The organism is Terasakiella sp. SH-1, assembly GCF_004564135.1.
In the GTDB taxonomy this organism is placed as follows: domain Bacteria; phylum Pseudomonadota; class Alphaproteobacteria; order Rhodospirillales; family Terasakiellaceae; genus Terasakiella.
Window position 1 is genome coordinate 1,761,761 of sequence record NZ_CP038255.1, and the last position, 57,671, is coordinate 1,819,431.

Consider the following 57,671-nt stretch of genomic DNA (forward strand, 5'->3'; position numbering starts at 1 on the left):
TTCTTTTGTTGCACTTTTCAACGAAACGACCAAATCAGGAATAACACCCGCAGGAAGTTTGGTTGGGAATTTCAATGTCTCACCCATTTTTTTAATTTCCGGCTTACCACCGATGGAAATCAACAGGTTGCAGGCAAGTGTCATATGCAGCATTTCTTCATGAGCAACAGATTGAATAAGAGCGCGTGCATACGGTGCTGCCGAAGGCTTGAGGGAAAAAACCCCAGTATAATAAGTAGGTAAGGTTGCAAGTTCTAATGTAATAGCATCTTGTAGTAGCTCCTGAATATCCTCAACTGAGGTAGCCGCCTTTGCACTACTTACGAGTGTGGAAATATGTTTTAACATCTTGTTTTTCCTTGATAATTTTGTTCATTCATCAAATTGAGCTTAAGTTACACGCTTCTCTGCTTGGAGCTGGCAACAGAATTGATGTAATCCTCAGGCGTACTTTGAGACGTATCAGGACGGCTGCCTTGATGCATAGGGCAACGACTGGCAAATTTCTTTAGACTATCAAATGCCTGACCTTTATTTTCCGTAATGATCGTATTCAGATAGGTTAGCAACATTGTACGTTTGGCCGACGAGAGGTCGCGGGTTACGGGCATATAGTCCGGATCTTCCACAGGTTTATTAAAGACAAAATGAAGAGCAGCAGCATGCTCTTTGAAAATCTCTTCCTGAGAGAAATCAAACAACCCTTTGCTCATCACCGGATACAGATTGGCATACTGCTGCATAATTGGCTGCACATCAGACCACTGAATTTTATTCGGAATTTCGAACTTACTAAACTCCAAGATCGCCAACACATCAAACTGCTGACAGATGGTCGTTTGATCGGTATCAACCATATTGTAATTATAGATATAAACCTGACCATCCAGATATTCACGCGGCGTTCCAAGGTTCGGATCCCCCGTCAAGGTAACTTCAGCCATCCCGTTAGCATCCGTTTTCCAAGATTTCTGATTAAATGTAATCGCATTTGCAGGGCTGTTGTAGATCGGATAGTTCGCTTTGGGACTGGTTGCCGGTGTGGGGTCGGTTGGACAATTATCTTCATCCACCACAGGAGTTGGCATAAAGACCGTAAATTCTGCATCCGGTTGCGGTTTACCGTATTTAGATACATAGAACGTAGTCGTAGCCGTATTTTCACTCGCCTCATTTGGATCCAAACGGAATGTAAATGTTTCCGGACGAATTTGGATGCCTTTGGTTTCTTCACGCATCAAAACCGTACCGACATTATCCCCTTGAACCGCCGATTTAAAGACTAGTGCAAGCGGGTTACCACTGATGAGAGCCTGTGCTGCTTCAGGTATGGCTAGAGTGACAATTCCACCATGATTAACCTGATGAAATTCAGTTTGCGGCACCGCACCGATCAATTCAAAATCAGCTTTAGTAATAGTGGAATTTTCATGGAGTTCTGTATTTTTAAGAACAACCAGATCAACATCGCCGATATCAAGAATATTCTCATTATCCCCAACTGGCAACGCGTTGCTGAGATCCATATTAATATAGGTACACTCATCATTAACGTAGGCTGAGAAGCAGGTCCAATAAGCTCGTTTTTTTTCACCTGACAAAGATAACGGTGTCGAGCTTGCTCCATTAAGCGGCATAAAACGACGTCCTAAGACAAAAGACTTTGGTTCGTTTTCCAGATACGGGCCAATTGCACCGACCAACTTTCCGTATGTATACATCGGTTCACTAGAACCACCATGGTAACAATAAGTTGTCATCCGGATAGAAAGCTTATTATCCTGAGTCATCTTTTTCAAAAGCTTCAGGATTGGGCTCTCAATACCATCCAAATTCCACACAAGATTAGTCAAAACAGATTGGAACATGGCAGAAGCACGATTGTCACCGCCTTGATCAGCCGGACCACGCGTAAACCAAAGGTCGCGAAATGGTGCAGGTTCAAACTCACCTTGCAGGATAACGTCCCCGGTTTTAGGATTGCGCAACGTGACAACTTGACCATAAATTTTAGAGGCCAGTTGCCATTCGGGGTCCAAATCAACGATCTTGCCTGAAGGCCGATCTGTTGAGTTTTCTACTGTAAACGTCAATACTTCATCATCACCAAACCCCGTGTTGGTGAAACCACCTTGTGCCCCGGTTGCACAAGCCGTGACCTTACAGTCATTCAGACGGAAAATCCCTGTTCCGCCGGGATTCCACCACCCGTTCAGAGATTTACTATCTTGCAGCTCCTGAAAGCGCTCTTCGAAATGTTCATTTGAATAGTGGCGTGGATCATTATTAACTGTTGATGTATCCGCCTGAAATTGGCCCGAAAAAGCCAGTGTGGGCATTGTCAGAAAACTCATGAAACGTTTTCCCTCTGAAAGATAAAAGTTAACTTCATAACGACGAGTTTCTTGCTTTTAATTGTTTTTATATTTTAAATACTAACTACAGTAGCATCAACCCCTTTGGTTGTGTAAGTTTTTTTTTGAAAATGTTATGTTGTTCTTAAAAATAGGTTAGCTATACTCACAACACAATAGAGTGGGGATTGAGAACAAAAGATGCAGCCGACATTGGTATTAAACGTTGTAGGGCTGACACCAGCCATGATTGGTGCAGCGAGCCCTAACCTGAAAAGATTAGCCGAAAATGGAAAAAAACTTTCCTTGCAAACCATTAATCCAGCAGTTACCTGCAGTGTACAATCTACTTTCTTAACTGGGCTCTCCCCTCAAGACCATGGAATAGTCGCGAATGGTTGGTATTTTAGAGAGCTAAATGAAGTCCGTTTCTGGCTCCAACCCAATCGTCTGGTGCAAGGGGAAAAACTGTGGCATCTCGCCAAGAAAAAGAACCCTGATTTCACAGTTGCCAATCTATTTTGGTGGTACAATATGGCGACTGACGCCGATATCGCCGTAACCCCACGTCCAATGTACCCTGCAGATGGCCGCAAAATTCCAGATATCCACGCTCAACCTTTAAGCTTAAGAAAAGAACTCAATGATCGTTTTGGAACATTCCCTCTCTTTAACTTCTGGGGCCCTACAAGTTCCATAAAATCCAGCCAATGGATTGGGGATTGCGCACGTTATATCAATGATCAGTATAATCCCACGCTCAATCTCGTTTACCTTCCCCATCTGGACTATGTTTTGCAGCAGACAGGACCTGATTCAAAAGAGACATTGGCTGAACTTCGCAAAATTGACAAAGTCTGTGGCGAGCTTATTGAGCAAGCCCAAAACGATGGACGTCATGTCATTGTCCTTTCTGAATATGGTGTCAGCGCCGTGGATCAGCCCATTCATATCAATCGGGCACTACGTGATGCAGGCATGATTGAGGTCCGTGAAGAATTGGGACGCGAACTATTAGATACCTACGCCTCACATGCTTTTGCTGTCAGCGACCACCAAATTGCACATATCTATATTCGCGACCCTAAAAATATAGAAAAAGTTAAAACAATCATCAGTGCCTTAGATGGGGTCGAGCATGTTTTCGCACCCCAGCAAGAAAAGGAATTTGGTCTAGCCCATGAACGGTCCGGCGAACTGGTCGCACTAGCCTCCAAGAACGCCTGGTTTACCTATTATTACTGGCAACATGATGAAAAGGCCCCGGATTTTGCCAGAACCGTCGATATTCACCGCAAACCAGGTTATGACCCCGCTGAATTATTTTTGGATCAGAAAATAACCTTTCCAAAATTGAAGCTTGTCTGGCTTTTACTGAGAAAGAATTTAGGTTTTCGTGGACTAATGGATGTCATTGGACTGGACGCAAGTTTGGTCAAAGGCTCCCATGGTCGCGCTGACATGCCTAAAGACAAAGGTGCAATCTTTATGACCTCTGCTCCCGATCTGGTTGAAGGCCAGGAAATACATGCCTCGCAGATCAGAGATGTGATCCTAAAACATATATTTCCATCCTAATCAGACTGTCGCAAAAGCATCCTTGAAACGTTGTGCGAATTCATCTGAGAAACCACTTGGTAAAAGTGAGCGTGCATATGCCTTAATTTCCTCGTCCAAATTGGCACTGACCGGATCAAAACCGTTGACCGTATATCGCCCGCGCACCAAACCATCGTTTAACAAACCGACAAGAACACCACATGCCAAACTGTACAGGTCGTCACTATCATGCCCAAGTTTTTGGGCAGCATCAATAAAGGCGGCCCAGAAAAACCACATGCTCTGTCCATTCATTGTATGGCGCGGGTCCTGAGGGCGTAACGGATCATCCGGCAAAGTATCGTTGCCAAAGGCAGCAAAGGATACCAGCAATTTTTCCAAATCAATCGGGGCCGAAAAATACTTGTTCAGTGTTTCCAGTTGTTTGGTATAGAGAAATTGAACGGCAGACTGAATCGCGGGTTCCTGAATTCTAGCATCCCAAACACCGGCAGGAATACTGCCACTCGCCTGTCCCAACCAGATTGGTGCGACCTCCATAAAAGCATTAATGTGCTCCGTTACTTCTGGTGTTGCTTCAAACATGGCCCAGTCATCAAATTCGCGCCAAAAGGCATTCTGCTCACCTGTAGCACTAGCTAATGCACCAAATGCTTCTCCGGCTTCAAGCGGGCAGCCCGCATTGATCCATTGTTCAATAAAGGCAATATCATCCTCAGAAATTGCCGGTCGGCCCCCAGATGGCATTCGATTAAAATAAGCACCTGAAGTACCAATATTAACGCCAAAGGGTGCGATACCTTTAATCGCCTTCACCAGATTGGATTTAGACGCATTGCCCGGCTCCACCAACTTTTGGCCCATAACCGATTTTTTGACGAATTCATCTCTGGAAAGATTACGCCAAAACGGTCCATGCCCCCCGAAACGTTCCCCATCTACCGAGTCCTCTAGGATAGATATGATACGTTGAAACTGGTTCATAATTACCTCCAATCGACAGATCAGTTTTAGAGAGCCTCAACCTTTGGTGTTTGCCCTCTCAAGACAGAGTTATCTTCATATAATTGGCTTTGATCGATGCTTTGATCCTTGAATAAACTCTCTAACCTATAAGCATCGACGGCATTTTGATAACAGGTTAAATGTATGTCTTTCTCAGGGATATCGCGTAGTTTCATCAGGTTTGCTGTTTTGGGAACAGCCATAGGATCCGAAACGCCCCAATCAGCGCTAGAATCAACAATGATACGTTCTGAACCGTATTTACGCACCACTTCCACCATACGCTCATTGCCCATTTTAGTTTTTGGGTAGATGGTGAAAGCAGTCCAGTAGCCCCGGTCCAATACACTTTGTACAGTTTCTTCGTTGTTATGATCCATCACCACCTCACTTGGGGCAACACCGTGTTCTTCGATAATATCCATGGTGCGCAAGGTGCCATGTTTCTTGTTCCGATGCGGCGTGTGAATCATGATGGGCAAAGAAAAATCTTTGGCAAGTTCGATTTGAAGACGAAGATAATGTTCTTCCAGCTCGCTCATATCATCAAAGCCAATTTCACCAATAGCAACCACGCCTTCTTTTGCGAGAAATAGCGGTAAGATTTCAATCACCTCATCTGCCAATGCCTTATTATTGGCTTCCTTGCTATTCAACCCGATCGTACAAAAATGCTGTATACCAAATTGGGATGCACGAAAACGTTCCCATCCAACGAGAGAGGCAAAATAATCGGTAAATGATCCAATATTGGTGCGGGGTTGCCCCATCCAGAATGCAGGTTCGATAACCGCTTTTACACCAGCCGCAGCCATGGCTTCATAGTCGTCTGTTGTTCTCGATGACATATGGATATGGGGATCAATAAATTTCATGCGTTTTTCCACGGCTATTTCGTTAGATCACAATAACACCCTTAAGTGGAAAAGAATACTATTTTCACTTCTTATTATGTATTAAGGCTTTTCGCGGCCATTTCTAATTTCATCAATCAGCTGGAAGCTTTCTTTATTTTCATCTCCTGCAAGAGCCGACAAGATCGCATCCTTTTCTTCATCAGATCCTGTTTGCGCATAGCAGTGCATCATTCTCCAAACATCCTGATCCAAGTCATGAGACATACACCGCCAAATATCCAAGGGTAATTTTCGATTAGCCGCTACACGTTCTTTTGCGTAATCGTAAGCCATTTTCTTGAGTTTCCGCTTCGCACGCTGATCAAAACCATAGACTGGATAAAGTGGCTCACTAAGAAACAAGGCTTTCAGGATCATATTATTCCAGGCATCTTCAGAAAAATATAGAAAGGGAAAAGGACTGTAGTGACAGATCGCTAAAAATACAGGGACCATGTTACTACGAGTAGCTTTCAAGGCACATTCTAAATAGCGTTCAGGTTCCGGCAAAAGATGCAGACCTTTATAAAGCGTCGCGGCCTCTTCCACGTCACCGAGATCACAAAGCCGTTCAACGATTTTATTGAGATGGGGGGGGGCAACATCCAACGACAATAACAAATAAATCCGTGCTACTTGATGAAGTGACCAAGTATCCGACCAAATAGTATCAGTCTCTTCTTGAAGCGGACATGCAAAAGTAATGGGGCTTTTTCGGATCTTGCGGGCAATCAGAGCAAAAGCCAGAAAAATGTTTTTCTCTGATGGTTCTTGTACTAATTTTGTTTGTTGCTGTTCTAACCACTCTGTTTCCTGACGATTTAAATGTTTATCCAAACAGTTTTTCAAATGGTCCTTATATGCGTTTGTCACAGTGTTAGGTTCCAGGGATAGTGCGTTGAAGAAAGAGTGTCAGGAAAAAGGCCAGAGCAGCAACCAATCCCCAAAGAACCTGCCCTGTCTGCAAAATCATGACGGCATCCAAGAGGGAAATCGCTGCAATCAAAATGGTTACATTTTTACCGATTTCTTGCTTTTTCTGGCGTCGCGTTGTGTAAAGGATTGCCCCTACAACCACACACAAACCAAGCCATACACCCAAAATCACGGGAGCATCAAGCGGGCTACTATAAGCGAGATAAAGAAGTGGCAGCAGCAAGAAACTGGCAAAAAACAGATTGTTAATCTCCAGTGAAATCTCTTTTTTCGCCAAATAGGTTAGCCCGACAATCCAACTCAACAAGCACAAGCCACCTAATAAAACCTGTTCGTTCAAAGGTGCTGCAAGGCAAATGACGCTACAGAGATAGACCATAAAACGGCAACCTCCCATAACGACAGGTGAAAAGAAGTTTTTCTTGTGGTGAACATTATAAAAGAGGATCAAACCAGCCAGAATCAGGCTAGCAACAAGGTTTGTAAACCAGTTTTCCGCTTCGCTCAGGTAGCTTACGAATTGTAGACAACCAATACCACCTACCAAACAGAAAGACCCGATGCTGAACACTTCTTTTAAGCTGGCCTCTCCACTGGGAATGGGGCGATTGGGCCGTTCTTGTGCGTCAATCTCATGATCAAACGCATCGTTCAGATACATGCCACCAATATAGAAAAGGAACATAGCAATCAGAACAAGCCCCAACTTTGGATCGTCAAACTGACTGCCGGACAGGGCGACTGCTGCAAAGACATTGGTGAAAACCGTTGGAAGGTTTGAAACCCGCCCCAGTTTTAATGCAGTATGGAGGTTCATGTATCGAAATATTCCTTAACCCAGTTAATTTCACTGGAAATATCATCCACAATGGATTTTTGGCGAAGATGTGAGGGTAAAACAGACCACGTATAGGTTTCGACTTCCAAATGGTCGCAAAACAACTCGTTTTTTAGAAGATTAAGCATGTCACAGATGAAATTCTGAGTGGTCTGAAAAGGCTGTGCCTCATCCTTGATGGTGATAGGCACATGAAAATGGATGCGCCATTCACAATTTTCTGAGAGATGTTTTCCTTCTGCTGAGATGGCATCTGTCAAATCATTGTAACGTGTGAGACCTGCATTTTTTTTAATAACAACTTGATGCAGGTAAGTATTGCTATCGAGTTCGTGCAATTTTAAGAGGTCGTCATGATCTGGGTTTTGTAGCGTCAGCCCAGAACTGATTTGAATTTTAAAAATACCGATACCTGCGTCTGTTAAAGTACGCAAGGTGTCCTGTGCATTTTCGAACCCGATTGCACAATGGCATAAATCTAAACAAACGCCGATATGTCCAGCTAAAAGCACTGCTGCTCGGTCTACTGGTACGTCAAACTTCTGGGCAATAATGTATTTATTTTCCTGTGTGAAAACATATTTTTTAAAAAAAACAACAACTTCTTCAATAGTTTCCAGCACACACCCTGGTTCAGGTTCCAGAGCTAAGGTGACGGTCGTCCCTGTGGAAAGGGTGAGGTCAATTAAGAAACACGCAATTTCTAGAAGATTACGAGCCGCTATGGCTTGATCCTTTTCAGAGGTAAAATTCTCCTTAAATCCAAGCGGTAACGTGGAAATGCTTCCTTTTATTCCGTCTTCAAGTAGACCATTTAAAACGAGAGCTAGATTTTTGGTATATGTCAAACGTTCCAAATGTCGCCAATCGGGCAAATAAACCTTCTTTTTAACGACCTCATTGTGAAATACCCCAAAAGGAAAGCCATTCAGGGTAAAAACATATAAAGAATTATTTTTCAGCTCCTGTTTGAAGTGTTCAAGCTCCTGGGGGGATTGTAATTGGCTTGCAGCTTCATCAGGTAGCCACAAACCGATACCAAACGGCAAGTCTGGAGAAACTCGCTCTTTAACCTGCGAGGAAATAACTCGCAGATTTTCAATAATCTGCTTGAGGTTTTGTCCTTGATGGATGTTTGTACAGTATCCAAGGTGCATGTTGATCTAGATAGACAATATTATTTAAAGAGGGTTTACTTACGTCATTTACAATTCAAGGTAATTTAAAATTGCAACTTTGTCTAAAAAAATTACCATTTCTCTTCTGAATCTATGATAGCTGAGTTACGAAATCTCGCCTTTACAGTCAGCGAAAAAACTGTCGTATGATTAATGAAAGACACCAATATCAAAGTGCTACGCACACATGCTTTCAAGAAAACGACCGACAATAACCTGGTCCCATCCCTTTTTCTCAGGGGCGGCAAGTGCCCTCCCCCTCATCAATTAACGGCTGAAAAGGTCGTCAAAACCCTGTTTCTCTGATCAAAACAGCCCCTGCTGTTTCCACGAAAGACCTTATCAAGCTTTTTGTTTCTGCTGGTAGGTGAACACGACCAAAAGAAGTTTGTTCTGGAGAAATTGTTTTATCAACCGGGGTCAGGCGAACACGATATAAACCTTCTTTTGGTATCAACGTCCCATTTGGAGATTTAGTGACAGCAACGCTCCCACCGAAAACATCAACCAAGCCAGCCTGTTCGATTGCGGGGGTATTGATATCTGCAATCTCGACAACATGTGCACTGATACTGGGCTGGTGAAAGTCCTTTGGGATAAAAAGTGCCGTACCAGCTTCCAACAAGTGCATACGATCTCTTTCATTCACATAAGCTAAAATTTCAGGTGTATTCTGGCTCACGATCTTTGTCAGAAGTTGCTTCTTACCTAACCAGCGCCCGATACTAAGGCTGTTGTCCAGCTCCCTTACGACACCGTCAAAAGGTGCTTGAACTTTAAGAAGTTTTTGTTGTTTCTCCAGTCCCTTCAGCTTGGAGACTTCTTCACCTAATTCTTTTTTCAAAACAATCCAACGATTGGTTGCCTCTCGCTGGGCACCATAGCGATCAAGCAGGACTTTTTTAATTTCTATACGACGCTTTGTTTGTAGGACTTCATATTCAAGATCAGGTGAATGTAAGGAAAAGAGAACATCATTTTTCCGAACAGACATGCCTTCCTCAATATAAACCTCCTGCAATTGTGCCGCAAAAGGCAGGTAGATATTATTCGAAGCGCTTGCATGATAAATCGCATCACTTGTGACATGTTTTTGCCAAGGAAAAACAAGGGCACCAACAATGACAGCAAGAAGCATAAAGCTTCGAAAAACAGGGCGGGAAAAAGAAATTTGGTTACGCATTTTCCACCATACCTTCAACTCCCTCACGATGGGGAGGACAATGAACCAGACGATTTCAACCGTGAACAGAAAAATGCCTAATAGCTTGAAAAACAGATAATAAACAATCAGGCCAATACCAAGAAACAGGAAGAAACGATAAACCCACGTGCAATAAGCATAAAGGATCAACATGCGTTCTGTTTTATAAGGAAAGCTTTCAGGTTTCTTTTCCCCCAAGCCTAAAAACCATTCACGCAGATACCATTTCCCAAGAGAAAAAGAGCGATCCTGAAGATTTTCAACACCGAGTATATCCGCCAGTAAATAATATCCATCAAAACGCATAAATGGATTGAGATTTATAGCAAGGGTCGTGATCCACGTGACGGTTACCAAAACAAATGTGGCATCACGTAAACCGCCATCGGGTAAAATGCTCCATAAAAAAGTAGCGAGTAAGGCGAGAACCAATTCTGCAATCATCCCCGCACCCGCCACACCCAGACGCTGGTTTTTTCTTGTTAATCGCCATGTGTCAGATAAATCGCTATAGAGCATGGGCCACATAACCATAAAGGCAACCCCCATTGTGGGCACCCGGCAATTATGTCGTGCTGCGCTAAAGGCATGAGCCAGTTCGTGACATATTTTGGAGAGAATTAAAGCCCCTCCCCCCCAAGCAATGCCCTGCCATGTCATTAATTGTGGCAAGGCCACTGTAAATTCTGCCCATTGACGCATTAACAGGAAGCCACCCAGCGCCCCGAACAAAACAACAATGAAAAAGAAAATCCTATGATAAAAAAACTGCACCCAAGACAAATGTTGGCGCAGGAAACGGTCAGGGTGAAAAAGAGGAATTTTGAAAAAAAGATACTTATGTAAAAGTTGCTTATACCATTTTATCTTAGATGAATTAGCCCGCTTTTCCAGTGCCTCAACACCTTGCTGACCCGCTTGAACAACGAGTTCATTCTTCACAAGAAAATCAGCCAGCCATTTTACATCGTCAGCATCAAAACCCACGTTTTGGCTTTCGTCTGCCTGCTGACAGATATCTTCTATGGACCCTTTATTCCAACAATTCAGGATTTGAAATGCCTTCTGTCCGATGCGAATATATTTATTGCGTACCGGATCAAAAATTGTCCAGGTTGAAGCCCCATCTTGATCCAACGGCCCCTGATGAAGCTGTAGGTCGTCGCGTAAAAGAGGCAAACTGTCTTGCGCCATCTACCAACCGATCCATTGGCGCAAGGCAGATAAAGGTTTACGCATGATATAAAGCGCCAAGATGGTCTTATCACCATAGAGTTTGGCAACACCACGCAAACCAATTCGCGGTAAATTTTGCCCCTGATCGAAGCGAGCAATCACATTAAAGTTTAAACTTGTCCCATCTTCTGAAATGCTTGTTTCATAACTGCTGTGTTCCAATGTGGCTTCATAGGGACTGAGAGGAGATACATCCAAAAACAAACGAACATCGCCCCCTTTTTCAAGCGCAATCGCATCACTGACGGGCAGGTCAATGCGTAATTCAACATGATGAGGATCTGCCAATAACATAATACGCTCACCACTTGAGGTCGGGCGCCCTACCCAATCGTTCGTGTCACGAAAAACCGCAATGCCATCTTTTTCAGAATAAACCTTTGCACGACCTAAATAGTCTTTGGCAAAAGCCAGTTCTGCCTGCTTAAGATCGACTTTTGCTTGAAGTAAGGCCAGCTGCGCCTGACTTTTGAAATTGTTAAAAGCGTCTTGGCGTGCCGTTAAGAGTTCGGCCTGTGCAACAGACAAAGCTTGGGTTGCAATCGCAACCTGGTTCTTTAAAGCCGTATCATCAAAACTGAGAAGTAAATCACCTTTTTTGACATGCTGATTTGGCAAGACATCAATGGTTTTAACCACCCCATCCAAGGGGGCACTAACAACCAAAGGCTGGCGAGCAACAACCTCCCCCGGTGCAAGGGTTGATTGGGAAACAGGAAATATCCCCAACAAAACAACAACACCGGCAATAGCCAGCCCATACCATTTTTTCCATGAAAGCCCCCTTGGGGAAGCCTTTAATAAAGCCTCCCATGAATGAGCATAACAATCGGCCAAACGTTCCAGTAAAACAATTTCGGCTTCCACCCATGGTGTTGGGCGACATAACCATATGGCACCGACACACTGACCTTGCGGCGTTATCAATGGCACCCAAAGCACATTATCGGGCATCCATTGTGACCAAGCCTCAGCCAAATCTTCAGGCAAACCCTCAGGGCTTACTTTATGAATTTTGCCTGCTGCTTGAGAGGCCATAATATGTTTGGCAGCCTGCTGCAACCAGATACAATACGAACTGTGACGATCAGGTACAGAGACATCAGAAACCGTTTCCACCATGACTTGGTTCTGGCGATTACAACGAAACAGAATCAGCTGTTTATATTCAAGCAGTTCGCGGGTACGTGTCGCCACATGATAGGAAAGTGTTTCCCGTGTGGTTGCATGCCTTGCTTCCCTTTCAAGTTCGAGAAGCTTGAGCAAGCGTTGATTATGCGCCTCTTTCATCACATTACTCTAAGGGCTGAACAAAGAGCGCATTCCCACTCATCCCCGGCATCAAGCCATCTTGGCGATCAACAGGTTTAGCAATCACTTTAAGGGATTGGCTGACAGGATCAACTTTTGCACTGATCCGTTCCACACGGGCCTGAAACATATGACCTGTTTCATCCACTTTTACCTGAAGTGGTGTCCCGACCTTTAACCATTTAAGCCATAAAGAAGGAATAACGATTTTCAGTTCCAGTTCTTCATGATTAATAATCTCAAGGACAGGCTCGCCTTGGGTGATCACTTCATGAAGTCGGGCATGTCTCTCCACAACCTTACCGCTGAATGGTGCGGGGATTTTGCATTTGCTTTCAGAAACCTTGGCTTGATTATAAAGACCTGTTGCGCGTTCAACATCTGCAACAGCCAAAGCGATCTCCAAATCACTGGCAGAACCGAGCTTTGAAAGGCGTTTTATATTTTCCAGACTTTTTCGGGCCCCTTTTAAAGTTGCCCCTTCGGTCAAAACCGATGCCTTGAAAAGCCGACAATCAAACGCCGCAATAATATCGCCTTTACGAAAACCTTCCCCATCAAGATAGGGAAGGCTCGTAATTTTTGCATTTAATTCACTTGAGATCACAGCATGTTGTTTTGCTTCTACCAGAAAACGCATACTGTTCATCGTCTGCCCAGCCTCGATAGGTTGAGCACACACAGGTCTTATAAACGCACCTAAAACAACGGCGGCTAAAAACAGACCTCTGAAATTCAAAGCTCCACAGTCGCTCATTTTATTCTGTTCTCATTCATTGGAACGATCGCACCAACTTTTCAGATTTATTTCTGAGACTGGTTTGCAGCTTTCACCTTAACCAGTTCCTGCCCCTGACCATCTTGCTGATACAAGGAAACGGCACGGCCATTCATTTTGCCGCTATACCAACCATCCATTGTGTCTTTGATCGCCTTGGATAAAGTTTCAATAGAATGATCTTCAACTGTATCAGGAAGGGGGTCGGCCCCAACAGAAATAAACACTTTCCCCGCGGCATTGACCATCTCCGCATAGGTAACATCACGGCGTAACTCTGCAAGAACGGTATTAAGTTCAGCCTCAATCAGTTTCATTTCCCCTTGTGATTTTGTGGGAACTGCGTTTTTGACCTCATTGAGAATACCCTGATTAACTTGATGCAACTCGTGTGTTGTTTCAAACTCTTCCTTTGTGCGATGGAAATGGTTCCACGAAATATGCACCTGACTCAAAACAGCCATGCTTAAGGCGAGGCGACGTGTATCAACGACCTCAAGTTGCCCCTTTGACATTTCCAGCTGTGCCGGGCCTTCTGTGAAGCTTTTCAACAGGTTATAACTAATCGAAACGCCCCAGTCGGCCCAATGGTCTGCGTAGTTATATGAATTGGAATCATAGTTATAGGAATAGTTAAACTGCAATCCAGGAACCATGCCTAACATCGCTCTTGTCACATCACTGGACGTGATTTTCTTTTGATAGGCTTCTTCACGCAATTCAGGACGGTTGACCAGCGCGACCTGTTCCAATTGCTGCAATGGTGTTGAAATGTCAGGAATGGCAAAGATATTTTCATTATCAACCAATGTATATTTCTTACCCGGTTTCAAGTTCATCAAGGCTGCCAAAGAAATCTGCGCAGAGGATAATTCACGACGCATGACTTTAAGCTGACGCAAAACTTCCAGCAAATTACGGCGATATGTCAGCATCTCCATGGGGGAGCGCAATCTTTCATTTTCAATCTTGCGCGCATTTTTCAAAGCTTCATGCACCCGGTTATAAAGCGGATCAATTTTTGCCAACAAACGTTGTGCCGACAACGCATTCCAATATGAGTTACACACATCCTGAATGATATTATGAACGACTTTACGGCGACGTTCCTGAGTAATCATATAGCGATCAGCATATTGACTTGCCCGAATGTAACTCAGGCCAAAATCCAGGACATTCCAGCTAAAGCCGAGGTCTGCGGTATAGATGTCATCATCTTCTGAATAAGAATATGACGTCGAACGGCTGCTTGAGCCCAATGTCGCGCTGTTGCTCGCATCTGGCTTGGAACGTTCTGAATAGCCTGCATTGGCTGTCAATTTCGGCAAAAGCCCCATCGTTGCACTATTCAATTGCTGTTTGGAAACCGCGACTTCCATCATTTTCAGGCGGTTATCCATATTGTATTTGATCGCACGTGCCATCGCCTCATACATGGTAATTGGCTTGGTGATCACTTCCTGCTTTTCATATAAGTGCTGTAAATCCTCACTTACACGTTGCTTATGTTCCTCAAAAACGATTTCTTCAGGAATGATTGAACAGCCTGCGAGAAAAAGCCCTAAAGCAGACACGCTTGTCAGTGTGCGAAATTTTGTCATCATCATTTTATTTAAACCGGTCAACGTTATATTCCCCAAATTCCTCATGCTGGTCTGTAAAGACCTCATCATCCAAGAGACGATAGTGCGTCTTGTAAATTCATTGTTTTCTTATCGACAGTTTCCTGCGCAAGCTGCTGATTAAACCCAAGCTGGGCATTGAACTCTTTCGCTTTCATATCGCTGTCATTCAGGCTGGCCAGGTCCGCCATGAATTTTTCGAACTCCTGCGGGTCTGTCGTGTCAGGAGTGTTCAGCTGTGCTGAGGTCAGCTCTTCAACTCCAAACAGACCATTGTTGAAGCTACCACCGAGACCACCGCCAAGACTGTTGCCCAGTCCTGACATGCTATCGACAACACTATCACCGACAAGGGATGCAATATTTCCAGCCCCAATATCAGACGTTGCCCCCCCGGCACTCTCGCTCACAACTTGACCCACATGGGAGCCTGCACCGTAAAACTTATTGAGCGTTCCATCATTTCCAGTGACCGCATTGCGAACAATGCTCATTGCATTTACCCCGGCTGACGGGTCAATCAATGTGGAAGCATCATTGAGCCCCCCACCGTCAGACATCACTTCGCCAACAGTCACACTTGAGACACCTGCGCCATTAATATCGGAACCAATAGACAAACCGCCCGTATCACCAAGCATAGGCTTGTCACCGCCCAGTCCCTCATCAAAGAAACCCGGTGATGACGATGCCTCATTGACAGGAGTCGATTCAGATGTGGACGACTGTGGAGGTGGCGTAACCGTTGATGAGCTCGCCCCTGTTGCTTCCGAGATTGTGACCGTGACCGTTACCGCATTGCCTGTTGTATCAGCTGCTGTTGTGCTGTCACCTGCCATAAAGCCCGCAGCACCTGCGATATTATAGGGCGTCCCACCGGAAGAGGAAGCACCAGCCTTATCCATAATCAAGTTCAACGCTGTTTTATCGGTCGCTGAAAGCGTAAGGGTTGCGGTTGTGCCCGAGGTAATTTCCACATCAGAGGTATCTGTCAATGTGTAAGTCCCCCCTTCACCTGTGAACGTCAAGCTAGACGCATCCACATCATTGGCAGCCCCACTGTTTTTAACAAAATTTGTACCTGTTAAAACAACTGCCCCGGTTGAGGTATTGTAAGTCGCCGATGTAATGGTTGGGGCCTGTACGTTGGAAACATTTACCGCATTACCTGTCGTATCGGCAGCTGTTGTACCGTCCCCCGTCATGAAGCCCGCAGCAGCTGCAATATTAAAGGTTGTTGCCCCCGTTGATGAAGCACCATCCGTGTTCATAATCAAATTAAGCGCTGCCTTGTCAGTGGCTGAAAGCGTAAGGGTTGCCGATGTACCCGATGTAATCTCCACATCAGTGGTATTTGTCAGCGTATAGGTTTCCCCACCTTCACCTGTGAAGGTCAATTTAGATGCATCCACATCATTGGCAGCCCCGGCGCTTTTGACAAAGTTTGTACCCGTTAGGACAACCGCCCCCGTATTGGCATTATAGGTCGCCGACGCAATGGTTGGCGCAGGCACGCTAGAAACGGTTATGGCATTGCCCGTCGTATCAGATGTGTCACCATCTGTAACGTTTGTATTCCAATCATCAGCAACCGCAATGTTATAGGATGTCGCCCCTGTAGAAGAGGAACCATCTTTGTTCATAATAAGGTTTACAGCAGCCTTATCGGTGGCTGAAAGCGTCAGTGTAAATTGGGTCGCAGACGTGCGTTCCACATCTGCCGTATCGATTAGCGTATAGGTTTCCCCATTTTCACCAGTAAATGTAAACACTGATGCATCAATATCATTATTTGCACCTGCCGCAGCCTGAATATTTGTCCCGGTTACAACAAGTGCCCCCGTGGAAGCATTATAAGCTGCTGAGGTGATTTTAGGGGCAATTGAAACCGTGACCCCATTACTTGTTGTATCAGAAATATTTGTTGAAGTCGCAGAGCCCGCCATCCAGTTATCAGCCGCCGCAATATTATAGAGCGTTCCACCGGAAGAGGATGTGCCAAGTTGATCCAAGTAACTATTGACATTGGTCTTGTCGCTTCCGCTTAACGTCACAGAGAAAGACGTTGCAGACGTAATTTCAACATCGCTTGTACTCGTGATGGTGTGGCTTCCCCCTTCCCCTGTCAGGGTAAAGGCCCCAATATTCACATCATTGTTTGCCCCACTATATTTGACAAAGTTCGTCCCTGTCACTTGCAGGACCCCTGTATCAGAATCATATGTGGCCGATGTAATCGTCGGTGCAACCACATTGGAAACGCTCACACCTGTTGCTGTATCGACAATATTTTCTGACGACGGCGCACCTGTTGCCCAATCCTCCGCAGCAGACAGGTTATAGGTCGTACTATCTTCTGCACTCGCCCCATCTTTATTAAACAGGCCATGTACATTGAGTTGATCTGTCGCACTTAATGTCAAGGTCGCTGATGTTGCTGACGTCACTTCCACATCTGATGTATCCGTCAATGTATAAGTTGCCCCGCCTTCCCCTGTCAGGGTGAGAAGAGACGCATCAATGTCGTTACTGGCCCCAGAGGCCGAAACAAAATTTGTCCCAGTGAGAACCAGCTGCCCCGTTGACCAATCATAACTGGCCGATGTAATGGCCGGCACAGCATAGTTAGAAACTGTTATGGCGTTACCTGTCGTATCAGCAATATTCGTACCCGTAGGGGCCTGAGCCAACCAATCTTCCGCAGCGGCCAAATTATAGCTCGTACTGCCGTCTGCGCTCGCCCCATCCTTATTAAGCAGACTTTCCACGCCCACAACATCCATACCCGTTAAGGTCACACTGAACTCAGTGGCCGAGGTCACATCAACATCTGTTGCACTGCTCAGGGTATAAGTCGCCCCGCCTTCCCCTGTGAAAGTTAACATTGAAATATCAATATCGTTTGCGCCACCGGACTTCGAAACAAAATTTGTCCCCGTTACGGTCAAGATGTTCGTGTTATAATCATAAGCTGCCGATGTAATCGTCGGTGCAGCATAGTTGGAAACCGTTACCCCTGTAGATCCATCCGTAATTGTATTTCCTGCTGGCGAGCCCGTCATCCAGTCATCCGCAGCCGCAAGGTTAAAGGTGGTCCCTGCTGTTGCAGAGGTTAGTCCATCCTTATTCAACAAACCGTTTACAGCCAGACGATCCGTTGCACTTAAAGTCAAGGTCGCACTGGTGGCCGAAGTCACATCAACATCAGAAGTATCTGTTAAGGTATATGTACTTCCCCCCTCGCCCGTTAAGGTCAATAACGAGGCATCAATATCATTGGACCCACCTGATTTGGAGACAAAGTTCGTCCCTGTCAGAACAAGAGCCCCGGTATTCCAGTCATAAGCCGCCGACGTAATAGCCGGGTTTGCAAAACTTGATACGGTGATTGCACTCGTTGCATCAGAAATATCTGTCCCGGCAGGTGATGCTGTCATCCAGTTGTCAGCCGCTGCCAGATTAAAGGTCGTTCCCCCTGTAGAAGACGTTGTTCCATCTTTGTTTAACAAGGTATCCACATTCACCAAATCCGTACCACTGAGTGTAATGGTGAACTGGGTCGCAGAATCAATTTCCACACTTGAAGTACTTGTCAGCGTATGAGAATTCCCGGGACCACCTTCCCCTGTAATCGTCAGTAAGGAAACATCCACATCATTTGCCCCACCTGATTTGGAGACAAAGTTTGTCCCTGTAACAACCAACTGGTTCGTGGTGTAATTATACGCAACAGATGTAATTGTCGGTGCAGCATAATTGGAAACAGTGATCCCAGCGCTTGCATCACCCGCTGATGTACTATCACCAGCCATGAAACCTGCAGCCGCAGCCAAATTATAGGTCGTGCCGCTATCTGCGCTCAACCCATCTTTATTCAACAGGCTTTCCACACCGACAATATCAGCCCCGCTGAGTGTGACACTAAATGTCGTCGCGTTCGTAATTTCCACATCGGTTGCCGATGTCAGTGTATAAGACGCCCCACCCTCACCTGTGAGAGTTAAATCAGATACATCCACATCATTAGCCCCACCGGAATTACGCACAAACCCCGTACCTGTGACCGTCAAAATATTGGTTGAATAATCATATGCCGCAGACGTAACCGTCGGGGCAGGCACGCTGGAAACCGTAACCCCACCTGCACTATCAGCTGCTGCTGTACTATCGCCTGCCATAAAACCAGCAGCCCCAGCAATATTATAAGGCGTAGCCCCGGTTGATGATGTCCCGTCCTTATTCATAATCAAATTCAGCGCCGCTTTATCCGTTGCTGAAAGTGTAAGCGTTGCCGATGTACCGGAAGTAATCTCCACATCCGAGGTATCCGTTAAAGTGTAGGTCGCCCCGTCTTCCCCTGTAAAGGTAATGTCAGAAGCATCAACATCATTTGTTACCCCGCCACTTTTGACAAAGTTTGTCCCCGTGATTACCACAGTCCCAGTAGCGGCATTATAAGTCGCAGACGTAATGGTCGGTGCAGCCACACTGGAAACCGTGATGCCATTTGTACCCGTATCTGAGATAGAGGACTGATCCGTCATAAAACCAGCGGCACTATCCAGATCATAGGTGGTGGAACCTGTTGAGCTTGTTCCATCCTTGTTCAAAATTTGATTAACCGCCGCCTTATCCGTTGCTGATAAGGTCAAGCTAAACTGGGTCGCACTGGTAATTTCCACATCCGCCGTATCCGTCAGCGTATAGGTATCACCGCCTTCACCCGTAATTGTCAAATCTGAGGCATCAACATCTGCCCCACTGCCATTCGCCGTGAAATTTGCCCCTGTTACAACCATAACGCCCGTGGAAGCGTCATAGGTCGAAGAGGTAATTTCAGCATCGCTGGAAGCCGCCTGCACATTGGCAATCGTGAAGTCATCGAGATGTCCAAAAAGCGTATTATCTGCTGCCGTCACATATAACTTTGTAATGCCGGTGAAGTTCAACGTTGGAGTTACTTCGGCGTCTTTATTAATTACCCCTGTCGTAAAACTATCTCCCTTATCAGAAGAGATGGTAAAAGTGTCACCCGCTCCAATCAAGTTATAAATCTTAAGGCTGGTGACATCAAAACTTTCCCCCCCAGAAAAGGATAGGGTCACTTTACTTTCCTGCTCTATTACAGTATCGTCGGAGTTCTTATAGCCAAAGGTAACATAACTGCTCGCAGCATACCACTCCGTACCGGCATCCGCACCATCCACAATAAGTGTATATGCCCCAACGTTAAATTTTGCATCTTTGGACCCATCCGTACTATATTCACCTGGGTCCGCATTATTGCCACTAAAGTCCACTGTCCCGCTATAGGCCAGAACATGGGAAAAATCTTTCAAGGCTTGCTCGCTAAACGCAACCTTTCCATCCACGTCACCGGATACGATTTCCAAGTCCCAATCCCCACCGGAATCGGCATTCCCTGTAAGATCATCAGACGCCGCAATATCCGCCCCTGTGATTTGAGAAAGGTCCGTAATAAATTGCACACCGCCTGCAGAAGCAACCTCACAGCCATAGAGAAGGATGTCACCGTCTTCGCTTAAACTTCCACCGATAGATGTTAGACTCTCGCTATGTTGTTCCAATGTATCAGAACTGATAATATCACCGCCCAGCGAAAGCATACCCGCACTACCGTGTGAAATAATGTGAAGCACATCAATATCACCATATCCCTCTAACGCTTCGCTAAGCTGGTTAAGCCCGTCTTGTCCATTAATCAGGATCACATCAATGGACCCGTCAAGCGCTGTAACGAGTTTTTCATAATCCGCAATTGACGTGTCAACAACTGCGACCTCTTTCCCAGAGTTCTCGCTTTCTGTGGCTAAATCAGCCAGTTCAGATGTCGTTGAAACAACAGCAGCATCAAACATGATGCGCGGTTCCAAAGCATGTGCGAGAGGGCGCCTTTCAACAGCATTGTCTTTTTGGGGCGAAAGTGATTTTGACCAGCGTTTTACAAAATTCATTTTATCGTGTTCCCTATTGGGCAACGTCTTGGACGCTGACTTCATCCTTGGCGGTAATGACAAATGCACCACTGCCCGTAACGTCTTTCCAGAAGCTCATATCTTTAAACTTTTCGAATAAATCTGGTGGCAGGACAGTGCGACGGGCTTTGAATTCGACTTTCGGGCGAACGGAATGAAGCCCTTTTACGCCCAATGCACGGTCAAATTCGTCTGCCTCAAATTCAACATTTTCAAAATCATGCCCTTCGTACCAAGGTTCATCAATAAATTGATAGACCAATCTCAAGACCTTTTCCGGTGCTTTGGCTAGAAACTCATAATCAACAACCAGCATGTTTTGGGCCTGTTCACCATAAAAAGCTTCTTTTAAGGCCGACCAGGCAAATCCGACCAAACGATTGTGATGAGCCAGCGCTTCCACACGACTGTAGACCGTTGCACGCCCTTCATCCCCGCCAAACAGCAAGGTGTTTTCATAAGGATTCTTGCGATATAACCGCTCCAAACTATCCATCACCCACGGCACATCGCGAACACAGGCAATCACTTTTGCCTGAGGATATAATTTATGGATCAGCGGCATCTTCGAACACCAAATCCTGTTGGTATCAAAAACAACATCATCAGGCTGAAAACCATCGTAATAAGCATTGCAAATGGCCCGCAAAATCTTGGGCCTTTGTTCTTCATCAATGACTAAAGACGCTTCGGAACCAGCACTCATGACTTGCAAATTTGCCTTAAGAAGAGAAGCCAACCCACTAGACATTGACGCATGAAACCTTGGGTTTTGCCTCAACAAAGCACTTAGCAAAGTTGAACCAGATCGCGGTAGCCCTGATATAAAATTCATACCCAAACACACACTCTATCATTGTGCAAAAATATCGCCCGAAAGTCCCTTCTACATATTGGGTTGTATAACATCAAGTAAAATCGTATAAGGGGATAATCATTATACATAGTTGTGTAGGTATAAATAAAACATACAAAAAATGTCTAAAATGTTCTATAGCATACCATAATCACAATTATTCAATTGAAGACCAGCCATGAAAACAATTAAAGGAACGCGGCTTCATTGATAAACTGACATATAGAACGAGCAGCAAATAAAAACCATTAAGTGCTTTATAAAAAATAATAATATTATTGCTTGAGAATCCGCAACTTAAAGAATAACCTCCTGAGACACCACTTTACAGGAGACGTTATGAAAAAAACTCTATCTCTAGTTAAGGTTTGTGCGCTGTCAACACTGACATACAGTGCAACCCTACTCTCACCGTCACCAGCTCTTGCATGTGACTCTGAACCGTATATTGGTACAATATGCTGGACGGCTGCAAACTTTTGCCCCGACAAATACACGGAAGCCAACGGACAAGTGCTACAGATTGCCACCAATCAAGTTCTTTATTCCATACTTGGCCGAACCTATGGCAGCAATGGCACAACGACTTTTTCCTTGCCAAACTTGCAAGGGCGTGAAGCCATTGGCGTTGGCATAGGACCAGGTCTTCAACCCATCCCTAATGGTTATATTTCGAACCAAAGTGAATACACAATGACCATGGCCAATATGCCCGCACATGTTCATAGCGTTGACCTAAGCCAAGCCAATATGACACAGGTTTCAGTTGCCGCCAGCATTGCTCCAGCGACAGAAGTCACCCCAAATGGTAACGCATTTGCGGTATCAGCAAACGCCACATATGCCTCAACACCAGACACAACAATGGCACCTGATATTGTCGATATGGTGGCATCGGTTCCAAATTCAGAAACCGGTCCGACGCCGGCAAGCGGAACAACGCCAATTTCCACAATTTCCCCTCAAGTAGGGGCAATCGCATGTATCGCAGTTGATGGGATCTACCCACCAAGAAATTAATTCGTCCGAACATCTACTTGATTGGAGTACATTTATGTTTCGCATTTCTCATTTTGCAAAAATAGCTGCGGGCGTTTTAATTGCAACGTCACTGGCACCAAATGAAGCCTCTGCGGGCTGTCAACCCGACCCTTATATTGGTCAAATTTGCTGGACGGCTGCTAATTTCTGTCCCAGAAATTACGCAGGTGCAGAGGGTCAGATCATTCCCATCACCAATTCCCCCGAACTTTTTTCCTTAATTGGCACTGCTTATGGCGGGGATGGGCGTACGAATTTTAGATTGCCTGATTTACGTGGTCGAAGCCTTGTTGGCTTAGGCTCTGCCAACCCCGGTGAGTACCCTGTCACTCGTGGGCAAATGCGTGGGACTGACGTCCTGACGATTAACGCACAAAATCTGCCTATGCATTCCCACGACATTCCCGGTTCCAATGTTTCCATGACCGGGACACTGAAGGCCAATAAGACGTCAGGTGGTGAAACGAGCCCTGCTGGGAATTTTCCGGGTGTGGGGTCAAGCACAAGTCCGAACTATTCCACCAATGGTGCCAATGCAAACATGAGTGGAAACGTTACAGGCACAATGACCATGCCGAATAATGCCGTTTCTTCCACAAGCGGGCACAGTTACGACTTTCTTCATCGTCCCCCCAGCCTTGGCCTAACTGCATGTATTGCAATGAAGGGCACTTACCCACCGCGCCCATAAATGCGCTCGTGTAATTTTAGAAATGTGAGTTTAAAAATGAAGACACTTAAAAAAATGTCATTGGGCCTTGTGGTGGGATTAACAGCACTAAGCACAACCTCCTTCAATCAGGCCAAAGCCTCAACCTGCAACCCCGATGACTATATGGCATCTGTGTGTTGGTCTGCTGGTACTTATTGCCCTCGTGGCTATGTAAATGCAGATGGTCGCCTGCTTGAAATTCCAGATCATACAGCATTGTTTAGCCTGCTTGGAACAAACTATGGCGGTAACGGCCGAACGAATTTCGCCGTGCCAGACCTACGCGGACGCACTGCAATCGGGACAGGACAAGGCCCTGGTATCTATCACAATGTTATAGAAGGCATGCAGATTGGTTATGAACAAATCTATATGAATGCCACAGATGTCGCCCCACATAACCATAGCATCAGTCATGTAACAGCAAACGTTACTGGGGTCGTAGAGGCAACAACCGCTATTGGTGATCAAGCCTCCCCTGAAAACGCTGTACCTGCCGCACGCTCAACTGGTGGTAAACTGGCAAAACGTCAGCCAATTTATGAGGGCACTCCAGACACTCTGATGAACCCCAATATTATAGAAGCCACGGGTTCATTAAGCCCTGTTACAACAGGTGTCGCAGGAAGCTCAACACCAAACGGCATCCCCAATCGCCCCCCCCAATCCGGCTTAACAGCCTGCATCAACGTAGAGGGCTCATACCCACCGCGTAATAACTAAAGATGATTATAGGCACCTCAGCATCACACTGAGGTGCCATATCAAAAGAGCGGCTTGAATGGCTCCATAACGAATTCAAACAGTCTCTTAAGCGCGACACAGGTTTACGCGACCATGTGGTCAAACAGTTTGAGCGCGCTTATCCCGGTACACTGGAATATGACGAAACAGGCAAGATGATCCAACCCAAGCCCATTAACCGTGTTCATCCGCCAAGAAACGTGGGAATGGTCTGATCATTGAATCCGATGATAAGAAAAACCGAATGAAAGCTTCCGATCTAGGCCGTGATTTTTCTAAAGCGGCACTTGAAGAAAGGCTTGGGCCATTTAAATCACCGAAAAAGCAACAAAGCCACAAAAAACACAAAAAACAGCGTATAAACCGAAACCGATCACTAAACACCCTAAAACAAGTAAATTGTGGAATAGATATATCGGCAAGAAGAAAAATAAAAAGACCCTTGCGCATAGAGCCTTTGAAAACTTCCGAGACTTTCTTCAATACAAAGCCCTGAACGATCCCATGGCGATGGCCATCATCATTTATCAAAAGAAATTGATTAATGCCCTGCTCAATCATCACCCTGAACGACTGGCAAAGATGGCTCACGTTCCGAAGTATTGGCCCCCTGAAGAACAATTCAGTGAACAGCAAAAAGTCGCCCGGATATGGAGATGAAATCATAGAGGAGCTAGTTTCCGTAATTTTTTCTGAAAACGCAGCCTTGTTGGAACATCCAGCAGGTTTGGTACAAATGGCGTTGAACAACGCCAGCGATCCATTTCTTCTGTCGGTGCTGTAATGATCCGGGCAACTTCCTGATCATCATGGGCAAGAATATCTTTCCAGGCATCGACATAAACGGGTCGTGGGCTAATCTCTCTCTCCCACTGCTCAACCATTTCTCGCGCACGATCAACCATGTCCGATCCTTGACGGATTTCACGGGCAAACAAGCGATGTAAACCTCGCTTAAAAAAAGTCATCCCTACGCGATGTGCTGGCGTAGCCCCCGAAAAGTGGTCCACATAAAATGTTAGTTTTTTTGGCTTATTCAAATCCATGAATAAGGAGAAAAGACATGGGAAAACAGAAACGCCCAACGCCTGAACAGATCATCATGAAGCTTCGTGAAGCTGAGGTTTTTATTGCTCAAAGGCATACCATTGCCGATGCTGCCCGCAAAATCGGTGTGACGGAACAGACCTATTATCGCTGGCGAAGCCAGTATGGCGGGATGAAAACCTCTCAGGCCAAAAAGATGAAAGCTTTGGAACAGGAAAACGCCCGTCTTAAAAAGGCGGTGGCCGAACTGACGTTAGACAAGCTGATCCTCAAGGAGGCAGCCGAGGGAAACTTCTGAGCCCAGCACGCCGTCGCAACTGTGTTGACCACGTCATGAACGTCCTTGCGATATCAGAACGTCGAGCTTGCAAGGTTCTTGGTCAGCACCGTTCGACCCAGCGAAAGAAGCCGACAAAGCAAGCAACGGATGCGGCTCTGACAGAAGCAATCACTGCACTGGCTGAATATTATGGGCGGTACGGTTATCGCATGATTGCGGGTCTGCTGCGTCTTGAAGGCTGGTTTGTTAATCATAAGCGGGTTGAACGCATCTGGCGACGTGAAGGGCTTAAAATACCAAAGCAACAACCCAAACGAGGACGACTTTGGATGAACGACGGTTCCTGTATCCGTTTACGTCCTTGCTGGAAGAACCATGTTTGGGCCTATGACTTTGTCATGGATCGCACGGCTGATGGCAAGGCGTTCAGAATGCTTACTGTCATTGATGAATTCAGCCGTGAATGTCTGGCAATTGAGGTTGAACGTAAACTGAAATCCGAAGATGTCTTGCATGTTTTAACTGAATTGTTTGCCACACGCGGTGTCCCCGATCATATTCGCTCTGACAACGGGTCGGAATTTACGGCTCAAGTGGTTCGCGACTGGCTTGGCAAGGTCGGTTGCAAGACGCTCTATATCGAGCCGGGGTCACCTTGGGAAAATGGCTATAACGAAAGCTTCAATGGCAAGCTTCGCAATGAGCTTTTAAATGGAGAAATATTCTACACTTTGCAGGAAGCAAAGGTACTGATTGAACGTTGGCGGCAATTTTACAACGAAGTTCGTCCGCACAGTTCATTGGGCTATAAGCCTCCGGCACCAAAAACAATCTTGCCTCGTCCTGATGTTCTGACTTACGCTACGCTCCAGTCGCCACATCAGGACGACATTGACCGCCAAAAACTAACATAGCGGTTGGACCACCAAAGTGGGGCACGTCAGTGCTGGCGTAGCCCCGAAAAAGTGGTCCACATGAAATGTTAGTTTTTTTGGCTTATTCTCATCCATGAATAAGGAGAAGAACACATGGGAAAACAAAAACGCCCAACACCTGAACAAATCATCATGAAGCTTCGCGAAGCCGAGGTTTTCATCGCTCAAGGCAGCACTATTGCCGATGCAGCCCGCAAAATAGGTGTGACGGAGCAAACCTATTATCGTTGGCGAAGTCAGTATGGTGGGATGAAAACATCTCAGGCCAAAAAGATGAAAGCTCTGGAGCAGGAAAACGCCCGCTTGAAAAAGGCGGTTGCGGAACTGACGCTGGACAAGCTTATTCTGAAAGAGGCAGCAGAGGGAAACTTCTGAGCCCTGCACGTCGTCGCAACTGTGTTGAACATGTTATGAAACTCCTTGCGATCTCGGAACGTCGGGCGTGCAAGGTTCTTGGTCAACACCGTTCAACCCAGCGAAAGAAACCGACAAAACAGGCAACGGATGCCGCTTTAACTGAAGCGATTACCGCTCTGGCTGAATATTACGGACGTTATGGTTATCGCATGATTGCAGGTCTGCTTCGCCTTGAAGGCTGGTTCGTCAATCACAAGCGGGTTGAAAGGATTTGGCGACGTGAAGGGCTCAAAATCCCTAAACAACAACCAAAGCGGGGACGGCTTTGGATGAACGACGGGTCGTGCATCCGCTTAAGGTTACCAATCGCAACCACAGACCTCAAAATCCATGATTTACGCCACACCTATGCTTCCATTCTGATTTCAAAAGGGCATGATTTACCCTTGATTGGGTCTCTATTGGGTCATACTCAGGTTCAGACAACACAACGTTATGCGCATTTGATGGACGAACCACAACGGGACGCGACTAACCAGGTCGGAAACCTTATTGATGTTTAAGCTGTGGAACAAAACCCTTGTTACCCGAAAGGTAACGTGTTACTTTTTAAGTAGCGCTGAAAGTTAACTGAATGCCAATAGCAAAAATCAAACACAAAGGGCTAAAAGAGTTGTTCGAAACGGGTAAAACCGCCCGTATCAACAAACGTTATCACCAGACCTGCATTTTCATCATGGACTTCCTTGATAACGTAACAGACCTTTCTCAATGCTCAGGCATTCAAAATTTTCATGAACTAAAAGGCAGTCGTAAAGGTGAATATTCAATGCATGCATCTGGTAACTGGTGCATCACATTTGAATGGGAACAACCCGATGTCATTATTCTGAATTTTGAAGATTATCACTAATGGAAAAACACCATGGCAAGCATTAAACGAATGAGACCCCCTAGCCATCCAGGAATGACCTTAAAGGCCATGGTAATCGACCCTCGTGGCATCCAGGTTTCAGAACTGGCAGATGCAATTGATATGAGCCGTAAAACCGTTTCTCAAATTCTCAATGGGAATGCCCGTATGACTCCAGTCACCGCCAGCAAACTAGCTCGCGCTTTAAATATTTCTTCTATCCCCTGGGTCAACATGCAAACGGCATTAGACCTATTTGAAGCTGAACAGGATTTGAAACAGTGGGAACCTGGGAAAGTCTGGTCAGAAGAGGCAAATGGTCACGTTTAAGAACTAAGGTTTGCCCGAGCCTATCCGATTAACTGTGTAAATGACCATCGTGTAAACTCCTGTTTGGAGGTGCCAGAAGATGGTTATCAAGAAAGAACTGCTCGATGAGCTTTTAGCATCCGTTGAGAACCCACAAGACTTGATGGGCGAAGATGGACTTCTTAAACAATTGAAGAAAGCCCTGATTGAGAGGGCGATGAATGCGGAGTTGGACGATCACCTTGGCTATGCCAAAGGCGATCCAACAGGGCGTAATGGCGGCAATTCCCGCAACGGTCATGGTCGCAAGACCATTGTCGGCGAAGACGGCGAGATGGAAATTACCACGCCCAGAGACCGCGATGCCACGTTCGAGCCACAAATCATCAAGAAAGGTCAACGTCGTTTTGACGGCTTCGATGACAAGATTATTTCTATGTATGCCCGTGGCATGAGCGTTAACGAAATCCGTGGGCACCTTGAGGAAATCTATGGCGTAGAGGTCTCCAAGGATTTGATTTCCACAGTGACGGATGCGGTCATGGAAGAGGTTCGAGACTGGCAAAGCCGCCCTCTTGATGCGGTTTATCCTGTTATCATCTTTGATGCCCTACGGGTCAAAATCCGTGATGAAGGTACGGTTCGCAACAAGGCGGTTTATTTGGCTCTGGGCTTTACGATGGAAGGCCAGAAAGAGGTTCTCGGCCTGTGGATTGAACAAACCGAAGGGGCTAAGTTCTGGCTTAGGGTGATGAATGACATCAAGAACCTAGGTGTGAACGACGTCTTTATTGCTGTCGTGGATGGTCTAAAAGGCTTTCCAGAGGCCATCAACGCCGCCTTCCCTGACACACAGGTCCAGACTTGCGTCGTCCATATGATCCGCAATTCCCTGAACTTTGTCGGCTGGAAAGAGAAAAAAGCGGTCGCCACCGATTTGAAAGGGGTCTATCGGGCCAATACGGCTGAAGACGCCGCTCTCAGGCTGGATGAATTTGAGGAGAAATGGGGCGGAAAGTTCCCCTCTATCGCCAAATCATGGCGAAATAACTGGGAGCATGTCATTCCGTTTTTTGCCTATCCTGAAGAAATCCGCAAAATCATCTATACGACCAACGCGATTGAGAGCCTTGTGTATTTAAAATTTGTTAGACTTATGCCCATAGTAGCCCTTGGCCAAGGGCTACTATGGGTGGAGTTTGCCGTTAGAGCCTTGAGGCTTAGACCTCGTTAGTCAGCAAGGTAACTCCACCTTCTTCATATCTCGAACAGTTGATTGGGACCTTGATCCCGGAGCACAAGAAGGAGAAAGAAGTATGGCACATTTCAATTATTTTGTCGGCATTGATGTTGGGAAATATGAATGCCTCGTTGCTTTTAGTCATTCCTCCAAAATTTTATCCATCCCCAACACAGCAATCGGATTGCAAGAGCTTATTGATGGCCTTGAGGAAATCAAATCCAATACGCTCATTGCCATGGAAGCCACGGGAGGCTATGAAGTGGCCTTCTGGAAAGTTCTTCACAAAGCGGGTTTTCATGTTCGTCAAGTCCCTCCCGCTCAAGTAAGATCTTTTGCCCGTTCCAAAGCTCAAATTGCAAAAACAGATCGCATTGATGCCAAAATCATTTGCCGTTTTATACAGGAAAACCCAAATTCAGGCCGTTCCCTTCCATCTGATAATGTATTGAGGCTCAATAGGTTAATGGCAAAACGTTATCAACTCATTAAAGTAAGGGCTGCATTAAAATGCCAATCTCGACAACAGCAGGAAGAAGACCTTGAAGAATTGGACAAGGCTCATATCCAGTTTCTAAATAACCAGATTTCCAATTTAAACGCTATGATCACAACGCTCATTCATGAGAATCATGACCTTGAAGAAAAGGATCGTATTTTGCAATCGATCCCCGGCGTTGGCCCTGTCCTCAGTGCAAGTTTTCTGGCCTTCCTTCCCGAACTTGGAACGGCCTCAGATAAACAAATTGCCTGTTTATGTGGTATCGCTCCTATCGCACGAGATAGCGGGAAATATAAAGGAAAGCGTTTTATGTCTGGCGGGCGAAAACAGGTTCGTGACGTTCTTTATCAAGCTGCATTAGTCGCTTCATGGCATAACCCGAAGATAAAAACCTTCTTTGCACGCCTTAAGTCTGCTGGAAAACCGCATAAAGTTTGCGTTATTGCAGCAGCTCGAAAGCTGGCAACAATTGCAAATGCCATGGTGCTTCAGAAATCAGAGTGGCAAACTGATTAATACAGTTGCTGAATATGTCCTTGAGAAAAATCATAAAAAACAGGGGCCACTTTCCCAATGACGAGGCGGCGACCAAGTTGTTGTATCTGGCCTTGAAAAATGCCTCAAAAAAGTGGACCATACCCACTCGAACATGGAAACAGGCTCTCAACCAGTTTGCCGTCCTGTTCGAAGACCGTTTTCCATCCTCAATATATTGAGGATGGAAAAGTGAACTTAAGCGGTCATTTACACGGAAGATCGGACACTACCCAGCATTAATATACGACCTGTCCAAAAACACCGATAAAAATAGACAGTCGTTTCATCCGGCTTTTATTTTTCTCAATTGAGCCACTTGGTACATTATTTTCACTGTTTAACCTCATAGAGATACCCTCTACCTTTCTCTCTCTGCCTTCACTTCTTTTGCTTGCGCCTTTGACATAACACTGTTCTTACATTTGAACTCAAGATTTGACCATCTAACCTTTAAGTAGTATTCATATTTTTACTTTTATATCTACTAAAAATCATGCCCATATATTCAGCCTAGTGACTTACATATAATATTTACCTTTAAAAATTAGATAGTTATATTTATCACACCTTTACAAAAACATCACATTATAAACAGACGCGTCACCCCAACACCTTAGAATTAATATCTATTCGCTTTCCTCAATTTCCTTACAGACGCTCACTAAAACAATCTTAAGATCACATTCCCACATCACAAAATAGTCGATTATCAATCAACCAAATGAACGAAACGCCAGAAACATTAGAACCACAATCTGAAAACATTGCGTCACCCACAGACACAGGGCTGCTCTGTCTCGTCATCCTCTCTCAGTTTTTTGAGCGCCCAGCAGAAGCTGATCAGATCAAGCACTCGTTAGGTAAATCAGATGTGATGACGTCTGATTACTTATTGTTCGTTGCAAAAGGGTTCCCTTGTCTTCAGCAGCGCTTGAGCTTTTACAGAAACGTAAAGATGCCCCTGATGCTCATCGTATCTGGATTTTTGAAGGTTCCGTTAACAGGGAGCAAATCAAGAACACTTGGAGATCAATTCGTGAACGAACGACCATAACACTATGGCAGGAAGACCCTACCCTTGACGGTTTTATATCTGAGGTTAAGGAAAAACACGGCAAGAAGTTCAGCTTTAAGAAATGTCTTGAGGACGCTGAAGCACAGAGCATCCACCTTCCAATGGGTGTGTTAGATTTACGAATGCACGACCTTCGCTTCTATCTTAGCATCTTCTGGTCAAGGCCTGCTTTCAATTGGGGCATTGCTAGGTCACACCCAGCAACAAACAACACATAGGTATGCAACATCTATACGATGCCCCGCTCAGAGATGCGGTCAATATCGTAGGCAACAAGGTTGCATAAATGCATTCAATGGATTTTTAAATTTTGAGGGCGGGAATTTTCCTGCCCTTTTCATTTTTCTTTATGCCGTAAACCGCCTATCCACAATAACAGTTTTCTCAAATGTTGTTTCTTTCTTCTTAGGCAATCAAGCCTCCATTAAGAAAGGAACATAAAATGGAAAATGATGATGTTAAAATTAGTGTAGAAGCAAGTGTAAAATAGGGTACACATAGACCTTGCCGCCCATAATGGTGTATTTCTCTGTCATATCGCGCCTTTCCACAGTTGGAGCAGTAAATGTGTAAGGAATGTGTAATTTTTCCATTTCCCAATTCCAACTTAATTCTATATTCGCTTTTACATTTTCCGTAAAATCCGTATTATGAGTATCGTAGTTATTAATCATACAGGTCATGACAATGAAAACTATTTCTGCAACGTCAGCATCAAAAGAATTTGGGCGTTATCTTGATACAGCTCAAAGAGAGCCTGTTATTGTCACGAAAAAAGATCGTCCTGTTGCAGTTACCATGTCGATCCAAGAGGCTCAAGAGTTGTTTGAATTACGTATTCAAGCTGGAATTCAACGTGGTCTATCAGATGTAGAGCAAGAAAACTATCATGAACTGACAGCCGATTACGCTCAGCAACTAAAGAAACGTTTTAAAGCCAATATCTAAAAATAATTATGCACGTCATCATTACCAGAAATGGCGAAGCAGACCTTGAAGCCATTTACCAGTACCATGCTGAATATACTTTTGAATATGCGGATAAATTTCATGATGAAATTATCGCATTTATGATTGAAAAATTGTCACACTTCCCAGAACTTGGTAGGGAGGTTTCTACTGTCCCTCAAATCAGAAAACTCGTATACGATAGTTCTTACAATATTTACTATCTGATAAAGGAAGATACTGCTTATATCCTCTATATCTTGGATGGACGACGAATCTTAAATGATCAAATTCAATTCCTCCAAGATCACGAAATTGATGGCCTGATGTAGGGAAAAATATGAATCGAGATGCTGTCAAAGAACATTTTTCTGAACACTGTAAGTTGGCAACATTGTGTATTCTCGAACAGTGCCCTGCCTACTCAGCCAATATGAGGTTGCTGCAAGAAGTTTTAAGAGAACACGGTCTCAATATATCATCTGATGAATATAAAAAAGTAGGGGCTGAAGTAGCTAAGGGTTAATGTTTAGCCTGTTTATACCATATTTTCAGCTGCTTTAGGAGGTCTGCGTGGTTGCCTCCATTGAAACGCCATTCACACTCCTTGAGAAACCAGTAGAAATGGTCAGTTTTGATACCGTTGAATTTCCGCATATGACGCTTTGCCTGATTCCAAAAGTTCTCAATGCCATTGATGTGATTTTGTTTGTCTGCAAAGAGTTTGGAATGGTTGATGCGGCGGTGATGAAAGTCCGAAACATCCAATGCGTTGTAAGCGCCAAACGTATCGGTATAGACGATACTGTCAGGCTCGACCTTCTCCTGAATAATCGGTAACAGCGTCTCTGTCTTTGCATTGGGAATGATTGCCGTATAGACCTTGCCACCCCGCTTTAAAAGGCCAAACACAGCCACTTTGCCGCCAGCACCACGACCTCGTTTTCCTTTACGGACACCGCCAAAATAACTTTCATCAGCTTCAATCTCGCCTTGCAAACGATAGCTCGGCAACTTGCTGGCAATCAATTGGCGAAGCCGCATGAAGAAGCGGATCGATGTGTTCGCTTGGACACCTACAATTTCAGCAGTCGCACGAGCCGTGCTGCCTGCGACAAAATGCTCAATCAACTTGCTTTGCTGACGTAAAGTCAGACGACTTTTTCGGATGTACATCGTAGCCATTATAGAACCTCTTTCAGTCCTTAGCTACTTCAGCCCCAAAAAGAAATCGGATATCACTTGTGCGGTTTTGTATTTCAGAGCTGCATTTTGATTTCTTTTCTCTGGTATCTCGTCCAGTAAATCAAAACCGAGATTTGACCTTGGAAAGTCGTTAAACTTCATAAAAGCCAGCCTATCTTCGGATAGCTGGCTTTTCCCATTTTTTGGTTAGCTGAGTAAGAAGTTTTTCTGTCTTTGATAGTTCAGCCAAATCGGTTCACTGAAAATGGTATGGGCTGAGACTTCTCCTACAGAAGTCACATAAACAAATTGGCTTATCGGTATTATTTGTGCTGGTGTTGCAATCACCATCGGTCCAATTCTCGCTGATCGTTTTTTTGGAGACCCATCAGGCTACCAAGTTAGCTTTATTCAGCTTCTTCAAAGTGTGGTCTGATATGGGCGTTCAAACACAATTTTTACCTGCCGTAGGCACACCTAGTCATACTTTTTACTGTCCTGCCAGCCTGTTTCCATGGGGACCGCTTTTTGGCGTTTTCTTTGGGGCCTTAATGAGTGAAGTGATCCCGGTTTTCGAAATCGGGATCATGATCGGCTTTGCTTTATGGCATGTATTCTGGGCCACACAGTTTTTACGTGACCCTTGGATTGCAGACATTATTTCTGCACGCATGGATTTAAGGATTTTACCAGGCTTCTACACACGTAACCCCATCTCTGAAAAGGCTTGGGCATATGGATAATTGGTTTTTTGATTTTCTGGTTTGGCTTGTTGTACTTGCCACTTTCCTCGCTATTTTCCACCCGGTCTTACACAAAATGACCTTTGGGTCATGGGAAGAAGATTTACTTTCAGAAAAGCTCAATCTTGATCGCATCGAAGGAGATTTTGGTGAGATTGTCATTGATAAAGATGGCGGCTGTCATCAGGTCATTGAACTTTCTGGCCACGACTTTGCCGCTTTGGATGAAGCAGATCGTGAGCGTAAACTCTGGGACCGTGAAAGCTGGATTAAAATCCTGAGTGAAAGCAAAGTAAAATGTAAAATCATTTCTCATAAAAGCCTTCATAAACCACAATCATTAAACCCTCATACTCGCCAACATATGGCACGTGCTGATGAAAAATGGGAAGAACAATTCAAAAAATCCTATGAACTCGGCCATTACATCATCTTATCTGTACCAAACGCAGGTGATCTAAAAGCATTAGAAAAAGCCGTCTTGGATACACAAGATGAATTATCAGATTATCAACCGCGGCTCTTAGGTATCCTACCCCCCTGCTGCACGTTCCGCCCTTCCCTAATTTTGGCAACCGAAAGGACAGAATTTATGGCACTTATTGATTGCCCAGAACCAGACTGCAACCAAACGGGACTTTCCGACACAGCGGACGTATGTCCAAGCTGTCGGTATGATTTTGTAAAAGCACGTGAGAAAGCAAAAGAAAAGAAAGTACGCTTAATTTCATTTCTGCTCTTTCTTGTTGGCCTTGGCTTTATCGGATAACCAGGAAGGTTACTGATATTTTGGGCCGGGCCTTGATCCGTTTTTATGTCGAGGATATGGGTGTTGGTATCTGCTGGTTTAACCGGATCGCGGGAAACAACCGCCTCATGCATCCGCTAAAAATGTTCAATCACGCAATCGGCGCTCTTTGGCCGTTTCATTGCACATCACAAGGCATGGATAAAAGTCCTCATGGAGATTTACCCTTGCGCCTTTTATCTACACCCAGCGGTCAAACATATAAATTCCAATGGCATGTTAAAGACAAGCCCCAAGCATTGGGTAATTACTGTGTTTTTGCCCCATCTGACTCCGGTAAATCAACGCTTATTCTACATCTACTGAGTGGTGCCGCCAAGTTTCCCGACATTGCCAGCTTCGTATTAGACAGTAACGAGGGGGCGAAGTTCATGGTTGAAGCCATGGGGGGCACCTACATGGATTATGAAAATATTAAGTTTAACCCTCTTGATCTTGCAGAAGACAATCTGAAAAACAGAAACCGTATTGACTTCATTGTGCGCTCCATGTTGGGCGATTTTGAAGAGGAAGGTATGAATGCGGCCATTAACCATCTTATCGACCTTGCCTTTCACCTAGACCGTGGAGAACGAACTTTCGATGCACTTTACGATCATGCGTTCGAGCGACGTTCCAAACTCAAAGAACGCTTTGGTCTGTGGGTCCGTGAAGGACAACAAAGCCATCTATTCAACGCACCTTACGATACTTTGAAAAACACTCTAACAGGGTCGCATTTGATCGGTATCAACATGAACGAGATATTGAATGATCCAATCGTTGGTCCTCCGGTTGTGACACACATTTCCGAGGCGGTGCGTGAAGTCGGAAGGCAAAAGAAAGGTTTCAATCTATTTGTGGATGAGGCCGCGAACCTTTTACAGAACGATGGTTTCAAGAAATTCGTCAAAGAAATGTATCGAGAATATCGCAAGCTGGACGGCTGTGTTGGTATGGCGTTTCAGGACCCCGCAGGTTTGTTCGATAGTGGTATTGCACCAGCGGTTCTCACCAATACGGCAATGAAAATCTTTTTTCCAAACGCCAATGCCGACCCCGAAAGCCTACGCCAATTCAATTTCAACGAAGAACAAATGGACATCCGCCTTCTTCCCATTGTGCAACTGGAATACGTTTCATGATGAAATCAATGTGGCTAATCAAAGTGTCAGTAAGTTTAAGCCTTCCCTTCACTCGACGAAGGATGTCAATAACCTCCCAACGTTCATGAATGAGATGTTGTGGGAGACCTTTATAACCCGCAACCAACTCATTGTTTTGTCGGCGCTGAAAAGTTGTTTTTCTTGCCCCATTTGCAGTGCAACTGCTGTGTAATAGCGTTGCATTAAAGGGGTTAATAGCCCGGTTTTCTGCGGATATATTTGAAAAATCAGTCATTTTTTAAATGACGGTAAAAGTAGCTAAAATCCTTGAAAAAAGGTTGACAGCAAAAGGCCAAACTAGGATAATGCGTACATGTTCTGGCGCATTAACTTTTGGTTTTTGTTGGCCTTTCAAAAACCCTCGAATTACAGTTCGAGGGTTTTTTCTTTTCTAGAACACCTCCAAAAGAGGCCCTATACAAAAGGACAGTCTTTAAAGGGGAAAAGTATAATTTACCGTTTCGTTCCCTGCGTGCCCGGAATTTACAATTGACAAAATATGGGAAGTGGTCCCATATTTTGTCACTCTTCTGACAGGAAAGAAGGTTGGTTGCGGGGGCCAGATTTGAACTGACGACCTTCAGGTTATGAGACGGATCAACTTAACCGCAATCAATTGTTTTTATGACATAATTTAACGACATAAGAATTGTATGTGTAAGATTATGTGCAAATTCATACTCAATTCAAAACCGCTCTCTGAATATTGCAAAGAGCTGTTCAAAACATTACTCCCAATTGGCTGTAATTACATTTTCCAGCTGATTATGTAACTCATTTAAAAGTTCTGTTTCACCATAAGATGGGGGAGAGAACGCAGCCATTGCTTCAACCAAGTTTTCAACATTAGCAGCTTTAATTTTCTCACCATTCGAAACCTCAAAGGAAGAAACCATATTGTCCCCATCCTGAAGATACCAGTCGTCAACAGTTACAGTATCATTTGTTCCAATGATAGAAACTTCAAGATCATTGCCTTCTTGCCTAAACCACAGCTGGTTGTTTGCAATATTTTCTCCAAAGAGAATTTTATCTTCACTGCCCCCTTCTCTGTGGTTTCTGATAATATCCTGCCCTCTGTTGCGATTGATTTGATAACAATCATCACCAGAGCCGCCATCCAAGATATCATTACCGGCACCACCGTTAAGGATATCATCGCCCGAACCACCGGATAACTTATCCGCACCACTCTGACCTTCAAGAAGGTCTGAACCAGCTGAACCGTTCAATGTGTCAGCTCCAGCCCCACTAATCAGAACATCGTTCCCTTCTGTTCCAACGAGGTTTTCATCAGTTGGCATAGCTGTATAAAGTTTATGATAGACGCCATTACCGCTGCCATCCTGAGCGCTGTCTGAATGCCACGTAGAGACGAAACTACCATCCGCTAGAGAGGCCAAAGAACCATATTTCTGGTTACCGGAAGTATAGTCGTTGACAACAAATTCACCACCAACCTTTTGAGTATTAGCATCATAGCGTTGTCCAACAATCGCATAACCACTACCATCCACATTATTAGTCTCCCAAGTGATAACAAAACCACCATCGTCAAGACCGATCACGTCGCTATACATGTGTACTGTTGTCGAAGTCGTCGTCGTTGCCAGAGTTTCACCACCGATTTTATTACCTGTGGCATCATAACGCTGAAAATGCACTCCTCCTTGCTGATAGGCAGACCAGGAAATAACAAAACCACCATCACTTAACGCTGCGATCTCAGGTTGGAATTCCGAACTTGACGTTCTACTGTTTACAAGAAACTCTCCACCAACCTTATTATTATCACCATCAAAAATCTGTGCCCAGGAACCCATGCCGCTGCCATCACGGCCAACAGCATCATGCCAGGTCACCACATAACCGCCACCAATCAAAGTAACAATATGGGAGGCCCCGATATCTCCAGGACTGGCATTGGCGATTAATTCACCACCGACCTTATTTCCAGCAGCATCATAACGTTGCACCACGATATTGTTCACGCCGCCTTCATGGAAACTGACAACAAACCCACCATCACCCAGTGATGCCAGATCACTACGGATTTGGCGTCCGGAAACGGAGGTACTCACCTGAAATTCAGTGTTTACCTTTGCGCCAGATGCGTCGTAACGTTGGCCATAAATGCCATAATCACTGCTATCCTGACCGTAACTATCCCAGGTAACCACAAAACCACCGTCATTCAGACCAACAACGGAAGGTTCGCGCTGAGTGCTGCTTGTATAAGTATTTATCTGGAATTCACCACCAACTTTATGGCCTGCCCCATCATAGCGTTGACCATAGATACCCGAGCTGCTCCCGTCCTGAGGGCTATCCCAGACAACGACGTATCCTCCACCTTCAAGGGCGGCAACATTCGGTGATTGTTGGCTCCCTGACGTAAAGCTATTGACCTGCTGCTCAGAACCTTCATTTAACACAAGGGGACCCGAGTTCAGCCCGACACCAACCGCCATATCTGCATAAGTGACATTGCCAACTTCATCCATGACCGTATAGGTGAAGCTATCTTCCCCAGAACCATTTGCATGAGCTTCAAACTCATAAGACCCAGTGTTTGCATCCACAATACGCACCCGGCCATTATCCATCGCAACCCAGCCATCCGCATCAGCCACACCATCAAGCGCATAAGTCAGCGTAACATCACTACCCTCATCAGAACCATCTGCGCCACCAATAGCGCCTAACTTCCAACTCGCAATATCACCTGGATTAAGAATAATCGAACCACCATCACTAACAGGCACAGACGTCAAGTCCATAAGGCCATCGGCAAACCTGATGGTTTCAATGTTGGACAAGCTATCCTCTTCGCCAGTCACAACATGCAAAACAGTCCAATGATCTGTGGCCTTGTCATAGCGCAACTGATAATCCGCTTGATTACCGGACAACACCGCCACATCATCACCAGACCCGCCATCCAGAACATCATTACCGGCACCACCGTTAAGGATATCATCGCCCGAACCACCGGATAACTTATCCGCACCACTCTGACCTTTAAGAAGGTCTGAACCAGCTGAACCGTTCAATGTGTCAGCTCCAGCCCCACTAATCAGAACATCGTTCCCTTCTGTTCCAACCAAGTTTTCATTACTGACCTCTGCGGCAAAAACTTTTTGAGCAATGCCATTGCTATCACCGTCATTACCTGCTGACTGCCAAGTCATCACCAAGCTACCATCTTCCAAGCTCGTAATCGAAGGCTGGTTTTGATCGCCGGAATGATAATCATTCACCAGGAAATAGCTGCCGCTTTGATTACCGGCAGCATCATAGCGTTGCGCAAGAATGCCATCATTGGCACCATCATAGCCATAGGTCTCCCAGGCAACAACAAAGCCGCCATCAGCCAGACCCACCACATCATTATAATATTGTTGGCCCCAGGTATGGACCGTATTGACATGGAATTCCCTGCCAACTCGGACTCCATTACTATCATAACGTTGCGCGAAAATACCATAATCACTCCCGTCCTGCTTATGAGAACTCCACGTGACAATAAAACCACCATCTTTAAGGTTGCTAATTGAAGCAAGGTGCTGAACCGAACTGGTATAGCTATTCACCTGGAATTCAGAACCCTTCTTGTGACCTGAAGCATCAAAAGCCTGACCAAAGATGCCTACAGTGCTTCCATCACGATTACCTGCATCTTGCCAAACAACAGCGTAACCGCCATCACCCAAAGTCGTAACCTGAGGTAAGCCAAGGTCTCCTCCTGCATTTGTAATATGCGTTTCACCTCCAATTGGGGAAGAGTTGGCATCATAAAGTTGGGACGTAATATACCCATCACTACTATCATTCCAAACCACTAGGAAATTACCATTCTCGAAAGATGTAATGGCATTCTGTCTTTGATCCCATGAAGTCTCATGGCTCACATGGAATTCTCCACTCACTGGATTGCCATTGCCATCATAACGTTGGGCATAAATGCCATTTTCGCTTCCATCCTGACCATAGCTATCCCAGCTCACAACGAAACCACCATCAGCCATACCTGTAACTGAGGGTACACCCTGGCTATTATTGGTATATGTATTTATCTGGAATTCACCACCAATTTTATGGCCTGCCCCATCATAGCGTTGACCATAGATACCCGAGCTGCTCCCGTCCTGAGGGCTATCCCAGACAACGACGTATCCTCCACCTTCAAGGGCGGCAACATTCGGTGATTGTTGGCTCCCTGACGTAAAGCTATTGACCTGCTGCTCAGAACCTTCATTTAACACAAGGGGACCCGAGTTCAGCCCGACACCAACCGCCATATCTGCATAAGTGACATTGCCAACTTCATCCATGACCGTATAGGTGAAGCTATCTTCCCCAGAACCATTTGCATGAGCTTCAAACTCATAAGACCCAGTGTTTGCATCCACAATACGCACCCGGCCATTATCCATCGCAACCCAGCCATCCGCATCAGCCACACCATCAAGCGCATAAGTCAGCGTAACATCACTACCCTCATCAGAACCATCTGCGCCACCAATAGCGCCTAACTTCCAACTCGCAATATCACCTGGATTAAGAATAATCGAACCACCATCACTAACAGGCACAGACGTCAAGTCCATAAGGCCATCGGCAAACCTGATGGTTTCAATGTTGGACAAGCTATCCTCTTCGCCAGTCACAACATGCAAAACAGTCCAATGATCTGTGGCCTTGTCATAGCGCAACTGATAATCCGCTTGATTACCGGACAACACCGCCACATCATCACCAGACCCGCCATCCAGAACATCATTACCGGCACCACCGTTAAGGATATCATCGCCCGAACCACCGGATAACTTATCCGCACCACTCTGACCTTTAAGAAGGTCTGAACCAGCTGAACCGTTCAATGTGTCAGCTCCAGCCCCACTAATCAGAACATCGTTCCCTTCTGTTCCAACCAAGTTTTCATTACTGACCTCTGCGGCAAAAACTTTTTGAGCAATGCCATTGCTATCACCGTCATTACCTGCTGACTGCCAAGTCATCACCAAGCTACCATCTTCCAAGCTCGTAATCGAAGGCTGGTTTTGATCGCCGGAATGATAATCATTCACCAGGAAATAGCTGCCGCTTTGATTACCGGCAGCATCATAGCGTTGCGCAAGAATGCCATCATTGGCACCATCATAGCCATAGGTCTCCCAGGCAACAACAAAGCCGCCATCAGCCAGACCCACCACATCATTATAATATTGTTGGCCCCAGGTATGGACCGTATTGACATGGAATTCCCTGCCAACTCGGACTCCATTACTATCATAACGTTGCGCGAAAATACCATAATCACTCCCGTCCTGCTTATGAGAACTCCACGTGACAATAAAACCACCATCTTTAAGGTTGCTAATTGAAGCAAGGTGCTGAACCGAACTGGTATAGCTATTCACCTGGAATTCAGAACCCTTCTTGTGACCTGAAGCATCAAAAGCCTGACCAAAGATGCCTACAGTGCTTCCATCACGATTACCTGCATCTTGCCAAACAACAGCGTAACCGCCATCACCCAAAGTCGTAACCTGAGGTAAGCCAAGGTCTCCTCCTGCATTTGTAATATGCGTTTCACCTCCAATTGGGGAAGAGTTGGCATCATAAAGTTGGGACGTAATATACCCATCACTACTATCATTCCAAACCACTAGGAAATTACCATTCTCGAAAGATGTAATGGCATTCTGTCTTTGATCCCATGAAGTCTCATGGCTCACATGGAATTCTCCACTCACTGGATTGCCATTGCCATCATAACGTTGGGCATAAATGCCATTTTCGCTTCCATCCTGACCATAGCTATCCCAGCTCACAACGAAACCACCATCAGCCATACCTGTAACTGAGGGTACACCCTGGCTATTATTGGTATATGTATTTATCTGGAATTCACCACCAATTTTATGGCCTGCCCCATCATAGCGTTGACCATAGATACCCGAGCTGCTCCCGTCCTGAGGGCTATCCCAGACAACGACGTATCCTCCACCTTCAAGGGCGGCAACATTCGGTGATTGTTGGCTCCCTGACGTAAAGCTATTGACCTGCTGCTCAGAACCTTCATTTAACACAAGGGGACCCGAGTTCAGCCCGACACCAACCGCCATATCTGCATAAGTGACATTGCCAACTTCATCCATGACCGTATAGGTGAAGCTATCTTCCCCAGAACCATTTGCATGAGCTTCAAACTCATAAGACCCAGTGTTTGCATCCACAATACGCACCCGGCCATTATCCATCGCAACCCAGCCATCCGCATCAGCCACACCATCAAGCGCATAAGTCAGCGTAACATCACTACCCTCATCAGAACCATCTGCGCCACCAATAGCGCCTAACTTCCAACTCGCAATATCACCTGGATTAAGAATAATCGAACCACCATCACTAACAGGCACAGACGTCAAGTCCATAAGGCCATCGGCAAACCTGATGGTTTCAATGTTGGACAAGCTATCCTCTTCGCCAGTCACAACATGCAAAACAGTCCAATGATCTGTGGCCTTGTCATAGCGCAACTGATAATCCGCTTGATTACCGGACAACACCGCCACATCATCACCAGACCCGCCATCCAGAACATCATTACCGGCACCACCGTTAAGGATATCATCGCCCGAACCACCGGATAACTTATCCGCACCACTCTGACCTTTAAGAAGGTCTGAACCAGCTGAACCGTTCAATGTGTCAGCTCCAGCCCCACTAATCAGAACATCGTTCCCTTCTGTTCCAACCAAGTTTTCATTACTGACCTCTGCGGCAAAAACTTTTTGAGCAATGCCATTGCTATCACCGTCATTACCTGCTGACTGCCAAGTCATCACCAAGCTACCATCTTCCAAGCTCGTAATCGAAGGCTGGTTTTGATCGCCGGAATGATAATCATTCACCAGGAAATAGCTGCCGCTTTGATTACCGGCAGCATCATAGCGTTGCGCAAGAATGCCATCATTGGCACCATCATAGCCATAGGTCTCCCAGGCAACAACAAAGCCGCCATCAGCCAGACCCACCACATCATTATAATATTGTTGGCCCCAGGTATGGACCGTATTGACATGGAATTCCCTGCCAACTCGGACTCCATTACTATCATAACGTTGCGCGAAAATACCATAATCACTCCCGTCCTGCTTATGAGAACTCCACGTGACAATAAAACCACCATCTTTAAGGTTGCTAATTGAAGCAAGGTGCTGAACCGAACTGGTATAGCTATTCACCTGGAATTCAGAACCCTTCTTGTGACCTGAAGCATCAAAAGCCTGACCAAAGATGCCTACAGTGCTTCCATCACGATTACCTGCATCTTGCCAAACAACAGCGTAACCGCCATCACCCAAAGTCGTAACCTGAGGTAAGCCAAGGTCTCCTCCTGCATTTGTAATATGCGTTTCACCTCCAATTGGGGAAGAGTTGGCATCATAAAGTTGGGACGTAATATACCCATCACTACTATCATTCCAAACCACTAGGAAATTACCATTCTCGAAAGATGTAATGGCATTCTGTCTTTGATCCCATGAAGTCTCATGGCTCACATGGAATTCTCCACTCACTGGATTGCCATTGCCATCATAACGTTGGGCATAAATGCCATTTTCGCTTCCATCCTGACCATAGCTATCCCAGCTCACAACGAAACCACCATCAGCCATACCTGTAACTGAGGGTACACCCTGGCTATTATTGGTATATGTATTTATCTGGAATTCACCACCAATTTTATGGCCTGCCCCATCATAGCGTTGACCATAGATACCCGAGCTGCTCCCGTCCTGAGGGCTATCCCAGACAACGACGTATCCTCCACCTTCAAGGGCGGCAACATTCGGTGATTGTTGGCTCCCTGACGTAAAGCTATTGACCTGCTGCTCAGAACCTTCATGTAACACAAGAGGGCCTGAGTTCAACCCGACACCAACCGCCATATCCGCATAAGTGACATTGCCGCCCTCATCCGTCACCGTGTAGGTGAAGCTATCTTCGCCGGAGGCTCCGGCATTAGCTTCAAACTCATAAGCCCCGGTGTTCGCATCCACAATACGCACCCGACCATTGGCGCTCGCAACCCAGCCATCTGCATCAGCGACACCATCAAGCGCATAAGTCAGGGTAACATCACCATCCTCATCAGAACCATCTGCTCCACCAAAAGCGCCTAACTTCCAACTCGCAACATCCCCTGCATTTAGAACAATCGAACCACCATCGCCAACAGGCGCTGACGTCAAATCCATGCTCCCGTCTGCAAACTGAACCGTCTCAATGTTGCTCAGTGTATCCGTCTCACCACTGGCCATATGAAGAACTGACCAGCTGTCTGCTTCACCGTCATAACGCAGCTGGTAATCGGCCTTTTTGCCCGTAAAGACAGCCATATCCGTGCCCATTCCACCATCAAGCACATCATCACCGGCACCACCATGCAGCTCATCATTACCGGAACCACCAAACAAGGTATCATTCCCGGCATTCCCTTTGATATAGTTATCAGCTTGGTTACCAACCAATTCATCTTCAAACTCAGATCCAACAAGGTTTTCAATGTTCTGAAGCCCATCTTCACCGAAACCCTCATTTTCAACTAAGTCTAGTGAGACACCGACATGTGAATCAGCATACGAGAGAGAGTTTAGATCACCGTCTTTCCAATAATTTTCTATATCCGAATTGGCCTCAAAATACTCTTTAGATAAATTACCAAGCAAAGCAAGGGAACCCTCATCACCCTCAAAACGTAGTAACTCTACATTCTCAAGAACATCACGATCCCCTGATGAAGTATGGGTAATCTCAAAGCCACCGTTAGAGTCAGTTTCTTCAATTTGATAGTCCTCCAATGCCCCTTCAAAAACAGCAACATCTAAACCATCGCCACCCTGAATGACATCGTCTCCTACACCACCAATAAAAGTGATATCTTCACCTCGGGCAATCAGGGTATTATCTCCACTCCCCCCCACAAGGACCGAGTTATCATAACCCACAAGAACAGTATCATCAGAATTACTGCTATCTTGCAGAATATTGCCGCCTGCCTTGTTATCAATTAATACGTCAACTCCAGTATTGCCGATATCAACTTTCTGTCCGGACTCGCCCCCCATAAACTGAACCGTTTTGCCGTCACTCGTCTTGAGAATAGTTGTATCTCCACCAACGATGAGCATATTTCCTGCCGCTGGTGCTTGGTCGGAAAGTTCGACCTCTGCAATACTGCCCTTATTGCCATCTTTGAAGCTGAATTCACCTTCTTGGCGAATGAAATTGCCATTATCGTAACGATCAGAAGAGTTAGATGATAAAGACACCTCTTCGATACCAAACTGTGACAAAGTGTAAAGCTCATTACCATCGCTAACACCATTGACATCCTTATCGACCCAAACACGGAGCCATTTCCATGTCGCATCGTTCTCATTAAGGACACCGTCAGAATTACTATCTGCCAAGGCTAGGTCTTCAAAAGACCTAATCATTTCATTATTACTGGCAATTACACCATCCTGGTCAAAATCAACAACCATGAAGCCATGATTAGGCATAATCCAGCCAGTTTGTTCTGCTACGCTATCCCCATTAAGGTCGAAACTCACATCATTTTGATCAATTCCCAAGGTTGAGACACGACTGCCAAACAAATTCATGACCAAAGCGTTTCCGCCCTGAGCACCATCTGCGTGTATCATCGGGCTTCCATCACCTGTGCCAAAAGCCGCATCAGCAAAAACCCCGGTGCGTCCGTCTGCGAACTTGAAAGCCCCCTTACCAAAGACCGTATTTCCTTCTATCTCTTCAATGACCTGATCGCTGGCCAACGTAATTTCCGTTACGCCAGCTTGATCCATAGTTAAGACTTCACCTGCCTTGGAAATACCGTCTCCATTATCCATCCAGACTTTGAATTTACTCCAATCCTTATCTTCACTGGATAATACGCCATCTTCATTTGTATCAAAGGCCTGTAAACCTTCTAAGTCAGTTCGCGCCCCTTCCTTATACCCAACAAAAGAAAGCTCATCATATTCGGTAATCAAGCCATCATTGTTTGCATCTAAAGCCAACAGGCCATCACCTTCACCGACCCAGCCGCGTTGTTCAACCCAGCCATCACCGTCCAGATCGAACATGGCATCAGACATGTCCACAGGTATGAGTTTGACCCCATCACCATCCATATCCAGAACGATCGGTTTGCCACCACCAAAGACACTCGTTACAACAGTCACCACCGTAGCTGCTGCAATCACGACCGGGTTCATGGATACAGCTGCTGCCGTCCACATAAACGTATTGATCCCCCCTTCAACAGACGGATTTTCGACAAAACCAATGGCAGAAACAATTGCGTTGACCGCAGGTACAGGTAACCCTGCACCAACAGCATTGGCAACATGCAACCCTGCATTTACAACCGTTGCCGGTGTTGGATTATCAATAGCACTAATTACAGAGAGAGCTGCACCAGCACCGGCAAAAACACCATCAAGCACTTTTTGGTCAACTTGAAACATGCCTTGTTTATAAGTACCTATATCCAGGGCCTTCGCAACTTCTACCTTAAAGCCAGTATCAAATTGCATCCCTGCTTGAAGGGCCGTATGAACGGCACCTGCCGTATTCCGAATTGTCGGTCTGTCAATCGCATTTGCAACAGAGGCAAGGGTATGTAGTGCCATACCGCCATCGCTGAGGTAATTACCCAAACGCGTACCTTTTGTGATAGGACCTTTATCCTCAATACCCAACTGTCGCGCTGTATTCTCAAGAAAGTTTTTATCCAAAGACATACCAACAGCTTGAACGGTCCTGACCGTACTGGATAAAGCTCTTAAAACATTTGCCGAAGATGGGTTCTCTACAGCATTTGAGACTGAATCAAATGCCATTTTCGTATCATATAACGCCAACCAACCTGGATTAGTCGCCAATGCAGTGATAGAGCCAGACGTGCTATGTTGTCCAATAAACTGACCAAATGGAAGAGTTATACCACCTGGTGTTACTCTAGTTGTATTGTACTTGAGCCAGTTTGTATAAGACTGAGGGTCGGCATCAGTAGATACAGGCAACGAGATGACATCTTGCTGTGTACCAGCATTATCTATGCGTTCTTTAACGACGTCAGAAAGCGTATCATTACCAGAGCCACCAATTAGCTTATCTACGCCGAAAGAACCTGTGATAAGCTTCGTTGAATCGCTGAGCTTCGATGCGTAATGGTTTAGCTTGCTTGCATCATAATTATCATAAGAAATGTCATAGCTGTTTTCAGGATTTACAGCATCAACGATCTTGATCACATCGTCCGGCGAAAAGTCCAGTTTATATTCCCGTCCGTCATCCGTAGCGAACGACATTTCACCGGATTCATAAGAACGAAGCCAACCACCATTTACACCCGTTGCCTGATAAGAAGCATTAGCATCTTCTGCAGTATATTCAACTGTTCTAAACCCGTCGTCCCAGTAATAATCTTTGGTTGCTTTATCCAATGTTTCATGCTGTACATAGCCACTGTCAACATCCCATGTAACATTGTGAGTTTGCTTACTATTTCCATCTAAGCTAGTAACATAACGCGCACCAGTATCATCCCAGTTACGTACGACAGATGTCCCGTCTGTGTTTTCAGTAACGGAGCGGACTGTTTCACTATCTCCATCAAAAGCAAATACAGTCTCTCGTGTACCATCTTTAAAATAGGTGACAATACGATTGTCATCGTTCGCAACTTCAAATTCGGTATTGTCACTAAAATTATATACGATTTTATTTGCAGTATGAGCTACAGTTGCAACAACTTCACTTGTCATCGGGTCCGTTAACAGCCCTGATAGCACCCCATCTTCACCCAACACTGTGCTTTCAACTAAACCCGCAAGATCACCGGCTTCAGCTCCATATGAGATTACCTTATTAGCAATATCTCCATTTTCATTGTAGGTATCTAAAACCTGGTCCCCATTAGGGCGCAAAGTAATAACATGATCACCATCTTCGATGTCTAGACTACCTTGCCCTCGATAGTCATAAACTTTAGTCCCGTCAGACTGCTTCTCAACAATAGCAACAGCTTGATTGTTTTCAGCCAAAATACCATGTGTGATGCTACCATTATCACGATACCAAGTTTCAGACATCCCAGAGAATTGGTCATGTCCTACCGGATAATCAATTTTTGCTGAAACTACCCCATCGCTAAAATAGCGTTCAATAATCCCAGATGTCCGATCAACACTCCAAAAACCAGGTTCAATTTTGATGTTAGCAGCTTCTGCATCCCCATAACCGGCTGAGATTGTTTCTTTAATCGTTTCATAAACCCCTGCTTGATGCATGGCTGTATTATCCGAATTGAAAACAATCTTATTCTCAACTTTGTCATAACGAGTAACTGCGTGAATATACTCTACGATTTCGCCATAGTTTCTTGCTATATAATTTGCAAATAACTGTGCTTCTACAGGTGTTTCAGGAATATCCCGCCCTGTCTCAAAAAAACCAAACTTTGCAGCTTCTGCTTTTCGACGGTTATCAATGCCTCCATCACGCGAATCAGAAACCCCAGCAATCGTGGCAGGTTTATTTGAACGAAAACGAACTTCCATCCACGCATCATCGCGTCGCCCATCTGCCAATGCTTTTGACAAGTTAGGACCAATCAGACCTACATTATTATAGGCCATAGAGGTCAAAACCACTAATTCCTGGCTTTGTTCCAATTGACTAACCAGTTGATCAGCAACCTCAACACCATAGCCAGCTTGCTTATCCAGCCGGTTATGAATTTGGCTTTTCACCGCTTGAATATATTCTTCGTACGTATTGTCTAATAATGTGTTTTTCTGTGAAGTTATCACCGTATAATTAAGCTGCCCATTCTTTTGGGCTCGACTAAGAAGGCTTTCCTGATCTGCGACAGATGTGCCTTTCTTCTTAGTATTCGCAAGTTCTACTAGAACCTTATGATCATCAGCTGTGAATTTAATTCCTGTTCCTTCGAGTTTTTTATTAATTGTTTTTAACTCTCTAGCAGCCCACTTATTCTTGCCTTTTTCATAGATCAACGCATAACCATACCCAATAGTAGGGACCCCTTTGGAATCTATATAGGTTTTATTTTCATCTCTGCCTTCCGCACTTTTCAGTTTTTCTTTAAGGGCTACGTCAAAATCAGTAAGTTTAGTAACTTGAATCATGATCTTCTCTATTTCAATCTTGCGGGTTCATAACGACAGGAAACGGGGGCGGGATAATCGTATTTATCGTCTATTGGAGGATAGGATTTTAATGGGATTTCAGTAAACCAGAGACTGGCAACATTCAACGACCGAAAAATTTCAAGAGCTAGTGATCTTCCCGCAACCTTCAGCAACACTTCAAGACTGTTTTGGTCATTGATTCTTATATTGTCTTTCAGGTCATATTGGGCTCCAATCTGTAAACCAATAGAGCGGCATTGGTTTAGGTCTACAAATACATATGTTCCTCCACCAGAATAGCCAAAGAATTCCCTTCCATTTTCATCTACAAAGTACTTTTTGACATTGCCAAGCCAATCAATTTCCCAGTTTGGTCTGCCACCTGAACTGGCTATTATGAAACGGTCCTTTTCGCCACTGAATGGATACACCCTAAAATTATGAGTTGAATTATAGAGTTCACTCCTAAACATCCACGGACATTGTCTTCTCCAGTCTGAAAACTTTTCATGTCCGTATTTATTCGCAACGAATGCAGGTTCCTGAATTTTCACATCATCCCAACTCAAAAGCTTCTTTAGAACACTGTCGCACCATGGCTGATTGGGATAATCCGCCTCCGGCGTTTTCTTATGTAAAAAATGCTTCACATCCAACCATTCTTCACGCTTCAAAAGTTCCCTTAAGATTGGCTCTTTTCTTGCGTCTGGTATATACGTGAGCTCCAATACATTCATACCTAGGATTTCTTCATCACTGGGCCACCTATCTCGCCAGTTCGCAGGTTCCAAAGGCATTTGCTCAGCCCCGCGGGCATTATGCGTTACACACAATAACGCCAACAAGAAAAACGAAACCTTTTTTAACCGGCATAAATCAGAAACCGCCTTATTCAGTTTAACTGCATCCAATAGCGCATTTATTCTATTTTCATCATCAACTAGCTTGGCGAGTATCATCACAAACTCTCCAGCACATAATTCCCACCAGTTTGCTTGAAGCCCAATTTGCGTAACATATGATCCGTGCGCACAGGCTCAATCCCGGTAGTGACATTGACATGAAGGTCATTTGCCTCAGCTTCCTTGGCCCATAGTCTCAAGGCGCGTAACAGGTTTAGAGCAGCTGAACCGCCGCGGGCTTCTGGAATCACATAAAATAACTGAACCGTTGCGGTACGAACGGCAGAAAAATAATATTCCCCCAAGACCACGATCGCCATACCGACCATTTCATCACCACGTTCAGCAATTATAAGGCCGGGGTTGCCATCTTTGAGACCACGGTGACCTATCTCCTGCATACGTGCATCATCCATTGGCAGATGGCGATACCAGCTTTCGGCATGTAATTTTCGACCCAGATCAATCATCTTATCTATATCTTGCTGTGACTTTGCAAAACGGATGGCCACTGCTTTTGATGAAATCTTCTTCTGCATCACTTTTTCACTACCTTCTAGTTTAACCATTAGTTTTATTGCTAATAACCTGCCTAAAAAGAACACAGCCTAGCAAAAGTCATCAGCAAGATATAAATCAACCAATAATTGACAATTCGATTGCAACGCAGTATCCACAAAACACGAATCGAAGACAACCTATTATTGAACAAGAGCTATAAAAGACACACACGATAAGAAATAAATTCTTAATTTTCAATTCACTAGAAAAAATCACCTTACCTCACCACTACGTAAAACCACCTATACAATAGAATGCAAGCGGGATAATACTAATGGCACAAACATTATCACCCAAAAGGATGGTCAGGTGATTTTCTACTTATGATATTATTTCACAATCAATCGACTTACATCTTATTTTAGAAAAACTCTCAACAATGCGCGAATCCAAAGATACCTCTATAGGCAACGAAACATCTAAATTGGACACCGGTTTATTGTGCCTGATCATGCTTTCACAATTTTATGAACGCCCTGCCGAAGCAGACCAAATCAAGCATGCTTCAGGTAAATCAGGCATTATGTCGTCAGAGGATTTGTTGCTGGCAGCTAAGGAATTGGAGTTCAAGGCCAAGGCAGTGGAAACCAAATGGGACCGCCTGACAAAAACACCGCTGCCTGCCATTGCGCGTCGTCCTGACGGGCGCTTTTTTATTTTGGCAAAGGTATCCGAAGATAAGGTTTTGATCCAATGTCCGGAGGCAGGGCAACCGGAACAGCTGTCTCGTGATGAACTTGAGGAAGCCTGGGATGGGACCTTGATCTTGCTGACCACGCGTGCGCAGATCGCCGGGGAGCAGCGCAAGTTCGATATTTCCTGGTTTATCCCGGCCTTTATGAAATACCGCCGCCTGTTTGGCGAAGTTTTACTAGCTTCTTTTTTCCTGCAAGTATTTGCAGTGATTTCGCCCCTGTTCTTTCAGGTTATTATTGATAAGGTTCTGGTTCATCGTGGCCTGACCAGTCTGGATGTGCTCATCATCGCCATGATTGCCGTGGGTATTTTTGAAGTGCTGATCGGTGGTTTGCGCACCTATATTTTCTCCCATACGACCAACCGGGTGGATGTGGAGTTGGGGGCACGTCTTTTCTGGCGTAGCCCCCGAAAAGTGGTCCACATAAAATGTTAGTTTTTTTGGCTTATTCAAATCCATGAATAAGGAGAAAAGACATGGGAAAACAGAAACGCCCAACGCCTGAACAGATCATCATGAAGCTTCGTGAAGCTGAGGTTTTTATTGCTCAAAGGCATACCATTGCCGATGCTGCCCGCAAAATCGGTGTGACGGAACAGACCTATTATCGCTGGCGAAGCCAGTATGGCGGGATGAAAACCTCTCAGGCCAAAAAGATGAAAGCTTTGGAACAGGAAAACGCCCGTCTTAAAAAGGCGGTGGCCGAACTGACGTTAGACAAGCTGATCCTCAAGGAGGCAGCCGAGGGAAACTTCTGAGCCCAGCACGCCGTCGCAACTGTGTTGACCACGTCATGAACGTCCTTGCGATATCAGAACGTCGAGCTTGCAAGGTTCTTGGTCAGCACCGTTCGACCCAGCGAAAGAAGCCGACAAAGCAAGCAACGGATGCGGCTCTGACAGAAGCAATCACTGCACTGGCTGAATATTATGGGCGGTACGGTTATCGCATGATTGCGGGTCTGCTGCGTCTTGAAGGCTGGTTTGTTAATCATAAGCGGGTTGAACGCATCTGGCGACGTGAAGGGCTTAAAATACCAAAGCAACAACCCAAACGAGGACGACTTTGGATGAACGACGGTTCCTGTATCCGTTTACGTCCTTGCTGGAAGAACCATGTTTGGGCCTATGACTTTGTCATGGATCGCACGGCTGATGGCAAGGCGTTCAGAATGCTTACTGTCATTGATGAATTCAGCCGTGAATGTCTGGCAATTGAGGTTGAACGTAAACTGAAATCCGAAGATGTCTTGCATGTTTTAACTGAATTGTTTGCCACACGCGGTGTCCCCGATCATATTCGCTCTGACAACGGGTCGGAATTTACGGCTCAAGTGGTTCGCGACTGGCTTGGCAAGGTCGGTTGCAAGACGCTCTATATCGAGCCGGGGTCACCTTGGGAAAATGGCTATAACGAAAGCTTCAATGGCAAGCTTCGCAATGAGCTTTTAAATGGAGAAATATTCTACACTTTGCAGGAAGCAAAGGTACTGATTGAACGTTGGCGGCAATTTTACAACGAAGTTCGTCCGCACAGTTCATTGGGCTATAAGCCTCCGGCACCAAAAACAATCTTGCCTCGTCCTGATGTTCTGACTTACGCTACGCTCCAGTCGCCACATCAGGACGACATTGACCGCCAAAAACTAACATAGCGGTTGGACCACCAAAGTGGGGCACGTCATCTGCATGGACAAACTGAAAAAGGTTGGTCGGCAAAGACAGTCCGAAATCAACTTCAGGCGATCAGTTCCTTTTTGGATTGGTGTGTCGCTGAGGAAGTCATCTCAAAAAACCACGCAAAGTCTATCCCACGCCCCAAACTGCCGCAACGACTTCCCAAAGCTCTTTCACAGGAAGAAGCACAGATCATTCTGACCTGCGCTAAAAACGCTGAATACCCAACACGTTTCCAACGCGCCAGAGCAACCGCTATTATCGGATGCTTTCTTTATACAGGTATACGCCTCAATGAACTCTATCAATTGCAGCTCACTCACATTGATCTAAACGCCCAAACCCTATTTGTTAGTCAAGGAAAGGGCGACAAAGATAGGCTGATCCCCCTTGCTCCACAGGCAATACGCATTTTTAAAACCTATCTGCTTGAGCGGCGTAAACTAAATCCCAAATCTCCCTATTTCTTCACGTCAGTACAAGACAAGGAAAAGATGGGCGACAATGTGATTAAACGATTAATCGAAAAATTAAGAATCTTAAGCAAGGTAAATTTCTCTGCCCACGTTCTGCGCCATACATTTGCAACGCTCATGCTGCAAAGCGGTTGTGATCTCTTCAGTATTCAGAAGATGATGGGGCATAGTGACATTGCAACGACTTCGATTTACCTGAAGGCAACCGTCGAACATCTGCGAAATGAAATAGCCAAACACCCTTTATAGTTTCTGCCAAATTGCCAAAAGCCTTTCCTATCTATATACTGGAAACATCTTAATTAGGAAATCACATGGCACATACAGTTCATCGTATCGACGTTACCAAAGATGAAGTTTTTGATGATTTGCAGAAACTCGCTGGATTATCTCATACCTCTGTGGATGAATATGCCACCACGATTTTAGCTGAATATGTCTCTGTGCAAAAATGGCAGATTGAACAAATCCAGCAAGCAAAAATAGAAGCTGATCAAGGTGGTCCATTTATTGCCAATGAGGATATGGCTTCCTGGGTAAATTCATGGGGAACCAAGAATGAACTCCCAGCCCCTAAAGCTACTATTTACACGAAATAACTCTAAATGCAGATTATCTGGCTTTCGTCGGCACAAAATGATCTACGCCTTATTCGCGAGTATATTTTCAAAGAAAACCCTCAAGCTGCCAAAAAAGTAGCATTACGACTTCTTGAAAAAACGGCCCTCTTAGCAGATATGCCTGAGATAGGACGTTCTGGCCGTGTCACGGGGACCGAGGAGCTGATATTTCAAGATATCCCGTTCATTGTTGTTTATCAACTTGGCCCTGATAGAGTTGAGATACTGCGTATTTTGCACACATCTCAAAAATGGCCTGATCGTTTCTAAAAAGATTTCAAAATGATGCGTGATCATTTTGACCTTTTCTTCTCTTCCTTAAAAACCTTGTAAATGCACGTGGCATTTACACACTAGCCTTGATCTTCGACGGAGTATCCGTCCCAGTAGAAGATCATTTGAGATATTCCGCCGTAGCGTCTTTCTTCCCTGAAAGACCTTTCGGCTTTTTCTTCACCTTGCGCACATTGATGGCCGAGGCATCCAACGTATTCTTGATGTGGGCGGCATAATGTCTTTCAATCATCTCCACGGATGTCCGGCAGTTCTTGGCGATTTGGTAGATGTCTGCACCTTCCATGAGACGCAAGCAGATGTAGGTGTGTCTCAGGCTATACAGCGTCCGTTTCTGTCCGTCACGATCTACCTTGAGGTCTTGTTCTTCCAGAATGCGGTTGAACATGCGCAGATGATTGTGGGGAAAGACCTTATCTGTTTCTTCGTAATCATTTCGTGCGCAAACTCGCTCATAAGGTCGTACAGCACCCTTGGTGGATTTACAATACCCGACACCTCGTTTTCCCCGAACTTCAATCACAAGGATGGTTTCATCGGTGTCACCGTCTTCCACAATCTCAATATCACGGTGTTCAAGATTAAACAGTTCATCAGAACGTAAGCCTGTGTTGGCAGTAAAGAGAACCATGTCGTGCAAGTCTTCTGCACTCTTCTTATGGCGTCCCCCTGTTACCGCTGCATTCTGTCTGGTCGCTTTATACAATTTCTCATACTGAGCTTTGCTGAACCAAGGGCGGTGAACGACCTTGCCCTGCGCCCCATAAGGCTGAGACATATCCGGCAGATGATCCAGCCAGCCATAGCGAATAGCTACCTTCAACACTTGCCTGAGTGTCACCACCTCATCATGGAGCGTACTGCGTGCCGGAGGCTTTGTTGCGGTCTCCATACGATGAATGCGATATTCCTGTATCAGACCTGCCGTAATTTCAGAGAGACCCTTCTTGCCAAAGAAAGGAACCAGATGAAGGCGTAACCGCGCCTTATGACCTTCTACCCACTTGGGACTGCGTTCGCCCTTGGTGGAAGCTTCATATTCATGGGCAAAACGATCCGCAACCTGCTTGAAGGTCTTCTCGTTCTTAATCAGCCCTTGGCGGCTTTTGTCACGTAAATTAAAGAACCAGTCCTCCGCATAGTCTTTCGCACAAGACAAGCTTTCTTCTTTGGTTGAGGATCGGTGGTTCTTTCCGGCAAGGAATGTAGAGCATTGCCAGTATTTGGAATTTTCACGGCGGTAGACATAGACTTTGCCGCCCATAATCGTGTGTTTCTCTGTCATATCACTTCCTCTATGCAGTGGAGCAGAACTGTGTAAGGAATGTGTAACGATATCAGCGGGGATTCATCTTGTCAAACTTGCGCCCTTAAACGGAAAAAGCCTCTTAAGTCAAAGACTTAAGAGGCTATTGGTTGCGGGGGCTGGATTACTATTTGACAGATTGTTTGAAGCAGAGATCACGCCTTAATCAAAACCTAAAGAAATCAACCCGCATCTTATCAAATCCCTTGGCATATCAACGAGCGAAGAACATACCACTGAGTCAACTTTATAAAAAAGGTCCAAAATCTGATGCTTTCAACTACATTCATGCAGGAGAAACGGTTTAGGCATCACAAGTGACAGTAACTTCAATGCGATACTGGATATATTATTGCGCCCGCCCAAAAACACTTTAAAATCACAAAATACATCACATTCACATTCAAAAATAATTGCCATTAAAATTGCTTTATATTAACCTACGCCACCAATAGTCGAAGGTTGTATTTTCTTTGAATTGGGTCAAATAATGCTGATAAAAAAATCAAACCTCTTAGTAGCAAGTCTAATAGCTATAGTATTGGTTTTAAGTTTTCTCATTTCACGAGAAACTGCACACGATAAAAAAGTGGTGGCTGTAACTCAATTATTAAGTCACCCTGCGCTTGACGATGTAAGAAAAGGTGTAATACAAGGCTTAAAAAACAATGGATATACAGAAGATGACAACCTGAAAGTCATCTTTGCAAATGCTAACGGAGACCCTTCTCTAACGGTTCCCATTGCCCAGAATTTTCAAAGAGAAAAGCCTGATCTTGTAATTCCAATTACAACCCCGTCCACACTTGGCATAGCAAAGACAATCAAGAATACGCCTATCGTATTTGCAGGAGTTACTGATCCTGTTGCAACTGGACTCGTTAAATCAATGCAGTCTCCAGGAGAAAATATAACTGGTGTAAGCGATCAATGGCCTTTTGAAAAACAACTCGAAGCGTTTTTGAAATATTTTCCAAAAACAAAAAGTATTGGCATGCTTTATACTGTTGGCGATGATGTATCGCAACATGGCGTAAAGGCCATGAAAACAGCTACGCAAAAAAACAATCTATACCTCGTATTAAAGCCAATTTCTTCCTCACAAGATGTGTACCCCACTGCAGTTACACTACTTCGTGAAGTTGATACTATATTTATTGGAATTGATGCTGTAGTGAATGAAAATACCGCATCTGTACTTAAGGCTGGCGAGCAAGCAAATAAACCAATTTTTGCCGGCGATTCAGGGAGTGTACAAAAGGGGGCAATCTTAGCGCTATCTGTCAACATGCTTGACCTAGGAAAGTTAGCAGGTGACATAGCTGCTAAAGTTCTAGATGGGAAAAAACCAGCAGAAATCCCTGTAGGAGTTGTTTCGAGCGGAACAATCAGTGCAAACAAAACAATCGCAGAAAAGTATGGCCTCGACATCAATAAGTTAAAAGCCGATGGGGTTCAGATAGTTGAGTGAGTTAGTTGCAAATACACTTTTTTTGCTTGATGCCACTCTGTATAACAGTACAGGCCTTCTATTTATCTTATTAGGTATATTCATCCTAATTAGAGTAGGAGGTTTCCCTGATTTGACAATTGATGGCTCTTTCACAATC

The 57,671-nt window shown here is 45.1% G+C and carries 44 protein-coding genes and 3 pseudogenes (2 of these 47 running past the window's edge); 28 read left to right on the forward strand and 19 right to left on the reverse strand.

Features of this window, described 5'->3' with window-relative positions:
* On the reverse strand, positions 1–348 hold the beginning of the coding sequence (locus E4K71_RS08175) for a ferritin-like protein (RefSeq protein WP_135078485.1). Its footprint begins 789 nt before the window's first position; the window shows 348 of its 1,137 coding nt (coding positions 1–348); it begins with the start codon at positions 346–348; the stop codon falls past the left edge of the window.
* A 47-nt stretch (positions 349–395) separates the two neighbouring features.
* A complete protein-coding gene (locus E4K71_RS08180) occupies positions 396–2,354 on the reverse strand; it encodes a hypothetical protein (RefSeq protein ID WP_135078487.1) in 1,959 nt (652 codons plus the stop codon).
* A 201-nt stretch (positions 2,355–2,555) separates the two neighbouring features.
* Here E4K71_RS08180 and E4K71_RS08185 point away from each other — a divergent pair, with 201 nt between their 5' ends.
* A complete protein-coding gene (locus E4K71_RS08185) occupies positions 2,556–3,932 on the forward strand; it encodes a nucleotide pyrophosphatase/phosphodiesterase family protein (protein ID WP_135078489.1) in 1,377 nt (458 codons plus the stop codon).
* On the opposite strand, the gene E4K71_RS08190 is transcribed toward E4K71_RS08185, so the two are convergent.
* The 11 genes from E4K71_RS08190 to E4K71_RS08240 form a co-directional block, all read right to left on the reverse strand.
* A complete protein-coding gene (locus E4K71_RS08190; RefSeq protein WP_135078491.1) occupies positions 3,933–4,898 on the reverse strand; it encodes a hypothetical protein in 966 nt (321 codons plus the stop codon). It abuts the gene before it with no gap.
* Positions 4,899–4,924: 26 nt separating this feature from the next.
* Positions 4,925–5,794, reverse strand: a complete 870-nt coding sequence (locus E4K71_RS08195; protein ID WP_135078493.1) for a TatD family hydrolase — start codon at positions 5,792–5,794, stop codon at positions 4,925–4,927.
* A gap of 81 nt (positions 5,795–5,875) precedes the next feature.
* Positions 5,876–6,688 (reverse strand): EboA domain-containing protein, encoded by an 813-nt coding sequence (locus E4K71_RS08200; protein ID WP_135078495.1) that lies wholly within the window; start codon positions 6,686–6,688, stop codon positions 5,876–5,878.
* Positions 6,689–6,692: 4 nt separating this feature from the next.
* Positions 6,693–7,568 (reverse strand): UbiA family prenyltransferase, encoded by an 876-nt coding sequence (locus E4K71_RS08205; RefSeq protein WP_135078497.1) that lies wholly within the window; start codon positions 7,566–7,568, stop codon positions 6,693–6,695.
* The gene (eboE, locus tag E4K71_RS08210) at positions 7,565–8,746 is read right to left on the reverse strand and encodes a metabolite traffic protein EboE (RefSeq protein ID WP_135078499.1); all 1,182 of its coding nucleotides are present in this window, start codon (positions 8,744–8,746) and stop codon (positions 7,565–7,567) included. Before eboE ends, E4K71_RS08205 begins: the two co-directional genes overlap by 4 nt.
* A gap of 307 nt (positions 8,747–9,053) precedes the next feature.
* A complete protein-coding gene (locus tag E4K71_RS08215; RefSeq protein ID WP_167730362.1) occupies positions 9,054–10,958 on the reverse strand; it encodes a biotin/lipoyl-binding protein in 1,905 nt (634 codons plus the stop codon).
* Positions 10,959–11,165: 207 nt separating this feature from the next.
* Positions 11,166–12,497: an HlyD family efflux transporter periplasmic adaptor subunit gene (locus E4K71_RS08220; RefSeq protein WP_135078503.1), complete on the reverse strand. Its 1,332-nt coding sequence runs from the start codon at positions 12,495–12,497 to the stop codon at positions 11,166–11,168.
* 4 nt (positions 12,498–12,501) lie between these two features.
* Complete coding sequence (locus tag E4K71_RS08225) at positions 12,502–13,167, reverse strand: efflux RND transporter periplasmic adaptor subunit (RefSeq protein WP_167730364.1); 666 nt, start codon at positions 13,165–13,167, stop codon at positions 12,502–12,504.
* A gap of 155 nt (positions 13,168–13,322) precedes the next feature.
* Entirely contained in the window at positions 13,323–14,903 is a 1,581-nt protein-coding gene (locus E4K71_RS08230; protein WP_167730366.1) for a TolC family protein, read from the reverse strand.
* Positions 14,904–14,965: 62 nt separating this feature from the next.
* Positions 14,966–20,893: a DUF4347 domain-containing protein gene (locus tag E4K71_RS08235; RefSeq protein WP_167730368.1), complete on the reverse strand. Its 5,928-nt coding sequence runs from the start codon at positions 20,891–20,893 to the stop codon at positions 14,966–14,968.
* Positions 20,894–20,906: 13 nt separating this feature from the next.
* The gene (locus E4K71_RS08240; RefSeq protein ID WP_135078511.1) at positions 20,907–21,749 is read right to left on the reverse strand and encodes a sulfotransferase; all 843 of its coding nucleotides are present in this window, start codon (positions 21,747–21,749) and stop codon (positions 20,907–20,909) included.
* A 360-nt stretch (positions 21,750–22,109) separates the two neighbouring features.
* Between E4K71_RS08240 and E4K71_RS08245 the strand changes: the two genes are divergently transcribed.
* The 5 genes from E4K71_RS08245 to E4K71_RS18185 all read left to right on the forward strand — a co-directional run bounded on the left by E4K71_RS08245 (position 22,110) and on the right by E4K71_RS18185 (position 24,927).
* Positions 22,110–22,790, forward strand: a complete 681-nt coding sequence (locus E4K71_RS08245) for a tail fiber protein (protein WP_135078513.1) — start codon at positions 22,110–22,112, stop codon at positions 22,788–22,790.
* A gap of 34 nt (positions 22,791–22,824) precedes the next feature.
* Positions 22,825–23,502, forward strand: coding sequence for a tail fiber protein (locus E4K71_RS08250; protein WP_167730370.1), 678 nt, complete (start codon positions 22,825–22,827; stop codon positions 23,500–23,502).
* Positions 23,503–23,538: 36 nt separating this feature from the next.
* Complete coding sequence (locus E4K71_RS08255; RefSeq protein WP_167730372.1) at positions 23,539–24,246, forward strand: tail fiber protein; 708 nt, start codon at positions 23,539–23,541, stop codon at positions 24,244–24,246.
* A gap of 265 nt (positions 24,247–24,511) precedes the next feature.
* On the forward strand, positions 24,512–24,763 hold the full coding sequence (locus tag E4K71_RS08260) for a hypothetical protein (RefSeq protein ID WP_135078519.1): 252 nt from the start codon (positions 24,512–24,514) through the stop codon (positions 24,761–24,763).
* Between the two features lie 8 nt (positions 24,764–24,771).
* The gene (locus tag E4K71_RS18185) at positions 24,772–24,927 is read left to right on the forward strand and encodes a hypothetical protein (RefSeq protein ID WP_167730375.1); all 156 of its coding nucleotides are present in this window, start codon (positions 24,772–24,774) and stop codon (positions 24,925–24,927) included.
* 2 nt (positions 24,928–24,929) lie between these two features.
* On the opposite strand, the gene E4K71_RS08265 is transcribed toward E4K71_RS18185, so the two are convergent.
* On the reverse strand, positions 24,930–25,172 hold the full coding sequence (locus E4K71_RS08265; protein ID WP_135078521.1) for a hypothetical protein: 243 nt from the start codon (positions 25,170–25,172) through the stop codon (positions 24,930–24,932).
* Between the two features lie 158 nt (positions 25,173–25,330).
* On the opposite strand from E4K71_RS08265, the gene E4K71_RS08270 reads away from it, so the two are divergent.
* From E4K71_RS08270 to E4K71_RS08325, 12 genes and pseudogenes are all read left to right on the forward strand, one after another.
* Positions 25,331–26,508, forward strand: a protein-coding gene (locus E4K71_RS08270; protein ID WP_240796785.1) for an IS3 family transposase whose coding sequence is annotated in 2 segments (ribosomal slippage) — positions 25,331–25,595 and positions 25,595–26,508 — 1,179 coding nt in all. Because the reading frame shifts where the segments join, the coding sequence is not laid out codon by codon here.
* 114 nt (positions 26,509–26,622) lie between these two features.
* Positions 26,623–27,245, forward strand: a pseudogene (locus E4K71_RS18435) (transposase); the annotation flags it as partial.
* 63 nt (positions 27,246–27,308) lie between these two features.
* Complete coding sequence (locus tag E4K71_RS18440) at positions 27,309–27,449, forward strand: hypothetical protein (RefSeq protein ID WP_240796914.1); 141 nt, start codon at positions 27,309–27,311, stop codon at positions 27,447–27,449.
* Between the two features lie 71 nt (positions 27,450–27,520).
* Positions 27,521–27,799 carry a type II toxin-antitoxin system RelE/ParE family toxin gene (locus E4K71_RS08285; RefSeq protein WP_135078527.1) on the forward strand — a complete coding sequence of 93 codons (279 nt, stop codon included), beginning with the start codon at positions 27,521–27,523 and terminating at the stop codon, positions 27,797–27,799.
* A 12-nt stretch (positions 27,800–27,811) separates the two neighbouring features.
* A complete protein-coding gene (locus tag E4K71_RS08290) occupies positions 27,812–28,129 on the forward strand; it encodes a HigA family addiction module antitoxin (protein WP_135078529.1) in 318 nt (105 codons plus the stop codon).
* 79 nt (positions 28,130–28,208) lie between these two features.
* Positions 28,209–29,240 (forward strand): annotated as a pseudogene (locus tag E4K71_RS08295) (IS256 family transposase); the annotation flags it as partial.
* Positions 29,241–29,424: 184 nt separating this feature from the next.
* On the forward strand, positions 29,425–30,366 hold the full coding sequence (locus E4K71_RS08300) for an IS110 family transposase (RefSeq protein ID WP_135078533.1): 942 nt from the start codon (positions 29,425–29,427) through the stop codon (positions 30,364–30,366).
* Positions 30,366–30,566, forward strand: a pseudogene (locus E4K71_RS08305) (transposase); the annotation flags it as partial. The gene E4K71_RS08300 and the pseudogene E4K71_RS08305, both read left to right, overlap by 1 nt.
* Before the next feature lie 736 nt (positions 30,567–31,302).
* Positions 31,303–31,680, forward strand: coding sequence for a hypothetical protein (locus E4K71_RS18190; RefSeq protein WP_167730377.1), 378 nt, complete (start codon positions 31,303–31,305; stop codon positions 31,678–31,680).
* A 469-nt stretch (positions 31,681–32,149) separates the two neighbouring features.
* The gene (locus E4K71_RS08315) at positions 32,150–32,410 is read left to right on the forward strand and encodes a type II toxin-antitoxin system Phd/YefM family antitoxin (protein ID WP_167730379.1); all 261 of its coding nucleotides are present in this window, start codon (positions 32,150–32,152) and stop codon (positions 32,408–32,410) included.
* A gap of 8 nt (positions 32,411–32,418) precedes the next feature.
* A complete protein-coding gene (locus E4K71_RS08320) occupies positions 32,419–32,742 on the forward strand; it encodes a type II toxin-antitoxin system RelE/ParE family toxin (protein ID WP_135078537.1) in 324 nt (107 codons plus the stop codon).
* An 8-nt stretch (positions 32,743–32,750) separates the two neighbouring features.
* Positions 32,751–32,936 carry a hypothetical protein gene (locus E4K71_RS08325; RefSeq protein ID WP_135078539.1) on the forward strand — a complete coding sequence of 62 codons (186 nt, stop codon included), beginning with the start codon at positions 32,751–32,753 and terminating at the stop codon, positions 32,934–32,936.
* Here E4K71_RS08325 and E4K71_RS08330 read toward each other — a convergent pair.
* Positions 32,933–33,586, reverse strand: a complete 654-nt coding sequence (locus tag E4K71_RS08330) for an IS1595 family transposase (protein WP_135081979.1) — start codon at positions 33,584–33,586, stop codon at positions 32,933–32,935. The two genes, E4K71_RS08325 and E4K71_RS08330, sit on opposite strands and share 4 nt — an antisense overlap.
* 338 nt (positions 33,587–33,924) lie before the next feature.
* On the opposite strand from E4K71_RS08330, the gene E4K71_RS08335 reads away from it, so the two are divergent.
* The 3 genes from E4K71_RS08335 to E4K71_RS08345 are packed head-to-tail and all read left to right on the forward strand — an operon-like array spanning position 33,925 to position 36,270.
* Positions 33,925–34,338 (forward strand): hypothetical protein, encoded by a 414-nt coding sequence (locus E4K71_RS08335; RefSeq protein ID WP_135078541.1) that lies wholly within the window; start codon positions 33,925–33,927, stop codon positions 34,336–34,338.
* Positions 34,331–35,107: a hypothetical protein gene (locus E4K71_RS08340; protein WP_135078543.1), complete on the forward strand. Its 777-nt coding sequence runs from the start codon at positions 34,331–34,333 to the stop codon at positions 35,105–35,107. Before E4K71_RS08335 ends, E4K71_RS08340 begins: the two co-directional genes overlap by 8 nt.
* Positions 35,108–35,163: 56 nt before the next feature.
* Positions 35,164–36,270, forward strand: coding sequence for a VirB4 family type IV secretion system protein (locus E4K71_RS08345; protein ID WP_135078544.1), 1,107 nt, complete (start codon positions 35,164–35,166; stop codon positions 36,268–36,270).
* A 749-nt stretch (positions 36,271–37,019) separates the two neighbouring features.
* On the opposite strand, the gene E4K71_RS18365 is transcribed toward E4K71_RS08345, so the two are convergent.
* The 3 genes from E4K71_RS18365 to E4K71_RS08360 are packed head-to-tail and all read right to left on the reverse strand — an operon-like array spanning position 37,020 to position 51,000.
* On the reverse strand, positions 37,020–49,526 hold the full coding sequence (locus E4K71_RS18365; RefSeq protein WP_135078546.1) for an Ig-like domain-containing protein: 12,507 nt from the start codon (positions 49,524–49,526) through the stop codon (positions 37,020–37,022).
* 8 nt (positions 49,527–49,534) lie between these two features.
* Positions 49,535–50,488, reverse strand: coding sequence for a hypothetical protein (locus E4K71_RS08355; RefSeq protein ID WP_135078548.1), 954 nt, complete (start codon positions 50,486–50,488; stop codon positions 49,535–49,537).
* Complete coding sequence (locus tag E4K71_RS08360; RefSeq protein ID WP_135078549.1) at positions 50,488–51,000, reverse strand: GNAT family N-acetyltransferase; 513 nt, start codon at positions 50,998–51,000, stop codon at positions 50,488–50,490. Before E4K71_RS08360 ends, E4K71_RS08355 begins: the two co-directional genes overlap by 1 nt.
* 443 nt (positions 51,001–51,443) lie before the next feature.
* On the opposite strand from E4K71_RS08360, the gene E4K71_RS08365 reads away from it, so the two are divergent.
* The 5 genes from E4K71_RS08365 (at position 51,444) to E4K71_RS08385 (ending at position 54,731) form a co-directional block, all read left to right on the forward strand.
* Positions 51,444–52,124, forward strand: coding sequence for a cysteine peptidase family C39 domain-containing protein (locus tag E4K71_RS08365; protein WP_167730382.1), 681 nt, complete (start codon positions 51,444–51,446; stop codon positions 52,122–52,124).
* A gap of 41 nt (positions 52,125–52,165) precedes the next feature.
* Positions 52,166–53,343, forward strand: a protein-coding gene (locus E4K71_RS08370; RefSeq protein WP_240796785.1) for an IS3 family transposase whose coding sequence is annotated in 2 segments (ribosomal slippage) — positions 52,166–52,430 and positions 52,430–53,343 — 1,179 coding nt in all. Because the reading frame shifts where the segments join, the coding sequence is not laid out codon by codon here.
* Positions 53,344–53,346: 3 nt separating this feature from the next.
* Positions 53,347–54,090: a tyrosine-type recombinase/integrase gene (locus E4K71_RS08375; RefSeq protein WP_135078552.1), complete on the forward strand. Its 744-nt coding sequence runs from the start codon at positions 53,347–53,349 to the stop codon at positions 54,088–54,090.
* Between the two features lie 65 nt (positions 54,091–54,155).
* On the forward strand, positions 54,156–54,440 hold the full coding sequence (locus E4K71_RS08380; RefSeq protein WP_135078554.1) for a transcriptional regulator: 285 nt from the start codon (positions 54,156–54,158) through the stop codon (positions 54,438–54,440).
* A 6-nt stretch (positions 54,441–54,446) separates the two neighbouring features.
* Positions 54,447–54,731, forward strand: a complete 285-nt coding sequence (locus E4K71_RS08385; RefSeq protein ID WP_135078556.1) for a type II toxin-antitoxin system RelE/ParE family toxin — start codon at positions 54,447–54,449, stop codon at positions 54,729–54,731.
* A gap of 124 nt (positions 54,732–54,855) precedes the next feature.
* Here E4K71_RS08385 and E4K71_RS08390 read toward each other — a convergent pair whose 3' ends face one another.
* Positions 54,856–56,040, reverse strand: coding sequence for a site-specific integrase (locus E4K71_RS08390; RefSeq protein WP_135078558.1), 1,185 nt, complete (start codon positions 56,038–56,040; stop codon positions 54,856–54,858).
* Between the two features lie 511 nt (positions 56,041–56,551).
* Between E4K71_RS08390 and E4K71_RS08395 the strand changes: the two genes are divergently transcribed.
* Positions 56,552–57,532 (forward strand): ABC transporter substrate-binding protein, encoded by a 981-nt coding sequence (locus E4K71_RS08395; RefSeq protein ID WP_135078560.1) that lies wholly within the window; start codon positions 56,552–56,554, stop codon positions 57,530–57,532.
* Positions 57,525–57,671 carry the 5' portion of a hypothetical protein gene (locus E4K71_RS08400; protein WP_135078562.1) on the forward strand. The gene runs 804 nt beyond the window's last position, so the window shows 147 of its 951 coding nt (coding positions 1–147); it begins with the start codon at positions 57,525–57,527; the stop codon falls past the right edge of the window. The genes E4K71_RS08395 and E4K71_RS08400 overlap by 8 nt, the downstream gene beginning before the upstream one ends.

Excerpts from the sequence above, each read along its gene's own strand:
- E4K71_RS08180 (WP_135078487.1), bottom strand. The coding sequence starts at position 2,354 with ATGAGTTTTCTGACAATGCCCACACTGGCTTTTTCGGGCCAATTTCAG.
- E4K71_RS08185 (WP_135078489.1), top strand. The coding sequence starts at position 2,556 with ATGCAGCCGACATTGGTATTAAACGTTGTAGGGCTGACACCAGCCATG.
- E4K71_RS08190 (WP_135078491.1), bottom strand. The coding sequence starts at position 4,898 with ATGAACCAGTTTCAACGTATCATATCTATCCTAGAGGACTCGGTAGAT.
- E4K71_RS08195 (WP_135078493.1), bottom strand. The coding sequence starts at position 5,794 with ATGAAATTTATTGATCCCCATATCCATATGTCATCGAGAACAACAGAC.
- E4K71_RS08205 (WP_135078497.1), bottom strand. The coding sequence starts at position 7,568 with ATGAACCTCCATACTGCATTAAAACTGGGGCGGGTTTCAAACCTTCCA.
- eboE (WP_135078499.1), bottom strand. The coding sequence starts at position 8,746 with ATGCACCTTGGATACTGTACAAACATCCATCAAGGACAAAACCTCAAG.
- E4K71_RS08220 (WP_135078503.1), bottom strand. The coding sequence starts at position 12,497 with ATGAAAGAGGCGCATAATCAACGCTTGCTCAAGCTTCTCGAACTTGAA.
- E4K71_RS08225 (WP_167730364.1), bottom strand. The coding sequence starts at position 13,167 with ATGAACAGTATGCGTTTTCTGGTAGAAGCAAAACAACATGCTGTGATC.
- E4K71_RS08230 (WP_167730366.1), bottom strand. The coding sequence starts at position 14,903 with ATGATGATGACAAAATTTCGCACACTGACAAGCGTGTCTGCTTTAGGG.
- E4K71_RS08235 (WP_167730368.1), bottom strand. The coding sequence starts at position 20,893 with ATGAATTTTGTAAAACGCTGGTCAAAATCACTTTCGCCCCAAAAAGAC.
- E4K71_RS08240 (WP_135078511.1), bottom strand. The coding sequence starts at position 21,749 with ATGAATTTTATATCAGGGCTACCGCGATCTGGTTCAACTTTGCTAAGT.
- E4K71_RS08245 (WP_135078513.1), top strand. The coding sequence starts at position 22,110 with ATGAAAAAAACTCTATCTCTAGTTAAGGTTTGTGCGCTGTCAACACTG.
- E4K71_RS08250 (WP_167730370.1), top strand. The coding sequence starts at position 22,825 with ATGTTTCGCATTTCTCATTTTGCAAAAATAGCTGCGGGCGTTTTAATT.
- E4K71_RS08255 (WP_167730372.1), top strand. The coding sequence starts at position 23,539 with ATGAAGACACTTAAAAAAATGTCATTGGGCCTTGTGGTGGGATTAACA.
- E4K71_RS08260 (WP_135078519.1), top strand. The coding sequence starts at position 24,512 with ATGAAAGCTTCCGATCTAGGCCGTGATTTTTCTAAAGCGGCACTTGAA.
- E4K71_RS18185 (WP_167730375.1), top strand. The coding sequence starts at position 24,772 with ATGGCGATGGCCATCATCATTTATCAAAAGAAATTGATTAATGCCCTG.
- E4K71_RS08265 (WP_135078521.1), bottom strand. The coding sequence starts at position 25,172 with ATGGTTGATCGTGCGCGAGAAATGGTTGAGCAGTGGGAGAGAGAGATT.
- E4K71_RS08285 (WP_135078527.1), top strand. The coding sequence starts at position 27,521 with ATGCCAATAGCAAAAATCAAACACAAAGGGCTAAAAGAGTTGTTCGAA.
- E4K71_RS08290 (WP_135078529.1), top strand. The coding sequence starts at position 27,812 with ATGGCAAGCATTAAACGAATGAGACCCCCTAGCCATCCAGGAATGACC.
- E4K71_RS08300 (WP_135078533.1), top strand. The coding sequence starts at position 29,425 with ATGGCACATTTCAATTATTTTGTCGGCATTGATGTTGGGAAATATGAA.
- E4K71_RS08315 (WP_167730379.1), top strand. The coding sequence starts at position 32,150 with ATGAAAACTATTTCTGCAACGTCAGCATCAAAAGAATTTGGGCGTTAT.
- E4K71_RS08320 (WP_135078537.1), top strand. The coding sequence starts at position 32,419 with ATGCACGTCATCATTACCAGAAATGGCGAAGCAGACCTTGAAGCCATT.
- E4K71_RS08325 (WP_135078539.1), top strand. The coding sequence starts at position 32,751 with ATGAATCGAGATGCTGTCAAAGAACATTTTTCTGAACACTGTAAGTTG.
- E4K71_RS08330 (WP_135081979.1), bottom strand. The coding sequence starts at position 33,586 with ATGTACATCCGAAAAAGTCGTCTGACTTTACGTCAGCAAAGCAAGTTG.
- E4K71_RS08340 (WP_135078543.1), top strand. The coding sequence starts at position 34,331 with ATGGATAATTGGTTTTTTGATTTTCTGGTTTGGCTTGTTGTACTTGCC.
- E4K71_RS08345 (WP_135078544.1), top strand. The coding sequence starts at position 35,164 with ATGGGTGTTGGTATCTGCTGGTTTAACCGGATCGCGGGAAACAACCGC.
- E4K71_RS18365 (WP_135078546.1), bottom strand. The coding sequence starts at position 49,526 with ATGATTCAAGTTACTAAACTTACTGATTTTGACGTAGCCCTTAAAGAA.
- E4K71_RS08355 (WP_135078548.1), bottom strand. The coding sequence starts at position 50,488 with ATGATACTCGCCAAGCTAGTTGATGATGAAAATAGAATAAATGCGCTA.
- E4K71_RS08360 (WP_135078549.1), bottom strand. The coding sequence starts at position 51,000 with ATGGTTAAACTAGAAGGTAGTGAAAAAGTGATGCAGAAGAAGATTTCA.
- E4K71_RS08365 (WP_167730382.1), top strand. The coding sequence starts at position 51,444 with ATGCTTTCACAATTTTATGAACGCCCTGCCGAAGCAGACCAAATCAAG.
- E4K71_RS08380 (WP_135078554.1), top strand. The coding sequence starts at position 54,156 with ATGGCACATACAGTTCATCGTATCGACGTTACCAAAGATGAAGTTTTT.
- E4K71_RS08385 (WP_135078556.1), top strand. The coding sequence starts at position 54,447 with ATGCAGATTATCTGGCTTTCGTCGGCACAAAATGATCTACGCCTTATT.
- E4K71_RS08390 (WP_135078558.1), bottom strand. The coding sequence starts at position 56,040 with ATGACAGAGAAACACACGATTATGGGCGGCAAAGTCTATGTCTACCGC.
- E4K71_RS08395 (WP_135078560.1), top strand. The coding sequence starts at position 56,552 with ATGCTGATAAAAAAATCAAACCTCTTAGTAGCAAGTCTAATAGCTATA.